Origin of the sequence: Halomarina litorea (assembly GCF_024227715.1) — an archaeon.
GTDB classification, from domain to species: domain Archaea; phylum Halobacteriota; class Halobacteria; order Halobacteriales; family Haloarculaceae; genus Halomarina; species Halomarina litorea.
The window spans coordinates 2,554,817-2,608,005 of the sequence record NZ_CP100448.1 but is presented as its reverse complement, the minus strand read 5'-3'; the positions used below and the strand labels follow the sequence as shown (position 1 = coordinate 2,608,005).

At 69.3% G+C, this 53,189-nt stretch carries 61 protein-coding genes (2 of these 61 running past the window's edge); 33 read left to right on the top strand and 28 right to left on the bottom strand.

Annotated elements, in window-relative coordinates:
• From NKG96_RS14440 to NKG96_RS14420, 5 genes are all read left to right on the top strand, one after another.
• Positions 1-484, top strand: the 3' portion of a protein-coding gene (locus tag NKG96_RS14440) for a plastocyanin/azurin family copper-binding protein (RefSeq protein WP_254535749.1). It extends 122 nt beyond the left edge of the window; only the last 484 of its 606 coding nucleotides appear in the window; the start codon falls outside the window, past its left edge; the stop codon is at positions 482-484.
• A gap of 68 nt (positions 485-552) precedes the next feature.
• A complete protein-coding gene (gene infB / locus NKG96_RS14435; protein ID WP_254535747.1) occupies positions 553-2,364 on the top strand; it encodes a translation initiation factor IF-2 in 1,812 nt (603 codons plus the stop codon).
• Between the two features lie 50 nt (positions 2,365-2,414).
• Positions 2,415-2,612, top strand: a complete 198-nt coding sequence (locus NKG96_RS14430; protein ID WP_254535745.1) for a DUF8015 family protein — start codon at positions 2,415-2,417, stop codon at positions 2,610-2,612.
• A gap of 53 nt (positions 2,613-2,665) precedes the next feature.
• Positions 2,666-3,622: a LipP1 family hormone-sensitive lipase gene (gene lipP1 / locus NKG96_RS14425; protein WP_254535743.1), complete on the top strand. Its 957-nt coding sequence runs from the start codon at positions 2,666-2,668 to the stop codon at positions 3,620-3,622.
• Between the two features lie 59 nt (positions 3,623-3,681).
• Positions 3,682-4,647 (top strand): AEC family transporter, encoded by a 966-nt coding sequence (locus NKG96_RS14420; RefSeq protein WP_254535741.1) that lies wholly within the window; start codon positions 3,682-3,684, stop codon positions 4,645-4,647.
• 24 nt (positions 4,648-4,671) lie between these two features.
• On the opposite strand, the gene NKG96_RS14415 is transcribed toward NKG96_RS14420, so the two are convergent.
• Entirely contained in the window at positions 4,672-5,007 is a 336-nt protein-coding gene (locus NKG96_RS14415; protein ID WP_254535740.1) for a DUF5811 family protein, read from the bottom strand.
• A gap of 58 nt (positions 5,008-5,065) precedes the next feature.
• Complete coding sequence (locus NKG96_RS14410) at positions 5,066-5,551, bottom strand: pyruvoyl-dependent arginine decarboxylase (RefSeq protein WP_254535738.1); 486 nt, start codon at positions 5,549-5,551, stop codon at positions 5,066-5,068.
• A 115-nt stretch (positions 5,552-5,666) separates the two neighbouring features.
• Between NKG96_RS14410 and NKG96_RS14405 the strand changes: the two genes are divergently transcribed.
• Positions 5,667-6,350 (top strand): helix-turn-helix domain-containing protein, encoded by a 684-nt coding sequence (locus NKG96_RS14405; protein WP_254535736.1) that lies wholly within the window; start codon positions 5,667-5,669, stop codon positions 6,348-6,350.
• Between the two features lie 80 nt (positions 6,351-6,430).
• On the opposite strand, the gene pan2 is transcribed toward NKG96_RS14405, so the two are convergent.
• Together pan2 and pepF are read right to left on the bottom strand one after the other, a co-directional pair.
• Positions 6,431-7,651, bottom strand: coding sequence for a proteasome-activating nucleotidase Pan2 (gene pan2, locus NKG96_RS14400; protein WP_254535734.1), 1,221 nt, complete (start codon positions 7,649-7,651; stop codon positions 6,431-6,433).
• Between the two features lie 80 nt (positions 7,652-7,731).
• Positions 7,732-9,522 carry an oligoendopeptidase F gene (gene pepF, locus NKG96_RS14395; protein WP_254535732.1) on the bottom strand — a complete coding sequence of 597 codons (1,791 nt, stop codon included), beginning with the start codon at positions 9,520-9,522 and terminating at the stop codon, positions 7,732-7,734.
• 129 nt (positions 9,523-9,651) lie between these two features.
• On the opposite strand from pepF, the gene NKG96_RS14390 reads away from it, so the two are divergent.
• A complete protein-coding gene (locus NKG96_RS14390; RefSeq protein ID WP_254535730.1) occupies positions 9,652-10,998 on the top strand; it encodes a M28 family metallopeptidase in 1,347 nt (448 codons plus the stop codon).
• Here the strand turns inward: NKG96_RS14390 and truA are convergent, their stop codons facing one another.
• The 6 genes from truA to NKG96_RS14360 form a co-directional block, all read right to left on the bottom strand.
• Positions 10,999-11,805 carry a tRNA pseudouridine(38-40) synthase TruA gene (gene truA / locus NKG96_RS14385; protein WP_254535728.1) on the bottom strand — a complete coding sequence of 269 codons (807 nt, stop codon included), beginning with the start codon at positions 11,803-11,805 and terminating at the stop codon, positions 10,999-11,001.
• Positions 11,806-11,809: 4 nt separating this feature from the next.
• A complete protein-coding gene (gene hisS, locus NKG96_RS14380; RefSeq protein WP_254535725.1) occupies positions 11,810-13,114 on the bottom strand; it encodes a histidine--tRNA ligase in 1,305 nt (434 codons plus the stop codon).
• A 103-nt stretch (positions 13,115-13,217) separates the two neighbouring features.
• Entirely contained in the window at positions 13,218-13,565 is a 348-nt protein-coding gene (locus NKG96_RS14375; RefSeq protein ID WP_254535723.1) for a DNA-binding protein, read from the bottom strand.
• A 50-nt stretch (positions 13,566-13,615) separates the two neighbouring features.
• Positions 13,616-14,065, bottom strand: coding sequence for a 30S ribosomal protein S19e (locus NKG96_RS14370; RefSeq protein ID WP_254535720.1), 450 nt, complete (start codon positions 14,063-14,065; stop codon positions 13,616-13,618).
• A gap of 114 nt (positions 14,066-14,179) precedes the next feature.
• Entirely contained in the window at positions 14,180-14,821 is a 642-nt protein-coding gene (locus NKG96_RS14365) for a LysE family translocator (RefSeq protein WP_254535717.1), read from the bottom strand.
• A gap of 41 nt (positions 14,822-14,862) precedes the next feature.
• On the bottom strand, positions 14,863-15,879 hold the full coding sequence (locus tag NKG96_RS14360; protein ID WP_254535715.1) for a lysylphosphatidylglycerol synthase transmembrane domain-containing protein: 1,017 nt from the start codon (positions 15,877-15,879) through the stop codon (positions 14,863-14,865).
• Between the two features lie 68 nt (positions 15,880-15,947).
• On the opposite strand from NKG96_RS14360, the gene thiL reads away from it, so the two are divergent.
• The gene (gene thiL, locus NKG96_RS14355; RefSeq protein ID WP_254535712.1) at positions 15,948-16,811 is read left to right on the top strand and encodes a thiamine-phosphate kinase; all 864 of its coding nucleotides are present in this window, start codon (positions 15,948-15,950) and stop codon (positions 16,809-16,811) included.
• A 15-nt stretch (positions 16,812-16,826) separates the two neighbouring features.
• On the opposite strand, the gene NKG96_RS14350 is transcribed toward thiL, so the two are convergent.
• The 3 genes from NKG96_RS14350 to NKG96_RS14340 all read right to left on the bottom strand — a co-directional run bounded on the left by NKG96_RS14350 (position 16,827) and on the right by NKG96_RS14340 (position 19,312).
• Positions 16,827-17,924 carry a site-2 protease family protein gene (locus tag NKG96_RS14350; RefSeq protein WP_254535710.1) on the bottom strand — a complete coding sequence of 366 codons (1,098 nt, stop codon included), beginning with the start codon at positions 17,922-17,924 and terminating at the stop codon, positions 16,827-16,829.
• Between the two features lie 72 nt (positions 17,925-17,996).
• Positions 17,997-18,239: a DUF7123 family protein gene (locus tag NKG96_RS14345; protein ID WP_254535708.1), complete on the bottom strand. Its 243-nt coding sequence runs from the start codon at positions 18,237-18,239 to the stop codon at positions 17,997-17,999.
• Between the two features lie 275 nt (positions 18,240-18,514).
• A complete protein-coding gene (locus NKG96_RS14340; RefSeq protein ID WP_254535706.1) occupies positions 18,515-19,312 on the bottom strand; it encodes a molybdopterin synthase in 798 nt (265 codons plus the stop codon).
• 109 nt (positions 19,313-19,421) lie between these two features.
• Between NKG96_RS14340 and pyrH the strand changes: the two genes are divergently transcribed.
• The 9 genes from pyrH to NKG96_RS14295 all read left to right on the top strand — a co-directional run bounded on the left by pyrH (position 19,422) and on the right by NKG96_RS14295 (position 28,519).
• Positions 19,422-20,102, top strand: coding sequence for a UMP kinase (gene pyrH, locus NKG96_RS14335; protein WP_254535704.1), 681 nt, complete (start codon positions 19,422-19,424; stop codon positions 20,100-20,102).
• Positions 20,099-21,817, top strand: a complete 1,719-nt coding sequence (gene lysS, locus NKG96_RS14330; RefSeq protein WP_254535702.1) for a lysine--tRNA ligase — start codon at positions 20,099-20,101, stop codon at positions 21,815-21,817. Before pyrH ends, lysS begins: the two co-directional genes overlap by 4 nt.
• A 33-nt stretch (positions 21,818-21,850) precedes the next feature.
• Positions 21,851-23,635, top strand: coding sequence for a site-2 protease family protein (locus NKG96_RS14325; RefSeq protein WP_254535700.1), 1,785 nt, complete (start codon positions 21,851-21,853; stop codon positions 23,633-23,635).
• A gap of 135 nt (positions 23,636-23,770) precedes the next feature.
• Entirely contained in the window at positions 23,771-24,595 is an 825-nt protein-coding gene (locus tag NKG96_RS14320) for a formate/nitrite transporter family protein (protein WP_254535698.1), read from the top strand.
• Between the two features lie 185 nt (positions 24,596-24,780).
• Positions 24,781-24,984: a hypothetical protein gene (locus NKG96_RS14315; RefSeq protein WP_254535696.1), complete on the top strand. Its 204-nt coding sequence runs from the start codon at positions 24,781-24,783 to the stop codon at positions 24,982-24,984.
• A 112-nt stretch (positions 24,985-25,096) separates the two neighbouring features.
• Positions 25,097-26,821 (top strand): heme-binding protein, encoded by a 1,725-nt coding sequence (locus NKG96_RS14310; protein ID WP_254535694.1) that lies wholly within the window; start codon positions 25,097-25,099, stop codon positions 26,819-26,821.
• Positions 26,822-26,984: 163 nt separating this feature from the next.
• The gene (locus NKG96_RS14305; RefSeq protein ID WP_254535692.1) at positions 26,985-27,818 is read left to right on the top strand and encodes an RAD55 family ATPase; all 834 of its coding nucleotides are present in this window, start codon (positions 26,985-26,987) and stop codon (positions 27,816-27,818) included.
• Positions 27,815-28,159 carry a DUF8135 domain-containing protein gene (locus tag NKG96_RS14300; RefSeq protein ID WP_254535690.1) on the top strand — a complete coding sequence of 115 codons (345 nt, stop codon included), beginning with the start codon at positions 27,815-27,817 and terminating at the stop codon, positions 28,157-28,159. The genes NKG96_RS14305 and NKG96_RS14300 overlap by 4 nt, the downstream gene beginning before the upstream one ends.
• A gap of 39 nt (positions 28,160-28,198) precedes the next feature.
• A complete protein-coding gene (locus NKG96_RS14295) occupies positions 28,199-28,519 on the top strand; it encodes a transcription factor S (protein WP_254535688.1) in 321 nt (106 codons plus the stop codon).
• Between the two features lie 9 nt (positions 28,520-28,528).
• On the opposite strand, the gene NKG96_RS14290 is transcribed toward NKG96_RS14295, so the two are convergent.
• A complete protein-coding gene (locus NKG96_RS14290) occupies positions 28,529-28,915 on the bottom strand; it encodes an NAD(P)-binding domain-containing protein (RefSeq protein ID WP_254535685.1) in 387 nt (128 codons plus the stop codon).
• Between the two features lie 57 nt (positions 28,916-28,972).
• Here NKG96_RS14290 and NKG96_RS14285 point away from each other — a divergent pair, with 57 nt between their 5' ends.
• On the top strand, positions 28,973-29,476 hold the full coding sequence (locus tag NKG96_RS14285; RefSeq protein ID WP_254535683.1) for a hypothetical protein: 504 nt from the start codon (positions 28,973-28,975) through the stop codon (positions 29,474-29,476).
• Between the two features lie 3 nt (positions 29,477-29,479).
• Here NKG96_RS14285 and NKG96_RS14280 read toward each other — a convergent pair whose 3' ends face one another.
• Together NKG96_RS14280 and NKG96_RS14275 are read right to left on the bottom strand one after the other, a co-directional pair.
• On the bottom strand, positions 29,480-30,370 hold the full coding sequence (locus NKG96_RS14280) for a ZIP family metal transporter (protein WP_254535681.1): 891 nt from the start codon (positions 30,368-30,370) through the stop codon (positions 29,480-29,482).
• Positions 30,371-30,427: 57 nt separating this feature from the next.
• On the bottom strand, positions 30,428-31,129 hold the full coding sequence (locus NKG96_RS14275; protein WP_254535679.1) for an SDR family NAD(P)-dependent oxidoreductase: 702 nt from the start codon (positions 31,127-31,129) through the stop codon (positions 30,428-30,430).
• A gap of 124 nt (positions 31,130-31,253) precedes the next feature.
• Here NKG96_RS14275 and crtID point away from each other — a divergent pair, with 124 nt between their 5' ends.
• The 4 genes from crtID (at position 31,254) to NKG96_RS14255 (ending at position 35,051) form a co-directional block, all read left to right on the top strand.
• Positions 31,254-32,753, top strand: a complete 1,500-nt coding sequence (crtID, locus tag NKG96_RS14270; protein ID WP_254535678.1) for a bifunctional phytoene desaturase/3,4-desaturase — start codon at positions 31,254-31,256, stop codon at positions 32,751-32,753.
• Between the two features lie 5 nt (positions 32,754-32,758).
• Entirely contained in the window at positions 32,759-33,634 is an 876-nt protein-coding gene (locus NKG96_RS14265) for a prenyltransferase (protein WP_254535676.1), read from the top strand.
• Positions 33,627-34,478: a bisanhydrobacterioruberin hydratase gene (gene cruF / locus NKG96_RS14260; protein ID WP_254535674.1), complete on the top strand. Its 852-nt coding sequence runs from the start codon at positions 33,627-33,629 to the stop codon at positions 34,476-34,478. Before NKG96_RS14265 ends, cruF begins: the two co-directional genes overlap by 8 nt.
• Before the next feature lie 66 nt (positions 34,479-34,544).
• Complete coding sequence (locus NKG96_RS14255; protein ID WP_254535672.1) at positions 34,545-35,051, top strand: CBS domain-containing protein; 507 nt, start codon at positions 34,545-34,547, stop codon at positions 35,049-35,051.
• Positions 35,052-35,093: 42 nt separating this feature from the next.
• On the opposite strand, the gene NKG96_RS14250 is transcribed toward NKG96_RS14255, so the two are convergent.
• Positions 35,094-36,098 (bottom strand): phytoene/squalene synthase family protein, encoded by a 1,005-nt coding sequence (locus NKG96_RS14250; protein ID WP_254535670.1) that lies wholly within the window; start codon positions 36,096-36,098, stop codon positions 35,094-35,096.
• Positions 36,099-36,264: 166 nt separating this feature from the next.
• A complete protein-coding gene (locus NKG96_RS14245) occupies positions 36,265-37,572 on the bottom strand; it encodes a phosphoribosylglycinamide synthetase C domain-containing protein (protein WP_254535668.1) in 1,308 nt (435 codons plus the stop codon).
• Between the two features lie 136 nt (positions 37,573-37,708).
• Between NKG96_RS14245 and NKG96_RS14240 the strand changes: the two genes are divergently transcribed.
• Positions 37,709-38,113: a universal stress protein gene (locus NKG96_RS14240; protein ID WP_254535666.1), complete on the top strand. Its 405-nt coding sequence runs from the start codon at positions 37,709-37,711 to the stop codon at positions 38,111-38,113.
• A gap of 40 nt (positions 38,114-38,153) precedes the next feature.
• On the top strand, positions 38,154-38,513 hold the full coding sequence (locus NKG96_RS14235; protein WP_254535664.1) for a DUF7553 family protein: 360 nt from the start codon (positions 38,154-38,156) through the stop codon (positions 38,511-38,513).
• Here the strand turns inward: NKG96_RS14235 and NKG96_RS14230 are convergent.
• From NKG96_RS14230 to NKG96_RS14215, 4 genes are all read right to left on the bottom strand, one after another.
• Positions 38,426-39,727, bottom strand: coding sequence for an ornithine cyclodeaminase, nickel-pincer nucleotide-dependent (locus tag NKG96_RS14230; RefSeq protein ID WP_254535663.1), 1,302 nt, complete (start codon positions 39,725-39,727; stop codon positions 38,426-38,428). The two genes, NKG96_RS14235 and NKG96_RS14230, sit on opposite strands and share 88 nt — an antisense overlap.
• 45 nt (positions 39,728-39,772) lie before the next feature.
• Complete coding sequence (locus NKG96_RS14225) at positions 39,773-40,159, bottom strand: hypothetical protein (protein ID WP_254535661.1); 387 nt, start codon at positions 40,157-40,159, stop codon at positions 39,773-39,775.
• Positions 40,160-40,222: 63 nt separating this feature from the next.
• Complete coding sequence (locus NKG96_RS14220; RefSeq protein WP_254535659.1) at positions 40,223-40,498, bottom strand: hypothetical protein; 276 nt, start codon at positions 40,496-40,498, stop codon at positions 40,223-40,225.
• A 64-nt stretch (positions 40,499-40,562) separates the two neighbouring features.
• A complete protein-coding gene (locus NKG96_RS14215; RefSeq protein ID WP_254535656.1) occupies positions 40,563-41,336 on the bottom strand; it encodes an SDR family NAD(P)-dependent oxidoreductase in 774 nt (257 codons plus the stop codon).
• A gap of 117 nt (positions 41,337-41,453) precedes the next feature.
• On the opposite strand from NKG96_RS14215, the gene NKG96_RS14210 reads away from it, so the two are divergent.
• Together NKG96_RS14210 and NKG96_RS14205 are read left to right on the top strand one after the other, a co-directional pair.
• Entirely contained in the window at positions 41,454-41,906 is a 453-nt protein-coding gene (locus NKG96_RS14210; RefSeq protein ID WP_254535654.1) for an RDD family protein, read from the top strand.
• Between the two features lie 47 nt (positions 41,907-41,953).
• Positions 41,954-42,643 (top strand): SOS response-associated peptidase, encoded by a 690-nt coding sequence (locus NKG96_RS14205; protein WP_254535653.1) that lies wholly within the window; start codon positions 41,954-41,956, stop codon positions 42,641-42,643.
• A gap of 13 nt (positions 42,644-42,656) precedes the next feature.
• On the opposite strand, the gene NKG96_RS14200 is transcribed toward NKG96_RS14205, so the two are convergent.
• Positions 42,657-43,175, bottom strand: a complete 519-nt coding sequence (locus NKG96_RS14200; RefSeq protein ID WP_254535651.1) for a gamma carbonic anhydrase family protein — start codon at positions 43,173-43,175, stop codon at positions 42,657-42,659.
• A gap of 85 nt (positions 43,176-43,260) precedes the next feature.
• Between NKG96_RS14200 and NKG96_RS14195 the strand changes: the two genes are divergently transcribed.
• The 3 genes from NKG96_RS14195 (at position 43,261) to NKG96_RS14185 (ending at position 45,624) form a co-directional block, all read left to right on the top strand.
• A complete protein-coding gene (locus NKG96_RS14195) occupies positions 43,261-43,971 on the top strand; it encodes a fumarylacetoacetate hydrolase family protein (RefSeq protein ID WP_254535649.1) in 711 nt (236 codons plus the stop codon).
• A gap of 139 nt (positions 43,972-44,110) precedes the next feature.
• A complete protein-coding gene (locus tag NKG96_RS14190; RefSeq protein WP_254535647.1) occupies positions 44,111-44,773 on the top strand; it encodes an HAD family hydrolase in 663 nt (220 codons plus the stop codon).
• Positions 44,770-45,624, top strand: a complete 855-nt coding sequence (locus NKG96_RS14185) for a phosphorylase family protein (RefSeq protein ID WP_254535646.1) — start codon at positions 44,770-44,772, stop codon at positions 45,622-45,624. Before NKG96_RS14190 ends, NKG96_RS14185 begins: the two co-directional genes overlap by 4 nt.
• A 117-nt stretch (positions 45,625-45,741) precedes the next feature.
• Here NKG96_RS14185 and NKG96_RS14180 read toward each other — a convergent pair whose 3' ends face one another.
• Both NKG96_RS14180 and NKG96_RS14175 read right to left on the bottom strand, forming a co-directional pair.
• Complete coding sequence (locus NKG96_RS14180) at positions 45,742-46,035, bottom strand: hypothetical protein (RefSeq protein WP_254535645.1); 294 nt, start codon at positions 46,033-46,035, stop codon at positions 45,742-45,744.
• A 296-nt stretch (positions 46,036-46,331) separates the two neighbouring features.
• Positions 46,332-46,733, bottom strand: coding sequence for a VOC family protein (locus NKG96_RS14175; protein ID WP_254535643.1), 402 nt, complete (start codon positions 46,731-46,733; stop codon positions 46,332-46,334).
• Positions 46,734-46,862: 129 nt separating this feature from the next.
• On the opposite strand from NKG96_RS14175, the gene NKG96_RS14170 reads away from it, so the two are divergent.
• From NKG96_RS14170 to NKG96_RS14155, 4 genes are all read left to right on the top strand, one after another.
• A complete protein-coding gene (locus NKG96_RS14170) occupies positions 46,863-48,056 on the top strand; it encodes a redox-regulated ATPase YchF (protein WP_254535641.1) in 1,194 nt (397 codons plus the stop codon).
• A 68-nt stretch (positions 48,057-48,124) separates the two neighbouring features.
• Complete coding sequence (locus NKG96_RS14165; protein ID WP_254535639.1) at positions 48,125-48,490, top strand: DUF5789 family protein; 366 nt, start codon at positions 48,125-48,127, stop codon at positions 48,488-48,490.
• A gap of 59 nt (positions 48,491-48,549) precedes the next feature.
• Positions 48,550-48,996: a universal stress protein gene (locus NKG96_RS14160; RefSeq protein WP_254535637.1), complete on the top strand. Its 447-nt coding sequence runs from the start codon at positions 48,550-48,552 to the stop codon at positions 48,994-48,996.
• A 99-nt stretch (positions 48,997-49,095) separates the two neighbouring features.
• Positions 49,096-50,826 carry an alpha-amylase family protein gene (locus tag NKG96_RS14155; protein ID WP_254535635.1) on the top strand — a complete coding sequence of 577 codons (1,731 nt, stop codon included), beginning with the start codon at positions 49,096-49,098 and terminating at the stop codon, positions 50,824-50,826.
• Between the two features lies 1 nt (position 50,827).
• Here NKG96_RS14155 and NKG96_RS14150 read toward each other — a convergent pair whose 3' ends face one another.
• From NKG96_RS14150 to NKG96_RS14140, 3 genes are all read right to left on the bottom strand, one after another.
• Positions 50,828-52,558: a glycoside hydrolase family 13 protein gene (locus NKG96_RS14150; RefSeq protein ID WP_254535633.1), complete on the bottom strand. Its 1,731-nt coding sequence runs from the start codon at positions 52,556-52,558 to the stop codon at positions 50,828-50,830.
• A 61-nt stretch (positions 52,559-52,619) separates the two neighbouring features.
• A complete protein-coding gene (locus tag NKG96_RS14145) occupies positions 52,620-52,781 on the bottom strand; it encodes a hypothetical protein (protein WP_254535631.1) in 162 nt (53 codons plus the stop codon).
• A gap of 93 nt (positions 52,782-52,874) precedes the next feature.
• Positions 52,875-53,189, bottom strand: the 3' portion of a protein-coding gene (locus NKG96_RS14140; protein WP_254535629.1) for a S8 family peptidase. Its footprint extends 1,554 nt past the window's final position; 315 of the gene's 1,869 nt are visible here — the last part of the coding sequence; the start codon falls outside the window, past its right edge — the gene reads right to left on this strand; its stop codon occupies positions 52,875-52,877.

Sequence of the window (53,189 nt, the reverse complement as noted above, 5' to 3'; positions counted from 1 at the left end):
GGGGACCACGTCGACTGCCGCGACGACCGGGGCTCCGACGACGACGGAACCGACCGACGACCCGACGACCGGGTCCGCGACGCGGACCGACGACGGGGCGGGTGCCACGACGACGGAGGCCGATGCGCCGACCGACACGCCCGCGGAGACGCCGACCGAGACGCCGACGCCGACCCCCGACGACTCCCTGCAGGACGCGGTGACGGTCACGGTGGGTGCGAACGGCAGGGCGCGGTTCTCGCCGGAGTCGTTCACCCTCGCGCGCGGCGGCACCGTCACCTGGGAGTGGGAGGGTGGCGGGCACAACGTCGTCCCGGAGCGCCAGCCGAGCGGGGCGAACTGGGAGGGGACGGCGGGCGGGGAGTCGAGGACGCACTCGTCCGGACACACCTACGAGGCGACGTTCGACACGGCCGGCGAGTACGAGTACTACTGCAGTCCCCACCGGTCCATCGGGATGACCGGGTCGTTCACGGTCGAGTGAGCGTCGTCAGCCCCGTTCTGAAAGACTTAACCGCGGGGACGGATAGGTTGAGCTAAGGGGTTTTTTGTATGTCGGACACGGACACACCCACCGACCCGAACGCCGCGGGCGAACTCAGGACGCCCATCGTCGCGGTGCTCGGCCACGTGGACCACGGGAAGACGAGCCTCCTCGACAAGATTCGCGGTTCCACCGTGACGTCGGGCGAGGCGGGAGCTATCACACAACACATCGGGGCGACGGCCGTCCCCCTCGACGTCATCTCGGACATCGCGGGGAGCCTCGTCGACCCGACGGACTTCGACCTGCCGGGCCTGCTGTTCATCGACACGCCGGGCCACCACTCGTTCTCGACGCTCCGCTCCCGCGGGGGTGCGCTGGCCGACATCGCCGTCCTCGTCGTCGACGTCAACGACGGCTTCCAGCCCCAGACGCTGGAGGCCATCGACATCCTCAAGCGGACCCAGACGCCGTTCGTCGTCGCGGCGAACAAGATCGACACCACGCCCGGGTGGAACGCACAGGAGGGCGAACCCATCCAGCGGACCCTCGAAGCCCAGAGCGAGCGCGCCGAGACGAAACTCAACGAGAGCCTCTATCGCATCATCGGCGAGATGAGCGACAACGGCTTCTCCGCGGACATGTACTGGCGCGTCCAGAACTTCCGGAAGAACATCGGCGTCGTCCCGGTCAGCGCGCTGACCGGCGAGGGCGTCCCGGACCTGCTGACGGTCCTGATGGGCCTCTCCCAGCGCTACATGAAAGAGGAGATGGCCATCGACACCAGCGGTCCCGGCGCGGGGACGGTCCTCGAGGTCAAGGACGAACGCGGCTTCGGGACGACGCTGGACGTCGTGCTGTACGACGGGTCGCTCCAGACCGACGACACCATCGTCGTCGGCGCGAAGAACGACACCATCGTCACGGAGGTGCGTGCGCTGCTCCAGCCCCGGCCGCTGGAGGAGATTCGCACCGAGAAGCGCTTCGAGAAGGTCGACCGGGTGACGGCCGCGTCGGGTATCAAGATCGCCGCGCCGGACCTGGACGACGCGCTGGCGGGCGCGCCGGTCCGGGTCGTCCGCGACCGGCCCGTCGAGGACGTCGTCGAGGAGGTGGAGTCCGAACTCGCCGACCTCACCGTCGAGACGGCGGAGAACGGCGTCGTCGTGAAGGCCGACACGCTCGGCAGTCTGGAGGCCATCGCAAACGCGCTGGCGGAGGCCGAGGTGCCCATCGTCCGCGCCGAGGTGGGCGACGTGGCCCCCCGCGACGTCGCCGTCGCCTCGACGACCGACGACCCGAAGCACAAGGTCATCCTCGCGTTCAACGTCGACGTCCTGCCGGACGCCGAACAGGGGGCCAGCGACCGGGACATCGAACTGTTCGAGGACGACGTCATCTACCAGCTCGTCGAGGACTACGAGGAGTACGTCGAGGGCATCGAGCGCGCCCAGCAGGACGCCATCATGGACAACATCCGGCGGCCCGCGCGCTTTCGCATCCTCGAGGACCACGTCTTCCGCCAGAACAATCCCGCCGTCGTCGGCGTGGAGGTCATGTCGGGGACGCTGAAGCGCAACGTTCCCGTCGTGAAGTTCGAGGGCAACGACCCCAAGCGCGTCGGCACGCTCCAGACCCTCCAGAATCAGGGCGAGGACATCGACGAACTCCGTGCCGGCGAACGTGCCAGCGCCGCCATCGACGGCCCCACCGTGGGCCGCCAGATAGACGAGGGCGATGAACTCTGGGCGGAGATTCCCGAGAAACACGCGAAGATTCTGGAACAGGAGCTCAAAGAGGACATCCCCACCGACGAACGCGAGGCGCTGTCGATGTACCTCGACAAGCGCCGCAAGGTCGACCCGTTCTGGGGCAAGTGACCGGAGTGGTAATAACTATTAATTAGGTGACGCTCGTCACTCCGGGGTGCATGACCCGGAGCGACGCGTCGCTCGGCCTGTACGACCTGTTGCTCGTCGTGATGCCGGTGTCGCTCGCCCTCGGGGGATTCGCGAGTCTCGCGCTCTCGGTTTCCACCGCGACGGGGATGCTCGGGGGGTCCATCCCCGCCGGTGGGGCCGTCTGGTACGGCCTGTTCGTCGACCCGCCGGAGACGGACGCCACCTGACCCGCCCGCACTGTGGGAAGCTACTTGTCGGTTGACACCAGATGGCGTACGCAATGTCAGCAGCTGACGAACCACGGGCGGACGTACAGGCCGTGCTCGCGGCGATGGACGAACAGGGCGTCCCACCACTCAGCGCGCTGTCGGTCGGCGGTGCGCGCCGCCTCCTCGACGACCTGTTCACCTTCGACCCCGAACAGCTCCCTCCCGTCGGGCGGGTCCGCGACCTCTCGATTCCCGGCGGGGACGTCGGGACCGAACTCCCGGTGCGCGTCTACGAACCCGACGCCGACGGGCCGGCGCCGGTCGTGGTCTACTTCCACGGCGGGGGGTGGGTCGTCGGGAACCTCGACACCCACGACGCGACCTGTCGCACCCTCGCCGCCGAGTCGGGGTCCGTCGTCGTCAGCGTGGACTACCGCCTCGCGCCCGAACACCCCTTCCCCGCGCCGGTCGAGGACTGCTACGCCGCGCTGGAGTGGGTCGCGGAGAACGCCGCGGTGGTCGGCGGCGACCCCGGGCGACTCGCCGTCGCCGGCGACAGCGCGGGGGGCAACCTCGCGGCGGCTGTCGCCCTCCTCGCTCGGGACCGTGACGGGCCGTCGCTCGCCCACCAGGTCCTCGTCTACCCCGTCACCGACTTCGACCTCACCACCGACTCCTACGAGGAGAACGCCGAGGGCTACTTCCTCACGCGGGAGGACATGGCGTGGTTCTGGGACCACTACCTCGAGCGACCCGTCGACCGGAGCAACCCCTACGCCGCGCCGCTACAGGCGCGGGACCTCTCGAACCTCCCGCCGGCGACCGTCGTCACCGCCGGGTTCGACCCACTGCGCGACGAGGGGGTCGCCTACGCCGACCGGCTCGACGAGGCCGGCACGTCCGTCTCCCACCACCACTACGAGGGAGTCATCCACGGGTTCTTCGGGATGGTGGTCGAACCGGAACTCGAACCGGCTCACGACGCGGTGCGGGCGGTCTGTGCGGACCTGCACGACTCCTTCGGCTGACTGGGGCCCGGGTTGCGCCGTTCGCAACCCTTGTAACGGCCCCCTCCGTCGGGTGGGTCGTGTCGCTGGTCTCCATCTTCGCGTCCGCCATCGCTCCCATCGTCGCCATCGGGGCGGTCGGGTTCCTCCTCGGGCGGAGCAAGGACCTGGACGTGGACCCGCTGAACACGGTGGTCGTCTACGTCCTCGTCCCGGCGCTCGTCTTCCACAGCCTGCTCACGACCAGCATCGACGCCGACACCGTCGCCAAACTCGCCGTCGGCGTGACGGCGTATATCGTCGTCCTCGCCGCCCTCGCCGAGGTGGCCGTCCGGGCCATCGGCCTCGACGAACCGCTCTCCAGTGCGACGGTCCTCTCCAGTACCTACCCCAACTGCGGGAACTTCGGCATCCCCCTCTCCGCGTTCGCCTTCGGCGCGGTCGGGCGGTCGACCGCGGTGCTCTTTCTCGCAATCCAGAGCGTCCTCATCTACTCTCACGGGGTGTACATCGCGGCCCGGAGCGGCGGAAGCGGCGGCCTGAGCGGCGTCAAGCGGGTGTTCACCATCCCGCTGCTGTACGCCGTCCTCGCCGCCCTCGTCCTCCGGTTCGTGGGCGTCTCGCCCGATACGGGCACGACGGTCATGCAGACGCTGAAACTCGTCGGCGACGCGGCCATCCCGCTCATGCTGTTGATGCTCGGCAGTCAACTGGTGGGGACGGACGTGCGCGCCGCGCTCGGACCGCTTGGACTGGCGAACGTGATGAAACTCCTCGTCGCGCCGCTGGTCGGTATCGGCATCGTCCTCGCCCTCGCTGGCCTCGGCTTCGGCGTCCAGAACAGTACGGTCGCACGCGTGTTCGTCCTCGAGTGCGCCACGCCGGCGGCCATCACCCCGCTCATCCTCATCCTGGAGTTCGGCGGGGAAGGAAGCGGCGTCTCGCCGGCGGAGTTCGTCAGTTCGGCGGTGCTCACCTCCACGCTGGCGAGCATGGTCACGCTGACTGCGCTCATCGCCGTCCTCCGATCCGGCGTCGTCATCTGACGGCGCGTCGCCCGTCAGAATCCCCTACCCGGCGGTCGGCGAGACGTCGTCGATGGCGTGTTTGACCTGGATGGCCGCCCCCGCCGCGAGTTCGTGGACGAGTGCGTCGCGCTCCTCCGTCGTCGCGTCGGCGGCGAGGCCCGTCGACACGAGCTTGCCGACCGGCGGCTGGACCGCGACGGTGGCCCGCGGCCCGTTCGACCCGTTGCGAATCTCCGACCCGACGACGAACTCGTCGGGGAGGAGCGAGCGGGTACGCTCGGCCAGCGCACGCAGGTCGCGTCGCAGGAGTTCGACCTCCTCGGCGGAGAGGTCCTCGCTCTCGGCTCGCTTCCCCGCATAGGGTGTGTTGCCGTGCATTCGCCCGAGGAACGGGGGGAGGGGTTAAAAAGGATGCGAGGTGCGACGCGTCCGGCACTCAGACGATGGGCGAACTCTCGCCGTACACCGCGAGGACGACGGCCGTGGCGTACTCCCCGTCGTCCCCGTTGTCCCCGACGGGGTCGCTCTCCGCGGACTGGAAGCCCTCGTCCTCGAACGCCCAGTCTCGGAGATTCCTCCCGGCGTCGAGACCCTCCTCGACCTCCCGGCGCACCGCCTCGGGGTCGTCGCCCGACGTCTCGTAGAACAGACCGCGACCGTTCGCCTCCGTCGCCCACCCGAGTCCGGCGGCGGCATGGCCCTCCGAGACCGTCGCTCGCGCCTGCACCACGGTCAGGCGTTCGCCCGCGGGACCGAGGTCGGGTGCGCGACCCACGCGTTCGACGCGCGCGCCGGCGGGGACGACCGACGACACGGACACGAGGTTGTAGTTGTGGACGTTCGCCTCGGCGAGTGCGGCGTCGTACGACGCCATCTCCGTCGGCGCGCGCGCTGTCCCCCAGACGACCCGGATGAGTCCCATTGTCCGGGGTAGCGCGAGGACGGGGTAAGGGGTTGCGCTTCCCGTCCGGCACCCGCCGGGTCACCCTCACCCCGAGGGCGCACCCGTTATGCCGTGACGTCGCGTCTCTCCGTCCATGGCCACGCTCATCACCGCGACGATTCCCGCCGAGGAGTTCGCCCTGGCACAGACGCTCGACGGGGTCCCCGAGGCCACGTTCGACTGCGAGAAACTCGTCGAGACGGGCGACGACTCCGTCATGCCCCTGCTGTGGGTCCGCGCCCCGAACTTCGACGCTCTCGACGAGGTGCTGGATGCCGACGACACTACACGCGACGTCACCCTGCTCACCGACCTCGGGGAGGAGCGCCTCTACCGGATGGAGTGGGTCAACCAGATTCCCGTCGTCCTCCGGATGATAACGAACAGCGAGGCGACCATCCTCTCTGCGGCCACCGACGGCGACCAGTGGGTCCTCCGCGTGCTCTACCCCTCCCGCGAGGGTCTCTCCGACACCGTCGAGTTCTGTGAGGAACAGGGCCTCTCGTTCGACGTGCGGAGCGTCCGCGAACTGGAGGGCGAACCCGCTGGCCGCCACGGCCTCACCGAGGGGCAGTACGAGGCGCTGACCGCCGCCGCCGAGCGGGGCTACTTCGCGGTCCCGCGCGAGGTGGAACTCGCGGACCTCGCCGAGGACCTCGACATCTCCCACCAGGCGCTCTCCGAGCGAATCCGCCGGGGTATCGAGAGCCTCGTGGTCGACACGCTCTTGGTGGGTGCGGTTCGCCGCGAGGAACAGGAGAAAGCGAAGGCGCGATAGCGGTGCGGTAGCCGCTACGTGTTGTACCGCGAGCGAGTGAGCGCATCCTGCGCGAACGAGCGCAGCGTAAACGGTCGGACTTATTGGAACGCGACCGGAGTCCCGGTCGTGTCGTCGCCGTCGGAGACCTTCTCGAAGGCCGCCTCGAAGTCACCCATCTCCACGGTGGTGCGGTCGTCGCGGATGGAGAACATCCCGGCCTCGGTGACGAGGCTGGCGAGTTCCGCCCCGGTGAACCCCTCGGTCATCTCCGCGAGCGACTCGTAGGAGACGTCCTCGTGGATGTCCATCCCCTCGGTGTGGATGTCGAGGATGCGCTCGCGGCCCTCGGCGTTCGGTTCGGGCACCTCGATGAGGCGGTCGAAGCGGCCGGGCCGGAGGATGGCGTCGTCGAGCATGTCGAAGCGGTTGGTGGCGGCGATGATGCGAACCTCGCCGCGGTCCTCGAAGCCGTCCATCTCGCTGAGCAACTGCATCATCGTCCGCTGGACCTCGGCGTCGCCCGACGTCTTCGAGTCCGTCCGTTTGGAGGCGATGGCGTCGATCTCGTCGATGAAGACGACGGCCGGTTCGCGTGCGCTCGCCAGTTCGAAGAGGTCGCGGACGAGGCGGGCCCCCTCGCCGATGAACTTCTGGACGAGTTCGGAGCCGGCCATCTTGATGAACGTCGCGTCCGTCTGGTTCGCCACCGCTTTGGCCAGCATCGTCTTCCCGGTGCCGGGCGGCCCGTACAGCAACACCCCTGACGGCGGGTCGATACCGACCGCGTCGAACTGCTCGGCGTCGAGCAGGGGTTCCTCGATGGCCTCGCGGACCTCCAGGATCTGCTCGTCGAGACCCCCGATGTCGGCGTACTCGACGTCCGGCGAGCCGTCGACCTGCATGGCCTGCGCGCGGGCGTCCGTCTCGGCGTCGAGGATGGACTGGATGGAGAAGGAGTCGTTGATGGCGACGCGGTCGCCGGCCTCGATCTCGCCTTCCAGTCGCGGGGCGGCGTCCGTGAGGACCTCCTGGTTGTTGCCGTGTTGCTTGATGATGACGTCGTCGTCGGTCACCTCCTCGACCGTCGCGATGTACCGGACGGACGTCTTGAGCGTCTCGTTCTCGCGCTGGAGCGTGTCGACCTCCTCGCGGAGCGACTCCTGCTGACCGCGGGCGTCGTCGAGTCGCTGTTCTAGCTGGTCGTTCACCTCGAGAAGACGGGCGAAGTGCCGCTGCAGCGCGTCGAGCCGCTCGCCGGGCGACATGTCCGGATCGAGCTCTAACTGCGGGCGATCCGGCAACGAGGGGCTGCGTGACATAGAGTACTGTGCCGATACGAGACTGAGCTAAAAGGGCCTTTGGGTCGCACCAGTCGCTCGCCCCGACCGTCGAATCGACCTCAGACCAGGCTCGCGAACTCGTCGACGTACTCGCGGTACGTCTCGACCGCAGACTCGATGGGCGCGGGCGACGCCATGTCCACGCCGGCGATGCGAAGCAGGTCGAGGGGGTACTCGCGCGAGCCAGACCGGAGGAACCGGCGGTAGTCCGCGGCGGCCGACTCGCCGTCCGCCTCGATCTTCTCGACGAGCGCCACCGCTGCGGAGATGCCCGTCGCGTACTGGTAGACGTAGAACGCGCGGTAGAAGTGCGGGATTCGCATCCACTCGCGGGTGATGTGCTCGTCCACCGTCGCCGTCTCGTAGTAGTCGCGCTTCAGGCCGCCGTACAGGTCGTCCAGCACGTCCGGCGTGAGCGCCTCGCCCTCCTCGGCCATCTGGTGGGCGCGGTGTTCGAACTCCGCGAACATCGTCTGGCGAAACAGCGTCGACCGGAACCGTTCGAGGTACTCGTCGAGGACGTGCCGGCGGAACCGCTCGTCGTCGACCGTCTCCAGCAGGTAGTTCGTCAGGAGCGTCTCGTTGACCGTCGAGGCCACCTCGGCGACGAATATCTCGTAGCCGCTGTAGATGTACGGCTGTTCGTCGCTGGTCAGGTCCGAGTGCAGCGAGTGGCCGAGTTCGTGAGCCAGCGTGAACATACTCGAGATATCGTCCTGATAGTTCATCAGGATGAACGGCTGGCTGTCGTAGGTCCCTCCGGAGTACGCACCCGACTGCTTGCCCGCGTTCTCGTAGACGTCGACCCACCGCGAGTCGAGGCCCTCGGCGAGTCGCTGCTGGTAGTCCTCGCCGAGGGGGGCGACGGCCTCGACGACGTACTCCCGGGCCTGCTCGTAGGGCACTTCTGGGCTCTCGCCGTCCGCGAGGGGGGCGTAGAGGTCCCACATCTGGAGTTCGTCGACGCCGAGGGCCTCGCGCTTCAGGTCGGCGTGGGCGTGGAGGGCGTCGAGGTTCTCCCGGACGGTGTCGACGAGCGTGTCGTACACCTCCCTCGGCACGTTCGAACTGTCGAGGGCGGCCTGCCGCGCCGTCTCGTAGTCCCGCGCCTGCGCGAGTTTGATATCCGTCTTGACGCTGTTCTTGTAGGCCGACCCCACCGCGTTGCGGACCGTCGCCCATTCGCCGTAGAACGTCTCGTGGACCTCCCGGCGGAACTCGCGGTTCGGGTGCTTCTGGAGCTTCGTGTAGTTCGAGAGGGTGAGCTGGGTCTCGCCGTCCTCGGGGTGGTCGACGGTGGGGAACTCCATGTCCGCGTTGGTGAGCATGTTGTACACCTCGCCGGAGGCGCCGGTGACCTCGCCCAGCTCCGCGAGCAGTTCCTCCACCTCGGCCGACCGGGTGTGGGGTTTCATCCGCAACACGTCGTCGAAGTAGTGTTCGTACTTCGCGAGGGCGGGTTCGGCCTCGACGTATGCCTCGATGTCCTCCTGTGAGAGTGCCTGCAGTTCGGGTTCGAGGTAGCTGGAGGCGCTGTTGGCCTGCGAGTACAGCGACTGGGCGCGCGCCTGGAGCGCCTGGTAGGTCTGGTCGCGGGTGTCCTCGTCGCTGCGCATGCTCGCGTAGGAGTAGACGTTCGAGACGGTCCGCAGTACTCGCTCGTACTGGTCGAGGGTCTCGCGGAGCGTCGCCGCGCTCTCCGTCGCCCGCCCCTCGTAGGCCGCGAGTTCCTCGATGAGGCCCTCGCACTCCTCGTAGGCCGCCTCCCACTCGTCGTCGTCGGCGTAGATGTCCTCGAGGTTCCACTTGTACTCCTCGTCGATGTCGCCGCGCTCGGGGACCGAACTCATGGCCGTGAGTTACCCGCACGACTGTTAAACCCGTCGTCGTTCGGCCCTCGCACGGGGATTTCGTCGGTCGGCCGGCGACACCCGGCCGGTGGAGGGGAGAGTTTTCACGGCGTCTGCCGAAGCCACCCCATGGACGATACGGACCGGGCGCTCGGCCGCGCCTGGCACGACGACACCGCCTGGGAGTTCCTGACCAGACTGACCGAAATCGAGGACCGACTCGGCGGCCACCCCGGCGAACGGCGGGCCGCGGACCTCGTGGCCGAGGCGTTCGCCGACGCGGGTGCCGTCCCCGAAATCGAACCTTTCGAGATGAACCGCTGGACCCGCGGGCACGCGAGACTGGCCGTCACCGCCGACCGGGACGGCGAGACGGTCCAACGCACCTTCGAGACCATCGCGCTCCCGTACTCGCCTGCGGGAGACGTACGGGGGGAACTCGTGGACGTGGGCTACGGGACGCCCGGGGAAATCGAGGCCGTCGGCGAGGAACTCGCGGGCAACGTCGCCGTCGCCAGCACGGACACCCCGGCCGAGAAGGGCCGGTTCGTCCACCGCATGGAGAAGTTCGGCCACGCCGTCGCCGCGGGCGCGGAGGCGTTCGTCTTCGTCAACCACGTCGAGGGGCAACTCCCGCCGACGGGTGCCCTGCGGTTCGACGGCGAGGCTGCCGTCCCCGGCGTGGGCGTCTCGAAGGAGACGGGCGCGTGGCTGACCGAGTACGCCGCGATGGGCGCGGAGGCGACTATCGAGGTCGAGGCGCACACCGACCCCGGCGAGAGTCGGAACGTCGTCGGGCGACTCGGCCCCGACACCGAGGAGTGCGTCGTCGTCACGGCCCACTACGACGCCCACGACATCGCCGAGGGCGCACTCGACAACGGCTGTGGCATCGCTACCGTCGTCGCCGCCGCCCGAATCCTCGGAGAGATGGACCTCGACCGGCGGGTGGTGCTGGCGGGCGTGGGCTGTGAGGAGATCGGCCTGATGGGGAGCGAAACCCTCGCCGATTCGCTTCCCACCGACCGCGTGCGTGCGGTCTGCAACGTCGACGGCGCCGGCCGCGCCCGGAACCTCCGGGCGTACACCCACGGGAGCGGTCGGATGAAGGACCTCGCGGAGCGAGTCACCGACGAGTGGGGCCAACCGCTCGCGGTCACCGAGGAACCGCACCCCTACAGCGACCACTGGTGGTTTCTGCGCGCCGGCGTCCCCGCACTCCAGTTGCACAGCCAGTCACCCGCTGGTGCCGAGCGGGGTCGGGGGTGGGGCCACACCCGCGCCGACACGCGCGACAAGGTGGAGGTCCGCGACCTGCGCGAACACGCGATGCTCACCGCCCTTCTCGTGCGGGAACTCGCCGCGACCGACGACCCCGGACGCGTCGACCCGGACACCCTCGCCGACCAGTTGCGCGAGGCCGACGCCGAGGCCGGGATGCGCGCTGCGGGCCTCTGGCCCGACGACTGGGACTGACTACTCTCCGCAGCCGTCCCGTATCGTCCCCGCGACCCGCGCGCCCGTCTGTCGCTCCACGCGCCGCGCCTCGAACACCTCGCGGGCGCTGGACGCGGCACGCTCGTCGACGGTGAAGTCGAGATCGTCGTAGGCCACGTCGGTCAGGACGAGCGGTTCGGGCGGGGCCGCGGGAACCCCCTCGCCGCCCGAGAGGACCTCGTCGGAGAGCGCTCGCTCGACGTAGCCCTCGTCGCGTTCGCCCCGGGCGACGACGTCCAGCAGTCCCACGAGTCGGCGCACGAGTTCCCGCGCGAATCCGCCCGACTCGACCGAGACCACGAGGTACTCCCCGTCTGCCGCGAGCGTCGTCTCCAGGGTTCGCTCCGTCCCCTCCTCGTCGGGCGTGAGGTTGTGCAGGTCGTTGTGCCCCGAGAGGGAAGCGAGGACGGTCCGGGCGCGGGCCGTATCCGCCTCGGGCGCGTGGAGGTGGTAGGTGTAGGTCCGCGAGACGGCGTCGTGGGTCGCGTGGAACCCCTCGGGGACCGGCGCGGACGCCCACGCGCGAACGTCGGCGGGGAGTTCGGAGTTGAGCGACCGGGGGGTCAGCCAGTCCGGTCCCTCCAGCGTGACCGTCTGTGCCAGTGCCGAGACGCCGGCGTCGGTCCGCCCCGCGGCGGCGTACCCGGCGGGGCGGTGGTCCTCGGGGTCGTACACCCCGAGGCGGGCGAGCGCCGAGAACAGCGTCCCCTCGACGGTGGGGACGTCCGGTTGGCGCTGGAAGCCGTAGAAGGCGGTTCCGTCGTACGCCACACGGAACGCCCGCATCGGCCTACTCGAAGTCCTCGTAGGTCGGCCGGCCCGACTCGGGCGGGAAGTCCTCGAGGGGGACGGCGGTCTGCTCGCCGCTCTCCATGTCCTTGATGGTCAGTTCGTCGTTCTCCAGGTCGCGCTCCCCGACGATGACGACCGTCTCGGCGTTGATGGAGTCGGCGTACCCCATCTGCGCGCCGAAGCTCCGGTCGGAGACGTCTGTCTCGACGACGTGACCCAGTTCGCGCAGGTCGCGGGCGACGTCGCTCGCCACGGCCCGGGTGTCGCCGACGCTCAGGACGTAGTAGTCCGTCGAGACGGCCTCCTCGGGCCAGACGCCCGCCCGCTGGAGGAGGAGGGGGAGGGTGGAGTTCATCACACCGAGGGCGACGCCGACGGCGGGGGTGGGCTGGCCGCCCGACTGTTCGATGAGGTCGTCGTAGCGCCCGCCGCCGAACACCGACCGCGAGACCTCGCCCGTGGTGTCGAAGCACTCGAAGACGACGCCCGTGTAGTAGTCGAGACCGCGGGCGGTGCGAAGCGAGACGGTGCAGTACTCGCGCGCGCCGAGGTCCTCGACCGCGTCGAGGACGGCTTCGAGGTTCGCGACGGCGTCCTCGACGCGCTCCGTGCCGGCGAACTCGACCAGTTCCGAGAGGTCGTCGGCGTCCAGCAACTGGTCGAAGCGCTGGGCCTCGTCGAACGTGAGGCCGGCGTCCTCCAGCAGGCCGTAGTACTCCGCCTCCTCGACCTTGTCGCGCTTGTCGACGGCGCGGATGGCCGCTCGCGTGTCCACCTCGCGGTCGAACGCCTCGAGGAGGCCGCCGAGGATGTCGCGGTGGGACACCTCGAACTCGAAGTCCTCGGCGTCCAGACCGAGTTCCACGAGGGCGTCGGCGGCGAACGCCAGCACCTCGGCGTCGGCCTCGGGTTCCGCGCTCCCGAAGACGTCCACGTTCGTCTGGTAGAACTCGCGGAAGCGCCCCTGCTGGACCTGCTCGTAGCGCCAGAACGGGCGCGTCGAGAACCACTTGATGGGCTTCGAGAGCTCCTGCTGCTTGGCGACGACCATCCGCGCCACGGTCGGCGTGAGTTCGGGCGTCAGCGTGACGTGACGGCCGCCCTTGTCCTCGAAGGCGTACAGTTCGTCGACGATGTCGTCGCCGCTCTTGTCCGTCCACAGTTCGGCGCGTTCGAGCGCGGGCGTCCCTATCTCGCGGAAGCCGTACCCGCGCGCGACACGCTCGATGGTGTCGATGACCTCCCGGTGGGGGGCCATCTCGGCGGGGTAGAAGTCACGAAACCCCTTGATGCCCTCGTACATACCGGAGAGTCACGGAGGGCGTACTTCAACCGAACGGTACGGGGACACGGGGACCCACGGCGCGGGCGCTCGCGAGGCGGGAAAACCGGAGGACGTGACCGGGTTACCGGTGCTTGATGTTGAAGCTCTTCGAGTCCGGGGTCAGCTCCTGGAGGAGGCTCTTCATCTGCTCCTCGTCGATCTGGCCCTGGACGCGCCCGGACTGGGCGAGCGCGACGATCTGCTGTTCGATCTGGTCGGCGTGGTCCGGCTTCGACATCTTCACCGAGTTGAGGCGCTTTCGCGCGCCGTCGGTGAGGTACTGACGGAGGACGGCCTTCCGCTGGGCCTCGGCCTGTTCTTGCTGGGCCTTCATCGCCTCCTCGTCGACCTCGCCGCCGCCCTGCTGTTGCTCCTTGAGCTGTTCCATCTTCTTGCGTCGGAGTTCGTCCAGTTCGTCCTCGCTTGGCATAGCTGGTGATTGGGGAGTGGGGAGTAAAACCGTGACGCTGTTTGGCGGGGTTACGCGTAGCGTTCGAGGTCCGGACGGTCGAGGTCCTCGAGGACCTCGCTCGCCGTCTCGTCGAGGAGCGCGCGGCCGTCACCGCTGATGCGGCGGCCCTCGCCCTCGGCCGTCTCGATGTAGCCGGCCTCCTCCAGTTGCTGGAGGATGGTGCGGATGACCTTGCCGCTGGCCTTCGTCTTGCGGTCCGGACGGACGCGGTAGCGCGTCGACCCCTGCTTGGAGCCGCCGTATCGGCTCGACAGTCGCTCGACGCCGATGGGCTGGTCCTTCGCGACGGTGCGGAGGATGCTCGCGGCGCGAATCTGCCAGAAGTCGTCCTGTTCGGGCGTTCGCTCGCGGGCGACCCCCGACTTCGTGAACTCGGCCCAGTCCGGTTCCTCGATGTCCAGCTTCTCGGCGACGGCCTCGATGAGGTCGTTTGCCGGGACGTCGTAGAACGTCGTCATTACCCGTACGGTCCGTCGCGGGCCGTTTAAACACATCGATGACTCCCCGGGGCGAGTGGGTGTGGCACGGCGACGGCGGCCCGGCGCAGTCCCCCGGTTTCTCCCCGCCGCGGGTCACCCGAGGCGCCCCTCCGCCAGCAGTCCCACCCCGAGGCCGACGAGGACCACGCCGGAGGCGGCCTGCACGGTGCCCTCGCGGCCGTCGAGACGGCGACCGAGGGCGTCCGAGAACACGGCCACCCCGCCGAGGTACGCGAACGTCAGCAGGGCGTACGTCGCCCCGAGCAGGCCCATCTCGAGGGGGGCGTCCGCCCCGGAGGCGAACTGCGGGAGGAAGGCGAGGAAGAACAGCGCCACCTTCGGGTTGAGCACGTTGACGAGGACGCCGCGCGCGAACCCGCCCGCGCGGTCGTCTCCCGTCCGGTCGCCCGCCCCACCGGCCGCCTCGACCTCCTCGCCGAGCGAGGTGGCGTCGCGCCCGCGAATCGCGACGACCCCGAGGTAGACGAGGTAGGCCGCGCCGACGTACTTCACGACAGCGTAGGCGAGTTGGGAGGTCCGAAAGAGCACCGAGAGGCCGAGTGCGGCCGCCGCAGTGTGGACGAGGACGCCCGTGCTCACGCCGAGGGCGGCGCGGACGCCCACCGAGCGCCCCGCTCCGACGCCCCGCGAGAGGACGTACAGCGAGTCCGGTCCGGGGGTGACGATGAGTGCGACCGCCGCGGGCACGAACAGGGCGAGCGTCCCGAGGTCCATTCGCTCGCCTCTGGGCGAGGACGCCCCCTAAACCTCCCGAATCACAGTGCGTCGAAGCCGTACATCGCCGCCACACCGCCCCCGAACAGCGTCGGGAGCCAGTAGGTCACGGTGCGGTGGATGAGGACGGCGGCGCTCGCCGCGGCGAGGTCGACGCCCGTCGTCGGGACCAGCAGGGCGATGAGGACGCCCTCGATACCCCCCAGTCCGCCCGGGAACGGGGTGATGGAGGCGAGGGAGCCGATGGGGATGACGAGCAGGGCGGCGGCGAAGGGGACCCGGAACCCGAGCGAGTACAGCGAGAGCCACAGCGACGTCGAGAGCGCGAGCCACCCGATGGTGGCGAACCCGAGCGCGAGGACGAGACGGCGGCGGTCCTCGGCGACGCGGCCGACCGCGTTGAAGAAACCCTCGATGCGGACCCGGACGGCCGCTTCGTCGGGCGCCGAGCGGCCCGGAATCGGGCGGGCGAGGCCGCGGGCGATGGGGGTGAGGACACGGGCCAGCCCCCCCTCGACGTGGAGGCGGAATCGCCAGAGGGCGTAGCCAGCGAGCGGGACGACCAGCGCGAGGACGGCGATGGCTACCCCCGCGACCCGCAACTGTCTGCCGAGGGTCGCCGTCGCACCGAAGTACGCGAGGGCGACGCCCGCGAGCGAGAGCGAGGGGAAGAAGTTCAGCGCGTCCACGCTGGCGATGGCCGCTAGCCCCGACTCGTACTGGTTGTCGGTCGCGTCGGCGATGAGGTAGGCGGTGATGGGTTCGCCGCCGGCCTGCCCGAACGGGGTGACGTTGTTGGCGAACGTCGCCGCCGAGTAGATGAGCACGGACTTGGTGACGCTGATGGGAGTGCCGATGACCCCGAGGACCACTCGGAGCGAGAGGCCCCACGAGACGAGCCACGCGGCACCGACGAACGGCAGGAGGGCGAGAATCGCGGGGTCGGCCATCCCCATCGTCCGGACGATGGTGTCGATGCCGATGACCCACAGCAACACGGCGAGCGCGGCCAGTGCGGCGAGAAAGCCGATGGCGGTCGCCCGCACGTTCAGGTCCATACCCCACGGCGCGGCCGTGAGCGGCTTGAAGCCACCGGACCTTATCTGTCGGGCCGCGATGGGGGTGTATGGACGAACGTGCCGCCCTCGCGCTCATCGGGGCCGACCTCCCCGCGGCGGGCGACGACGCCGCCGTCGTCGACGACCTCGTCGTCACGACCGACATGCTCCACGAAACGACGGACTTCCCCGGCGGGACGACGCGCTACACCGCCGGGTGGCGGGCCGTCGGGGCGTCGCTCTCGGACGTGGCCGCGATGGGGGCCGCCGCCCGCGCCGCAGTCGCTGTCTACGCCGCCCCCACCTTCGAGGAGGGCGACCTCCGGGCGTTCCTCGACGGTGCCGGTAACGTGTGCGAAGCCGTCGACGCCGAGTACGTCGGCGGTGACCTCGACGGCCACGAGGAGTTCACCGTCGCCTCGACGGCCATCGGCCGGACCGACCACCCGGTCTTCCGGTCGGGGGCGTCCCCCGGCGAGACGGTCTGTGTGACGGGCACACTCGGGAGGAGCGGGGCCGCCCTCCGCCTGTTCCCCGAATCACCCGAGCGCGCCAACGACCTCTTTCGCTTCGAACCGCGGGTCGCCGCGGGGCGGGCGCTCGCCCCCCTCGCCGGGGCGATGATGGACTCCAGCGACGGCCTCGCCCGGTCGCTCCACCAGCTAGCCGAGGCGAGCGACTGCGGGTTCGCCGTCGAATCCGACGCCCTCCCCGTCGACGGGGCGGTCCGCGAGGTGGCCGACGACGCGGCCGACGAACGCGAACTCGCGGTCCACTTCGGCGAGGACTTCGAACTGGTGTTCACGACCGACGACCCCGAGGCCGCGCGGGACGCCTCACCCACGCCGGTCACCGCAGTCGGGTCGGTCGTCGAGGGAGGGGACGTGGAGATGGACGGCGAGGCGCTCCCCGACCGGGGGTACACCCACTGAGTCGACCGACACCCTTCAGGCAAACTGGAAGGGGACCGGGGTGAAACAGAGCAGCCCGAGGACGAACGTGAGGACGCCGAGCGCGACGCGTTTCGAGTCGAGCGCCTCGTCGTGGACGGGGGTGGCCGGCCCCGCGTACGCGAGGCCGATGGCGAAGACGCCCCAGAAGAACCAGAGGACGACCCCTTGCAGGGCCTCGCCGGCGACGAACAGGAGGTACCCCCCGAGGCCGAACAGCGCGGCGGGGACGAGCGCGCCGACCGTCTCCTGGCGCTCGCCGAGCATCGCCCGGACGATGTGCCCGCCGTCCAACTGGCCGACCGGGAGCAAGTTGAGGAACGTGATGAACATCCCCACCCACCCGCCGACGACGACGGGGTTGACCCGGCCGACCGCGGGGTAGAGGTCGGCCCCCGTCGCGAGGGCGATAAACTGGATGATGGGCGGGTAGTTCAGGCGCTCGATGCCGATGACCGGCCCCGCCGTGACGGGGTCGAGCTGGAGGCCGACGGCGGTGACGCCGACGGCGGCGACCAGCCCCGCGAGCGGCCCAGCGACGGCGATGTCGAACAGGGCCCGTCGGCTCGGGATGCGCTCGCGCATCCGGATGAGCGCGCCCATCGTCCCGAACACCGTCGGGACGGGGATGAAGTACGGGAGGCTGGCGTTCACGTCGTAGTACCGGCTCATGGCGTAGTGGCCGAGTTCGTGGACGCCGAAGACGCCGAGGACGGCGACGGCGAACGGCCACGTCCGGAGGAGCGACCTCGGGTTACCGAGGTCGGCCTCCAGCCCGTACCACTCGAACCCGGCGAAGAGCGTCGTGACGACCGTCAGGAGCGCGAAGACCACGTTGAGCCACGGGACGCCGTCGGTGCCCGTCGACCGTGGCTCGGCGACGAGGACGTGTTCGCCCGTCCGCACGCGTAGGGACACCTCGTAGCCCGCCTCGCGGAACAGCGGCCAGAGGCGACGCTCGAGGACGTCGGGGGCGACGGTCGGTCGACCGAAGTAGAGCAGCGTCTCGCCCTCGCGACGTGCCTCGTAGACCTGGAAGACCGAGCGAAACGCGTCGACCGGTGGGCCGCGGTTCGGCCCATCGATGTCGTCCATCGGTACGGACAACGAGACGTGTCGGCATAAACCCCGTGACGGCGGGGAGGAGGGGACCAGTTAGCGGGCGATTCAGGCCGGGGCGACGCGCCACGTGGTCGCGCTCGTGTACGACCACTTCTCGATCTCGAGGTCCGTCGCGGAGTCGCTGAGCCGGACCATCAGCGCGCCGATCTCCTTGGGCGAGAGGCCGACGTCGTCCGAGATGAACTTGCTCTTGAAGTACATCTCGCCGTCCGCGGCGCTGCGCCGCAGGTATGCGAGGAGGCGGTCTTCCTTGCTCTCGGACTCGACGGAGGGTGCTGTGACGCTCATCTGTGTGACCTCACCCACCGCTTTCCCACTGGAGAGCATATATCGGCAGGAACGTTAGCGTTGCTTCACCCCGTTCCCGGCACGAATACAAGTAAAACGTTCCTTTCACGAGGCGACGAGAGACGCCGAGAAATTTTAGAACCGGCGCTAAGTTTTTGTTTCCTAACTGAGGTACTTCGAATAAAGGATCGGTAAGGGAGTGATTTCTCGGCGTTAATTACCACCTGTCTCCGTTATGGTGGTGTTATCGTCACGGAAATCGGGACCGATTTCGCTCACGCGCGCTCGTGGACCCAGAACTCCTCCTCGACCGTGACCTCCTTCTTGAAGATGGGCACCTCGTCTTTGAGGCGGTTGATGCCGTCCTCCACGGTTCGGAACGCCTCGCCGCGGTGGCCCGCCAGGACGACGACGAAGACGATGTCCTCGCCGTCAGCGATGACGCCCGTCCGGTGGTGCATCCGCACCTCGAAGACGCCCTCTCGCTCCTCCAGTTCCCGGGAGAGCGCCGCCATCCGCTCTTCGGCGACCCCCTCGTACTTCTCGAACTCCAGTAGTTCGGTGCGCGCGTCGTCCTCGCTGTCTTTCGCCCGTACGCGCCCCGTGAACGTGGCGATGGCACCCGAGCGTTCCGCGCGCGGCGAGCGTTTGACCGCCTCGACCAGCGACGCCAGCGTCTCGTGGGGTTCGGTCTCTTCGATGGCCTCCACGAGGGGCGCGAGGTCCGTATCCGCCCCCTCGCCGCGCGCGAGGACGTCCACCCCTTCGTGGACCGTCCTGTCACCGACGACGACGGTGGGGTAGCGACTGGCGTCGAACCCCTCCGCAACGAGGTACTCGCACGTGCGTGCGGCGTCGTCGACGACGTCGTCGAGCGTGCGCTCCGGTCCCGAGGCGGTCCACCCGCCGCCGCCGACGGCGTGGCTGACGGTGGCCGACTCATCCTCGAACCCGGATTCCCGGTCGTCCGGGTTTCGGGTGACCGACGCGACTGGGCCTTCCTCGGCGAGTCGGGAGACGAGACGCCCGGCGAGCGTCGCCGAGTCCTCCCCGACGACGGTGACGACGTGCATACCGTGAACACACCGGCCGAGGGGCTTTAGCCTTGCTTCGCTCCGTCGCCAGCGGGCGGGCGTCCGTGGTTGGCAATTCTTAAGCGGCGGAGTCGGTAACCCTCCGGCAATGAGAGCAGTCGTCTCCGTCGGCGGAAGCGTCCTCGTGCCGGACCTCGACAGCGGGCGGGTCACGGCGTACGCGGACGTCTTCGAATCGCTCCTCGACGAGGGGTACGAACTGGGGCTGGTCGTCGGCGGGGGCCGCGTCGCCCGCCAGTACATCGGTGCCGCCCGCAACATCGGTGCCAACGAGATGGCCCTCGACCAGATCGGTATCGGCGTCACCCGTCTGAACGCCCGCCTGCTCATCGCCGCACTCGGCGAGCGAGCCGCGCCCAGACCTCCCGAGTCCTACGAGACGGCGGCGACGGCGCTCCACCGCGGTGACGTGCCCGTCATGGGCGGGCTCGTCCCCGCCCAGACGACCGACGCGGTGGCCGCCGGCCTCGCCGAGACGGTCGACGCCGACCTCCTCGTCTACGCGACGAGCGTCGCCGGCGTCTACAGCGCCGACCCCGACGAGGACCCCGACGCGACCCGCTACGACGAGATCTCCACGAACGAACTCGTCGACGTCATCGGCGGCATCGAGATGAGCGCCGGGAGCAACGCGCCCGTCGATCTCCTCGCCGCGAAGATCATCCAGCGCTCGGACACCCGCACGCTCGTCCTCGACGGGAGCGACCCCGACCGCATCCGCCGGGCCATCATCGACGGCGACCACGACGGCACGGAGGTCGTCCCGTGAGCGCCGACGACCCCGAGGTGTCCGACTCGACGGCCCCCGGTGCCTTCGACAGCGACCCGCTCTCCGCCGACGAGTCGGGCGACGGGGACGGCGACGGCGAGCGACACCGCGCCTTCTGGGCGGACACCGTCGCCGACGAGATTGAGGCCCGCGACCCCGAGGACCCCATCATCGTCAAGGGCGGCGTCTCGCCGTCAGGCGTGCCCCACATCGGCCACCTCAACGAGATCATGCGCGGGTACTTCGTCGCCGAGGCGCTGCGCGACCGGGGACACGAGGTCCGGCAGGTGTTCACGGCCGACGACCGCGACCCCCTCCGTGGCGTCCCGCGGACGCTCTCGACGCTCGACTGGGAGGTCGTCTCGCTCGGCGACACCGAGAACCCGGGCGCCCTCGGGCGAAACCTCGGCAAGCCGCTGACGAGCGTCCCCGACCCCTTCGGCTGCTGTGACTCCTTCGGCGACCACCAGACGCACCTACTGGAGAAGATGGCGGAGTCGATGGGCGTCCCCATCGACGTGGTGTCGAACACGGACCTCTACGAGGAAGGGGCGTTCGAGGCCGTGACGCGCGAACTCGTCGAGAAGCGTGACCTCGCGCGCGACGTCCTCTCGGAGTATCAGGCGAAGATAGACGACGACGAGGCGTACGTCCCGTTCAACCCCATCTGTGAGAACTGCGGAAAGATCACCGAGGACGTGCGCGGGGTCGACGTCGAGGCGGGCACCGTCGACTACGTCTGTTCGGACATCGAGGCGGGCAATCAGGTCATCGAGGGCTGCGGCCACGAGGGGACGGCGACGTTTCGCGAGGGGAAGCTCCCGTGGCGCTTCGAGTGGCCCGCACAGTGGGCCGTCCTCGACGTGGACTTCGAACCGTTCGGCAAGGACCACGCCGAGGGGTCCTGGCCCAGCGGCGAGCACATCGCCCGCGAGGTGCTGGAGCGCGAACCGCCCGTCCCGATGGTGTACGAGTGGTTCACGTACAACGGCGAGGCGCTCTCCTCCTCGTCGGGCCACGTCATCACCGTCGACGACGTGCTGTCGATGCTCGAAGTGGAGGTGTTCCGGTACTTCTTCACGAAGGCACCCAAGCGCGCCCGCGACTTCGACGTCCACCGACTGGACCAGTTGGTCGACGAGTTCGACCGCTTCGAGCGGGTCTACTTCGGCGAGGAGTCCGGCTCCGAGCAGGAACGGGCGCTCGCCGAACGCGCCTACCCGATGTGCGTCGACGAGGTCCGCGAGGGGCAGGTCCGCGTCCCCTACACCTTCGCCGCCGTCCTCGGGATGACCGACGACGCCGACTTGCGGACGACGATGGCGACCCGGAGCGGCCACCTCCCCGAAGACGCACCGGACTGGGCCGTCGCGGACGCCCTCGCGCGCGTGGAGAAAGCCCGAACGTGGGCGGTCCGGACCGACAACGAGTACAACTACCGCCTCGCGGAGGACCTGCCCGAGGTGGACGTGACCGACGAGGAGACCGCCGCGCTGGACGCCCTCGCAGACTTCGTCGAGTCCGAGTCGCCCGACGCCGACGCCCTCCAGGAGGAGATATACGAGGTGGCCCGCGCCAACGGCGTCGAGGTGGGCGACTTCTTCACCCTCGGCTACCGCCTGTTCCTCGACGAGGAGCAGGGCCCGCGCCTCGGCCCGTTTCTCGCCGCGCTGGACCGCACCTTCGTCCTCCGGCGACTCAGGCGCGAGGGATAACTCTCATACCGGTCACCCCCCTTTTCTCGGGTAATGGTCGACACGCTCTGGCTGGTCCTCTCGGGGGTCGTCCTCTACACGGTGATGATGATGGCCCTCCGCGCGCGGGGACTCCTGCCGGACTCCGTCCGCGTCTCCGGCCCCATCACCACCATACACACCCAGCGCGGGAAGGTGTTCCTCGACTGGCTGGCCCGCCCGAAGCGTCTGTGGCGGGCGTGGGGCAACTTCGGCATCGGCATCGGCATCGTGGTGATGTTCGGCGTCTTCTTCGCCGTCCTCTTCGCCGGGTTCAGCGCGCTCACCAACCCGCAACCGAGCGCCGTCACCGAACCGCAGAACGTCCTCGTCATCCCCGGCGTCAACGAGTTCCTCCCGCTGTCGGTCGCTCCCGAGATCATCGCGGGGCTGCTCATCGGTCTCGTCGTCCACGAGGGGGGCCACGGGCTGTTCTGCCGCGTCGGCGACATCAAGATCAGTTCGATGGGGCTCGCGCTCCTCGCGTTCATCCCCATCGGTGCGTTCGTCGAACCCGACGAGGAGAGCCGCGAACGGGCGAACCGGGGTGACCAGACCCGGATGTTCGCCGCGGGCGTCACCAACAACTTCGCGGTGACGATCATCGCCTTCGCCCTCCTGTTCGGCCCCGTCATCGGGAGCATCGGTATCGCCCCCGGCGCGGGCGTCGGCGACGTGGTCGGCGGGTCCCCGGCAGCCGAGGCGGGCATCGACCGCGGCGACCGCATCGTCGCCGCCGCCGGGCAGAACGTCTCCGACAGCGCCGACCTGGAGCGCGTCCTCCGCGAGACGGAGCAGTCCGCGGTCGAACTGACCGTCGCCGGAGGCGACGGCGAGCGGACCGTCACCGTCGAGCGTTCGCTCATCATGACCCGGTCGACGCCGAGCGTCGTCGGCGACCTGAACGTCAGCGACCCGCCGCGCATCCAGTCGGTCGCCGGCCGGGACGTCTCGACGACCGCCGGGTTCTACGACGCACTCGCCGCGACCCCCGTCGCCACCGTCGAGACCGACAGGGGGGAGTTCCAACTCGTCGGCGGGGCGTACTACGAGCGCCTGACGCCCGGCGGTGGCCTCGAGGCGGCGCTCTCCGACGCGGGCTACTCGACCGAGGGCCCCGTCGTCGTCACCCGGTTCGACGGCGAGCGGACGGTGACCGTCGAGGAGTTCCAGGCCGTCAGGGAGGAGACGCGGCCCGGTCAGACCGTCCCCGTCGAGGTGTACGTCGGCGGCGAACTCCGGCAGGTGTCGGTGACGCTCGGCGAGTCGCCGACCGACGAGGCCGGCCTCGTCGGCATCTCGGGGCCGCACGTCGGCACGGGCGGCATTGACGTCGACGACGTGGGCGTCAACACCTACCCGGCGTCCTACTACCGGAACGTCCTCGGCGGGTCGGGCGGGACCATCGAAACGTTCTTCCAGCGCGTCGGCGCGGTGCTGTTCCTTCCCCTCGCGGGGACCGTCGGGCAGATTCCCTACAACTTCGCGGGGTTCGTCGACCCGGTGACGAACTTCTACACCGTGGAGGGTCCGCTGTCGTTCCTCGGCGGCGGCCTGTTCCTGCTGGCGAACCTCCTGTTCTGGACCGGATGGATCAACATCAATCTCGCGTTCTTCAACTGCATCCCCGCGTTCCCCCTCGACGGCGGGCACATCCTGCGCACGTCGACCGAGGCCGTCGTCTCCCGGCTCCCGGTCCCGGGCGGCCGACGCCTGACGAGCGCCATCACGACGGTCACCAGCGTCGTCATGCTCGTGAGCGTCTTCCTGATGGTGTTCGCCCCGCAACTGCTGCGCTGACGGTCGCCGGGGTGTGGGCCCCGAGACCGGAGACCGGCGTCGACGACGGGCTATCGATACCCGCGACCCGTTCCGGAGCCGGAAGAAGTATTCTCCGGACGCGAGTACGGACGCCACGTCCTGACGGGCGCCTCCATGACCGACCCCGACTACGACACCCAGCGCGACTACACGGCCATCCTCGAAAATCAGGTCGAGGAGGGACTGATCGCCATCCGCCGACCCGCGAGCGGACAGTTCCTCTCGGCGCTCTCCTGTGGCCTCGACCTCGGTATCGGGATGTTCCTGCTCTTCGCCGTCCACACGGCCGTCGCCGGCGTCTACGCGAGCCCGACGATGGAGTTCATCACGGCGGGCGCCTACAGCGTCGGGTTCATCCTCGTCATCCTCGGGCGACTCGAACTGTTCACCGAACACACCACGCTCGCCGTCCTCCCGGTACTCACGGGGCGGGCGTCGACTGCCGACCTCGCCCGCCTCTGGGTGGTCGTCCTCGGCGCGAACATCCTCGGGGGAATCCTGTTCGCGCCCGTCGCCGTCTACGCCGGGCCGGAACTCGGCGTCGTCGACGCCGCGTCGTTCATCAGCATCGCGTCGACGTTCGTCGAGATGTCGCCCGGCGGCCTGTTCGTCGGCGCGGTGTTCGCCGGGTGGCTGATGGGCCTGCTGTCGTGGATTCTCACCTCCGCGCGCGACACCATCAGCCGCCTCGTCGTCATCCTCCTCGTCACGTTCACCATCGGCTTCCTCCACCTGCCCCACTCCATCGCGGGCAACATCGAGGTGCTCTCGGGCGCGCTCGTGAGTTCGTCCATCACGTACGCCGACTGGGCGCTGTTCGAGGTGGTCACCGTCGCCGGCAACGCCGTCGGGGGCGTCGTCTTCGTCGCCCTGTTCAAGTACGGCCACGCGGTCCGCTCGGCGGAGGAACCGGACGTGGACATCTCGCGGGGCGACTGAGCCGACTCCGCGACGGCGTCGTCGAGGGCGTTCGCCACGCGGGTCTCGAGGAGCAAGAGCAGGTTGTACGTCGAACACGCCTGAGAGCCGACGACCACCGCTGCGAGCCACGAATCGACGCCGAGTGCGACGAGTACGGCGACGAGGAGGCGCGCCAGCAGGAGGTTACCGAGCGTCGAGGAGACATGACGGAGACGGCGCCGAGTTGCTTGTCGACGTCGTCCACGCCCGAGTCGTCGGAGAGCGGACTGCCGAACGCGAGGAACGTGAGTGTGGTATACGAGAGGAGCGCTTCGGCGACGAACAGGAAGACGGTCACCGTCTGCGGCGTGCCGAACGACTCGATGAACAGCGCGCCGCTTCCCCAGATAGAGAGCGTGAACCCGTAGGCTTCCGACTCCGAGCGGAGGTTCGTCGCGAGCCCTCGGTTGGGCTTTCCAGCGAGCGCAACCCGCAGCGCGAACTCAAAAGGACCTTCAACGACCCACGCCAACCCGCAATATGCCCGAACCACCGCGGACCGACGAGGGCTGGTACGTCCTCCACGACTTCCGGACCGTCAACTGGGCGGCGTGGCGGGCCGCCCCCGACGAGCGAACCGAGCGGGCGCTCGAAGAAGGGGTGGAGTACCTCACGGCCCACGAGGACCCCGAGGAGGGGTGGTCGGCCGTCTTCTCCATCCTCGGCCACAAGGCCGACTTCATGGTGTTGCACCTCCGCCCGACGACGCGCGAACTCGACGTGGCGGAGCGCCAGTTCGAGCAGACGACGCTCGCCGACTACACGACGCAGGTCTCCTCGTACGTCTCCGTGACGGAGGCGTCCGGCTACTCCGAGTCCGCCCGCGAATACTTCGAAGAGGGCGAGACGGAGAACACGGGCCTCCAGAACTACATCGAGTCGCGCATCTACCCCGACCTCCCCGACGCGGAGCACGTCTGTTTCTACCCGATGGACAAGCGCCGCGGCGAGGAGGTCAACTGGTACGACCTCCCGTTCGACGACCGCGCCGACTTCATGAGCGACCACGGCGACATCGGGCGGGACTACGCCGGGAAGGTCAAGCAGATCATCTCCGGGAGCGTCGGCCTCGACGACTACGAGTGGGGGGTGACGCTGTTTGCCGACGACCCGACCGACGTCAAGGACCTCCTCTACGAGATGCGCTTCGACCCCTCGACGTCCCGCTTCGCCGAGTTCGGCCAGTTCTACTTCGGGCGGCGCTTCCCGCCGGCCGACCTGCCCGCACTGCTCGCGGGCGACCCCGTCCCGACCGAGGACTCCCGGGACGAGGCGACCACGGGGGACGCCGGGGTCGCCGCTGACCTCACCGGTCTCGGCGTCTCCATCGACGCGCCGGAGGGCGCACACGCTGTGCTCGTGCACTCGGACGCCGACGAGAGCGAGGTCCGGGAGGCCGTCGACGGTCTCCGGGGGAACTTCGAGCACTACGACAGCCACGTCGAGACGAGCGTCGAGTCCACCGACGAGGGGGTCGTCGTCGTCTCCGTGTGGACGACCGGGAGCGCCGCCGACACCGCGAGCGGGTTCCTCGCGGACCTCCCCGGCGCGTCCGAGACGACGGTCGGTGCGCTCGACGGCGGGACCGCGACGAGCGACGCCACCGAGGAAGGCGACTTCGACGACGAGGTCCGCGCCGAACTGACCGACCTCGACATCTACGCGGGCAAGCCACACGGCGAGGACGTGTACGCGATGGTCCTCTACTCGGAGGCGGACGTAGACGAGTTGCGCCCGAGGGTCGAGGACCTCCGCGACGGCTTCGACCGCTACGACACGCACGTCGGGACGGCGGTGTATGAGGGGCGGGCGACCGCCCGCGCCGCCGTCGTGAGCATCTGGGAGACCCAGAGCGCCGCCGACACCGCGGGCGGGTTCCTCGGCGACCTGCCGGGCATCGTCGCGCGCGCGGGCGAGGAGAGCGGGTTCGGCACGATGGGGATGTTCTACACCGTCAAACCCGAGCACAGAGAGGAGTTCGTCGAGAAGTTCGACACCGTCGGGACGCTCCTCGAGGACATGGTGGGGCACGGGGAGACCGACCTGATGGTGAACGTCGACGACGAGAACGACATGTTCATCGCCAGCCAGTGGCGCTCGAAGGAGGACGCGATGGGCTTCTTCCGCTCTGAGGTCTTCCGCGACACCGTCCAGTGGGGTCGCGACATCCTCGCCGACCGGCCACGGCACGTCTTCCTCGCCTGATTCCGGACCCACCGGGTGGCTCTCACCTCCCTCACCGCCGTCGGCGCGGCGCTGGTCGTCGCCGTTGACGCTCGCCGTCGCCCCGATGGAGCCCTGAGTGGCAGTATCGACTCCCGAAACGAGGCGAGAGTATAAGCCGCGCCACCCACGAGTCACGTCCGTGATGCACCGCGTCCCCTTCGGCGTCCGGCGACTCGACAGCACGCTCGGCGGTGGCGCGCCGCCGGGCAGCGTCGTGTTGCTCTCGGGGGAGCCCGGTGCGGGCGCGCGGGAGTTCGTCTACACCAGCGCGCTGATGAACGGCCTCGCCCACGCCGACGAGGAGCTGTTCGACCTCTACTACGGGACGCTCGCCGAGGCGTCGGAGCTTCCGGGCGGCGTCCACTACGTCTCGTTCACCGACCACCCCGAACAGGTCCGCGGCGAGATGCGCCTCGGGATGGACGACGACCTCGTGGAGGCGGGACTGGACGCCGTCACCTTCCACGACCTCTCGGCGGAGTACTTCCGGCTGAGCCCGGTCCCCCGCGACTGGTACACCGAGCGGACCACCGCCATCACCGACCTCGGGACGCAGGACCGGACGAGCGTCGCGGAGGCGCTCGGCGACCGACTCAACGAACACGCCCCCGGCAACCTCGTCGTCATCGACTCGCTGACCGACCTCGCCGGCGCGCTCGGCGACGAGTACGGCTGGGCGGACATCTCCATGCTCGTCCGCGGCCTCGCTCGCGCCGCCTACGACTGGGGCGGCCTCGTCCTCGTCCACCTCAACCGGGAGGCGCTGACCGCCCAGCAACACGGGCAACTGGTGGACGCCACCGACGGCATCCTCCTGTTCCAGTGGGAGCGCGGGGGAAGCACGCTCGCCCGGACGATGGTCGTCCAGCAGTTCCGCGGCGTGCTCTCGGCCATCGAGGAGGAGAGCATCGTCCAGTTCGAGACGCAGATTACCGACTCCGGTTTCGACATCAGCGAGGTGAGGAAGATACGATGAGCGACGACACCGACACGGGCGCGACCGAACCGACAGCACACGACCCGCTCGACGGTGACCTCCTCGTCGGGGGCGATGCCCCCCTCGACGTCTCCTCGACCGAGGCGACCGACGCGGGCGCGGCCTTCGAGTCGGTCGACGAGGAGACCCCTCAGGAGACACCGGATCCCGGCGTCGTCCCCAAGGCGGCGTACTGCGAGGGCTGTGAGCACTTCGCGGACCCGCCCGAGGTGGCCTGCACCCACGAGGGGACCCGAATCGCGGAACTCGTCGACCGCGAGCACTTCCGCGTGGTGGACTGTCCCGTCGTCGCCGAACGCGAGGCGCTGGGCGACCACTGAGATCCCAGCAGTCAAGCGTCCGGCGACGCCAGTACGGCCATGCAGTTCTGCGACGAGTGCGGTTCGCTGATGCACGCACGGGACGACGAGATGGTCTGTTCGTCCTGCGGGGCGCGCGTCGCCAAGGACGAGGAGGAGGCCGCGAAGTACGTCTCGACGGAGTCACAGACCTTCGACGACGTCATCGAGACGAGCGAGGACGCCGCCGACGAGGGGAAGCCCACCGCGAAGGAGGAGTGCGAGAAGTGCGGCAACGGCCTCGCGTGGTACACCATCAAACAGACCGGGAGCGCCGACGAACCGCCCACGCGCTTCTTCAAGTGCACGGAGTGTGGCCACCGCTGGCGCGGCTACAGCTAACTCGACGGTTCAGCGAACGGCCCTGAACGCGTGGTCGTAGGTGCCGAGTACCGACCCGAACCGGACCCAGAGGGGGACCAGCGTTTCGAGGTACCGGGCGGACTCGATGTCGCCGACGTCCTCGGCGGCGGTGCCGCGGACCGCGAGGACCGCCACGTCGCCGTGGCCCGCCGCCGCCGCGAACGACCCGACGGCGACGGTTCCGTTCACCCCCGTCGCCCACTCCGCGAGGTCCTCGGGCGACCGGGTCCCCACCAGCACGTCCCACCCGTGTCGGGCGACCCCGGCCGCGAGCGCTCGCCCCACGTCGCCACTCCCGAGGACGCCGATACGTCGCTCCGTCGTGCCGACACGATAGGCGACGCGCGGCGATGAGGTCGCACGTCGGCGAGGCACGCAGGAGGACACGACACTGCCGAAAGCGGTATGCCACCGTACCGCACAGTGGTGCGTATGAGCGAGGCCCTTCACCGACGCGTCGAGGTCCACCCCGGCTGCGAGGCCGTCGTGGAGTTCGACCCCGACCTCACCTTCGAGTGCGTCCCCCAGTGTACGTGGTGCTGTCACCGCGGCGTTCCCCTCTTCGACGGCGAGCGTGCGGACCTCGCCCGGTACGTCGACCCCGAAGCGGTCACCGCGCGGGTCGGCGACCGGGACGTAATCGGGCGCGAGGACAAGGGGCGCGAGGAGTACGTGGACGTGGACGGCCGGGCGTGTCACTTCCTCGGCGACGATGGGCAGTGCGGGCTACAGGTCGACCACGGGTGGAAGCCGGCGCGCTGTTCCGTCTTCCCCCTCTCCGTGCACGTCGAGGGCGATGACCTTCACGTCTCCCTCCACGAGTCGGCGGGCCAGTACTGCGAGGGGCTGAACGTCTCGGACTGGCGGGTCGTCGACCACCTCGACGCCTTCCTCCCGCGCGCGCTCTGGGACCTCCCGGACCCGACGACGGAGTGAGACTCAGAACCCGAGGACGGCCCACGCGGCGAAGACGACGGCCCCGCCGAGGAACGTGCTCGCGACGGCGTGGAGGCGGAGGCGGTCGAGGAGGCCGTGGTCGGCGGCCTCGATGCCCGCCACCTCCGTCACCTCGCTCCCGATCTCACAGCGCGGGAGGAAGTCCATCGCGACGTGGAGGAAGATGCCGGCGGCGAAGCCGAAGACGGCGGCGTTTATCGTCGGGATACTCGGCAGGCCGACGTACGCGCCGGGGATGGCCGTGAGACCGACGCCCGCGGCGGGGAGGAGGAGGACGGTGGCGTCCCGTCCGTTGCGGGCGAGACGGCGGGCGGCGGCGTAGCCCGCAGGTCCCTTGTGCGAGACGATGGCGAGACCGAGGAGCAGTCCCACCTCGGACATCGTCCCGTAGACGAGACCGATGATGAGGCCCGCCGAGAGGGCGTGCGCGGAGAGGTGGGCGGCGGTGCGGTCGAACGGCAGGTCGAGGTGCGCGAGGCGGTGGCCGACGACGTGCGAGGCGAAGCCGATGAGGATACCGGCGGCGACGCCGAACCCGCCGAGTTTCGGGTGGAGGCCGATGGCCTGCGGGAGGAGGAAGGCGGCGGCACTGGCTATCATCGCGCCGCTGGCGAGGCCGTACCCCCAGACGAGGCGGCGCGCGCCGAACTCGTGGTCCGTCCCGGTCGCGTCGGCGGTCCGGGTGGCGGCTCTGACGCCGAGGGGGATGCCGCCGCCCATCGCGGTGAACGCCACCCACGCGATGGTCGTCACCTTCCAGAGCCCCGCCGAGAGCGCGGCCACCGAGAGGGCGAGCAAGGCGACGACGGCGACGCCCCCCACCGCCAGCGAACCGGACCGACCGTTGAACCCGACGGCGTCTGTGATACCCATCTGGTTAACAACTCGTAGATCCTAGTTAATAAGATCGTCGGTCGCGGGAGGCGCCCTTCAGCGCGTTACTCCCTTCCAGTCTTTCAGCGTGACGATGGCGCCGCTCAGGTCCTCCGCGGAGACGTCGCTCGCGGCCCAGCGGAACATAGGCGCGACGTCCTCGAGGGCACGCCCGGGGCCGTTCCCGGTGATGTCCGTCGAGACCTGGCCGGGGTCGACGACGCAGACGGGGACGTCGAGTTCGACGGCGAACTGGCCGACGACGGCCTCCGCCAGCGCCTTCGAGACGGCGTAGGAGCCGAACCCGGCTTTCGGGTCGCGGGCGACGGACCCCGAGGGGACGAGGATTCGCGCCCCGTCGGCGAGGTGCGGGAGCGCCTCCCTGACTGTCGTGAAGACGCCCCGGCCGTTGGTCCGGACGTGGTCGTCGAAGGCGCTGTAGGCGTCCTCGGCGAGTGGGGAGTGGCCGGGGTCGCCGTGGTAGACGCCTGCGTTGGCGACGACGACGTCGATTCCCTTCCCCAGCCCCTCGCGGGCGGCCGTCTCCATCAGGCGCTCCACGTCGAACTCGTCGCGCACGTCCGACCGGAGGGCGGTGGCGCTCCCCCCGTCTTCGCGGATTCCCTCGGCCACCCCGTCGACGGCCGCCGCGTCGCGGGCGCAGACGACGACGTGGGCACCCTCGGATGCGAACAGGCGGGCGACGCTCGCGCCGAGGCCGCGACTCGCGCCGGTGACGACTGCAGTCGTTCCCTCCATATTCGACAGACGCCCAGACGGCTATTCGTCGTTTCGACCGCGCAGTCGGCGACGGCGGCGCGGTCGTGTGGTTCCGTGACGGTCGAAACGTCCCCTTTTAGGCGGTGCCGGGCGACGTAGGGGTATGCAGCGACAGGACTCACCGCTGGCCGGACGGTCGGTGGTGGTCGTCGGTGGCGGGTTCGGCGGTCTCTCGACGGCCTGTTACCTCGCGGACGCCGGGGCGGACGTCGAGGTACTCGAGAAGAACGAACAGGTGGGCGGCCGGGCCTCCCGCCTCGAGGCCGACGGCTTCCGCTTCGACATGGGCCCGTCGTGGTACCTCATGCCCGACGTGTTCGAGCGGTTCTTCTCACACTTCGACCGCTCGGTCGAGGACTACTACACCCTCCAGCGACTGGACCCGCACTACCGGATCTTCTACAAGGACGGCGACCGAGCGGACGTCGTCGCGGACCGCGAGACGATGCTCGACACCTTCGAGTCCTACGAGGACGGCGCGAGCGACGCCCTGCAGGAGTACCTCGCGACGAGCGAGACGCACTACGACGTGGCGATGGAGCACTTCGTCTACGAGGACCGCCCCCGACTGCGCGACTGGGTCGACCTCGACGTGATGAAGGCCGCGCCCATCGGCCTGAAACTGGTCGGGACGATGGACGACTACGTCTCCCAGTACTTCGAGCACCCCAAACTCCAGCAGATCATGCAGTACACGCTGGTCTTCCTCGGGGGTGCTCCCGGGAACACCCCGGCGCTCTACAACATCATGTCGCACGTCGACTTCAACATGGGCGTGTTCTACCCCGACGGGGGTATCGGCGCGGTGGTCGACGGTCTCGTCGAACTCGGCGGGGAGCTCGGGGTGACCTACACCACCGGAAGCGAGGTGGTCGAGATCACGAAACGGAAGGCGGGCTTCCACGTCGAGACCGCGGACGGGGAGGTGCGACGCCCGGACCGCGTCGTCGCCAACGCCGACTATGCCCACGTCGAACAGCACCTCCTGCCCGACCACGAACGCCAGTACGACGACGACTACTGGGCGGGCAAGACCTACTCGCCCTCGGCGTACCTCCTCTACCTCGGCGTCGAGGGCGACATCGACCCCCTCGAACACCACTCACTCGTCCTGCCGACGGAGTGGGACGGCCACTTCGAGCGCATCTTCTCGGACCCGGGGTGGCCCGAGGAACCCGCCTACTACGTCTGTGCCCCGAGCGTCACCGACGACTCGGTCGCACCGGAGGGCCACTCGAACCTGTTCGTCCTCGTCCCCGTCGCGCCCGGACTGGAAGACACCGAGGCGCTCCGCGAGGAGTACCGCGAGTTCGTCCTCGCGGACCTCGCGGAGAACACGGGCGTCGACGTGCGCGACCGCATCGTCTTCGAGGAACAGTTCTGCGTCGCCGACTTCGCCGACCGCTACAACGCCTATCGCGGGAACGCGCTCGGCGGCCTCGCGCACACGCTCCGACAGACGGCCCTCCTGCGGCCCGGCCACCGCTCGTCGGCCGTCGACGGCCTCTACTTCACGGGCGGGTACACCACCCCCGGCATCGGCGTCCCCATGTGCCTCATCAGCGGAGAGCATACGGCGAACACGCTCGTAGAGGACGAGTGAGTCGGATGGCGTTCGCGACCAGCCTCGACGACCTCCTGCCGCCCGCCTCGACGCGGTCGGGGTACCTCCTGCGCCTCTCGCGCCCGCGCTTCTGGTTCTACCTCGCGGGACCGGTCGTGGTGGGCGTGACCTACGCCGCCGAGACGCCGGGCGAACTGTTCGCGCCCCTCGCCCTCGCGCTGTTCGCGTACTTCCTCCTCCCGGCGAACGTCTACCTCTACGGCGTCAACGACGTCTTCGACGCCGACGTGGACGAGCACAACGAGAAGAAAGACGACCGCGAGGTGCGCTACCGGGGCGGGCGACTCGTCGTCGGGGTCGTCCTCGCGAGCGCACTCCTCGCCGTCCCGTTCGCGTTCGTCCTCCCGTGGGAGGCGCTGGTCGCCTTCCTCGCGTTCGGCCTGCTGGCGACGGAGTACAGCGCACCCCCGCTCAGGTTCAAGACCACGCCGTTCCTCGACTCGCTGTCGAACGGCCTGTACGTCCTACCGGGCGTCGTCGGCTACGCCGCACTGGCGGGCGAGTGGCCCCCGTGGGCGGCCGTCGCGGGCGCGTGGCTCTGGACGATGGGGATGCACACGTTCTCCGCGATTCCGGACATCGAACCGGACCGGGCGGCGGGCATCCGGACCACGGCCACGTTCCTCGGGAAGTCGCGCACGTACCTGTACTGTGCGGTCTGCTGGGTGGCGGCGGCGGCCGTCTTCGGCCTCGTCCACCCCTTCTTCGCCACCGTTCTCGGGGCGTACCCGGTCATCGTCCTCGGCATCGTCCGCTCGGAGGTGGACGTGAGCGAGGCCTACTGGTGGTACCCGGCCATCAACACCCTCGTCGGGATGCTCATCACGATGGCGGGCCTGTGGGTGCTCCTGTATGGGTGAGGTCGCCGGGTTCGACCGCGAACGCGCCCAGCGCCGCCTCGACGGCCTCGTCCGCGAGAACCGCTTCACCATCGCCGTCGTCTTCCCCGTCGTCGGTGCGGTACTGCTCGTCGCCAGCGCCGAGTCGCTCCTCCCCGGTCCGCTGAACTTCAACCCCTACCTCATCCTCGTCGGCGTGCTGGTGATGCGCCTGCCCCTCGTCGCGGGGGTGGCCCCCCTCGTCGACCGGAAGGCGGGGGTCGCGCTCCTCGCGCTCACCGCCTACGCCTACGGTATCGAACTGCTCGGCGTGACGACCGGGTGGCCCTACGGTGAGTTCAGCTACGAGGTGGCCCTCGGGCCGATGCTGTTCGGCGAGATTCCCCTCGCGCTCCCCGTCTTCTTCTTCCCCCTCGTGTTGAACAGCTACCTGCTCTGTCTCCTCCTGCTCGGGCGACGGGCGGAGTCGGCGCTCGTCCGACTCCCAGTCGTGGTGGCCGCCGTCGTCGCGATGGACCTCGTCCTCGACCCCGCCGCGGTGTCGCTCGGCTTCTGGGAGTACGTCGGCGAGTGGCCCTACTACGACGTGCCCGCCTCGAACTATCTCGGATGGGTCGTCTCCGCGACGGTGGCCGTCGTCGCCTTCGACAGGGGGTTCGACCGGACAGGCCTCCTCCGACGCGTCGAAGCGTGCGCGTTCATGCTCGACGACCTCGTGAGCTTCGTCCTCCTGTGGGGTGTCGTCAACGCCTACTTCGGCAACCTCGTCCCCGTCGCCGTCGCCGCCGTCTTCGGCGTCGGTCTCCTGTACACCGACCGCTTCGACTTCGACGTGCGGCGGTCCGTCCCGTGGCCCGGGCGGTAGGGATGTCGTCGGTACGTCGAATTACCCCGGCGCAACCGCTACCCCCGCTCGCGACCTACAGACACCATGCTCACAGCCCGTACGGTCATGACGGCGCCCGTCGAGACCGTCTCGCCGGACGACGAGGTGGGGGAGGTACTGGGTCGCCTCGCCCGGTGCGACTTCGACGGCTTCCCCGTCGTCGAGGGCGACCGACTCGTCGGTATCGTCACGCAGGGCGACCTCGTCCGCCTGTTCCGGACGAGAGAGCGCGTCCTCTGGCTTCCCGTCGGCCTGCCGCCGTTCTCCGAGACGCTCACCTACGCCCTGGACGTCTCGTGGGACGACCTCGACCTCGGCATCGACCTCGCGCGCAACGCCCGCAAGCCCGTCCGCGAGGTGATGACGACGGCGCTGGTCACGGTACCGCCGGACGCCGACCTCGACCGACTGCTCGACGTCCTCGCGGGCGACGTCAACCGCGTCCCCGTCGTCGAAGCGGGGCGACTCGTCGGTATCGTCACGCGCGAGGACCTCATCCGCGGGCTGCGTGCCGAGCGGCGGGGTCGGGAGCCGTCGACCGCCGGGGTGTGACGCCGCGAGGAGGGGCAGAAAGCGGGCGGGCTGCGGGGCCGACTACTGTGCGGGACGGGCCTCGCCCGCCTCGTGGTCGGGGCGGCCGTGGCGGTGGTCGCTCCCCATCGGGATGGCGCTGACGCGCGCGAAGACGCGCTCGGGGTCCTTCGAGAGCGACCAGAGCGCGCCCGTCTTGGCGACGAGCGTCAGTTTCCGCAGGGTGCTCAACTGCGGCGTGGCCGAGAGCACGTCGTAGTTCCGCTCGCGGATGAGTCGGTGGTGGTCGGCGTACAGCACTGACGCGAGCAACACCGGGAACTGGCAGTCCTCGGGGAGCGTCTCGATGCCCGCCACCCCCTCGCGGTAGAGTCCCTCCGCGCGGCGCAGTTCGTGACGCATCACGTCGCGGAACGCCTCGTCCACCTCGAAGCGTTCGAGTTGCTCGTCGGTCACCCCGTACTCGGCGAGCGTCGTCTGCGGGAGGTAGATGCGCCCGCGCTCGACGATGTCCTCGCGGACGTCCCGCAGGAAGTTCGTCAACTGGAACGCCTCGCCGAGTTTCTGCGCGTGCGGCCGCGCCGTCGCCGGGTCCTCCGGCCCCATCACGGAGGTCATCATCTCGCCGACGGCCGACGCCGACCCGCGCATGTACGCCTCGAGTTCGTCGTACGTCTCGTAGCGCGTCTTCTCGATGTCGGTGAGCATCGCGTCGATGAACACCTCGACTTCCTCGTCCTCGATGCCCACCTCGCGCCTGAGTTCGTCGAACGCCGCGAGGACCGGTTCGTCGGTCGGTTCGCGGCCGAGCGCCTGGTCGCGGATAGAGAGGAGCCGCTCTCGCTGTTGCTTCGGCGTGAAGTCGGTGTCGTCGCCGGACTGCGTCCGGCCACCGGCGGGACTCTGTCCCGCGCTGTCGACTACCTCGTCGGAGATACGAAAGAACGCGTAGAGGACGTACGTCGCGCGGCGGACCCGCTGGGGCAGCAGGCGGGTGGCGTAGTAGAACGTCTTGCCGGTCCGCCTGTGGATGGACTTGCTCTCGGCAAGCTGGGAGTTGTCTACCATGGGGCGTAGAGTGTCGATAAGTTGGCACCGAACGGGCTTATGCCTTTGTGAGCCGGAACCTCTGGATCCGGCGTCTGCGACGCGTTTGACGCTGATTTCGTCCCGGAGCGATAGCCGCCTGCCACGCTATCGCTCCGACGAGGCGTCGGGCCCACGCAAGGTCGGCTCAGGGCCCGAGGTAGCCCCACGCCTGCAGGCGGTCGCCCTCCCCCTCGACCCAGCGCTCGCCGATGTCGTCGCGGTAGTACATGTTCGGGACGATGACGTCCTCGATACGGTCGTACGCCCGTTCGCGGGCCGCCGTCATCGTCTCGCCCATCCCCGTGACGACGAGGGCGACGCCGGACTCGCCGGCGACGCGCCACTGCCCGTCGACGTTCTTCGTGTCCTCGATGTGGACGCCCTCGCAGTCGCCCTCGAAGACGATAGCCGCGTTCCGCGAGTTCTCGTCGAACGTCTGCGGGTCGCTGAAGGGGAACGGCGGGAGGCAGACTCGGACGCCGACCTGATAGCCGCCGTGGACCCGCAGGTCGGTCTCCTCGCCGTGGGCCAGTCGGTAGAGGAACTCGCCGGTCGGCGACTCGAAGGACTCCTCCTGTAGGGTGATGGTCGGGTAGCCGAAGCGCGGGGTGAACTCCAGCGGGTAGACCCCGCGGGCGTTCACGATGCAGTTCAGGTCGATGCTCCCGACGTAGCCCTGGTCGGCGAGCCACCCCTCCAGTCGCCCGAGGGTCCGTTCGAACAGGCGGTTGCGCCCCGCCCAGAACATCGCCGTCCCCATCTCGCCCGTCGAGGGGCCGATGTTGCCCGGGAAGAGCTTCTTGTGCTCGAAGTTGAAGTTGATGGGGTCGACGAACCCCTCGCCGTCGAAGAACCCGCAGACGGCCACCTCGACGCCCTCGACGCGCCGCTGGAGCTGGAAGCCTTTCATCCGGTGGCCCCACGCCTTCTTGTACGCGCGGAGCACGTCGACTACGTCGCTGCCGTCGTCCTCGCGGCCGACGTAGACGAGGCGCTTGACGTTCTGGACCTCGCCGAGCGGTTTGACGACGTACGGCGCGGGGTGCTCCTGAACGTGGGCGATACCCGCGTCGAAGTCCGTGAACTCCCGGTGGGGAAGCGTCTTGACACCGTGTTCGTCGAGCACCTCCATCGCGTACCCGCGGTCGTCCTCCAGTCGGTCGGTGTCCGGGGTGCCCCCGATGACGGCGTGACCTTCCTCGCGGAGGTCCTGTGCCAGTTCTCCCGTCCCGACGTCCGTGCCGACCCAGATGTCGTCGAAGACGACCACGTCGGCCCACTCCACCTCGGCGCGCCAGTCGTCGGTCTTCGGGACGAACCCGTCCGCTATCTCCCGATCGGACTCGGCCTCGACGTAGTACTTCACGTCGTGGCCCTCCCGGTGGACCTGCCACGCGATGTCGCCGATGAGGGCGGCGTCCAGCGACGCGAAGAGGAACTTCTTGGTATCCATACACGCAGTGGCGCGGAGGGGAAGTTAGCTGTCGGGGGTCGGAGCCCCGAATTCGGCGACTCGGGGTCGACCCCGGACCCGTCTGTGCGTCCCGTACGCAGGGACGTTTATCACGGATGAGGGTGTGGTACCACGCATGGTCACCTTCGTCGTAGGCACTAAGAACGCGGACACCAGCGAGCGAATCCTCGACTACCTGCAGGGGCGTATCACCGACGGCGACTCGGTGTACGTCGTCAACTCACAGGAGGGCGGCGACGAGACGAGCAGCGACGAGATTCGCGGCGGGAGTAAGGCCATCGAGGTGCTGGCGGAAGGCCTGCCGGTCCCCGTTGAGGCCCACCAGTTCGTCCGCGGCAACGACCCCGCCGAGGACATCCTCGCGGCCGCCGAGGAGTACGACGCCGACGAGATCGTCATCGGGATCCGGCGGCGCAACCCCACGGGGAAGATCATCTTCGGGAGCAACGCACAGGACATCCTCCTGAGCAGCGAGCGTCCCGTGGTTGCCGTCCCCCTAACCGACGGGCAGGCCCAGTAGGGGCCGCGTACCTAACTGCAAGCGGGTCGCCACGTTGGGTATGGTGCCGTCTCCCGACCGGTCTGCCGACTCGTCCGACCCCGCTCGCCACCTCCTCAGGGCCAGCGACCGCCTCGCCACGGCCGACGCCTCGGTCGCCGACCCCGGCTTGCGCTCCACGCTCGGGTTCGTCACCAGCGAACTCGAGGACATGACGCACACACCCTCGCGCGAGCGCGCGGCCCGCCTCCACGAGCGACTGGCGACCGTCGAATCGGCGGTCACGGGGACCGCCAACGTCGCCGTCCGGCGCGCCAGACAGGACCTCGTCTGCTACCGCGAGGCCGTCGAGTCCGACTCCACCCCGGCCGTCGACTCGGGGTCGGTCGAGTCAGTCGAGTCCGCCGACTCGAGGACGTAGTCGGCGAGCATCGGGACGAACGTCCCCACGTCGGTCACCATCCCGACCGCCTGCGCGCTCCCCCGGTCGAGGAGTTGCGTGACCGTCGCGGGGTTGATGTCGACGCAGACGACCCGCGTCGTCGAGGGGAGGCAGTTGCCGACCGCCACGGAGTGCAACAGCGTCGAGAGCATGAGCACCATGTCCGCCTCGTGGGCCTGCTCGCGGATGGCGTTCTGCGCCTCGACGGCGTCAGTGATGGTGTCCGGAAGCGGGCCGTCGTCGCGGATGGACCCCGCGAGGACGTAGGGGACGTCGTTGGTGACACACTCGTACATCACGCCCGAGTCGACGAGTCCCGACTCGACGGCGTCGGGGATGGACCCCGCCTTGATGATCTCGCTGATGGTGTAGATGTGGTGTTTGTGGCCTTTCCGGGCGTGGTCGAGCGTCTCCGTGTTCACGCCGAGGGAGGTGCCGAACAGGTCGCGCTCGAGGTCGTGGACCGCGAAGCCGTTGCCCGCCGAGATGGCGTGGACGAACCCCTCGCGGACCAGTCGGGCGAGGTCCTCGCGCGCCCCCGAGTGGATGAGCGCCGGGCCGGCGACGACGAGGACGGTCCCCCCGGCATCGTTGACCGCCCGCATCGCCTCCGCGATCTGCTTGATCGTCGTCTCGGAGGGGCGCTCGGAGGAGACGCCACCCTGCATGAACCCGAAGGTGCCCTCCGTCCCCCGGGGGCGCTCGGGTGGCTGGACGCGGATGCCCGCCTCGCCCGTCACGACGCGGTCGCCCTCCTCGATGGCGTTGAGCACCTTCGTGTAGGCGCGCGGACCGCCCTCGGCGTTCGGGTCGACGACCACCGCGCAGTCCATCTCCATGTGTTCGACCTCGACCCACTCGCCCTCGAAGCGGACCTGCGTGGGGTGGTTCGTCGTGGAGTAGAACCCCTCGGGGACGACCCGGTCTGCGGGGGCGGCGGTGAGCGTCGCGTCGAGGGGGTCGACGGGGTTCGCGCCGCTCTGGTGGAGTTCGTGGACGATGGCCTGGAGTTCGGCCTCGGTGTCCGCCGTCACGGTCATCCGGGCGTAGGACTCCTCGGTGTTCGAGCGGCCCACGTCGAACTCCTCGACTTCGAACAGGCCGTCCATGTCCATGACGATGCCCATACACCGGCCGAGCATCCCGGAGTCGATGATGTGGCCCTCCAGTTCGACCACGCGTGAGTGTGTCATACCGACCGATTGCGGCCCCGGTGCTAATCGGTTCCGACCGACCCATCACTCGCCGGTGCGACAGTCGACTGCCCACTGGTCGTCGCTCGCGGCCACGAGGCGGTCGTACAGCGCTCGCAACCCCGCCGACTCCGTCTCCGGCAGGACGTGCAGTTCGACGGTGCCGTCGCGGACCGCCACCCGGAACGTATCGCCCGTGTCGTCGTCGTGGACGAGGTACAGCGGCATCGGGAGGTCGAACCAGTCGCCGTAGCGGTACGGGCCCTCCTCCAGCACCCGCCCGAGGAGGCGGTCGACCTCCCCGTCCGCGGGGGCGTCCTTCCGGCCCCGAGGGACGAGCGAGAACACCACCGACCCATCGTACTCGACGGTCGTCCGCGAGTACCGGCGCTCCGGGCGGGTCGGGATGTCGAACGATGGCTCCCGCGTCACGGGTTCACGTTGCGCGCCATCCGATTTAAAGTCGCGGGCGCTCCCGGGCGTTCAGGGGGCCGCTCAGGGCCGCTCGAATCGGTAGGTGGTGTGTTCACCGCGGACGTGGAAGACGCCCGCGTTGTGGTCGAACTCGACGGCGACGGCGTCGGCGGTGGCGAAGTCGTGGAGGGGCATCCCCGTCTCGACGCGCCCGTCGCGCCCGAGGGAGACGTGCGCCGACCCGAAGTCGACGCGGATACCGTCATCGGACTCCTCGATGCGCCCCTCCTCCCCCGCGAACGTCCGGAGTTCCGTCGTCATCCGGTCCCACTCGTCGACGGGGACTGTCGTGCTCATACGCCCGCTTCGCCCCCCGGGCCCGTCAGTGTGTGGCCCCGCAGTCGTCGGGTTCGACCTCGCCTCAGTACCAGGTCGCCCCCGAGTCGACGTTGACGTCCTGTGCGGTGACGTGGCGCGCGTTCGGCCCCGCGAGGTAGGCGACCTGTTCGACCACCTCCTCGACGGGCACGATCTCGTCGAGGGGCAGGTCGTCGAGGACGAGGTCGCGTTTCGCCTGTTCGTAACTCACGCCGGTCGCCTCCGCGCGCGCCTCGAAGACGCGTTCGATGCGGTCACCGGTCACGGGACCGGGACAGACGGTGTTGACGGTCACCTCGTCCTCGCCGAGTTCGAACGCCAGCGCCCGCGACAGACCGATGAGCGCCATCTTCGAGGCGGCGTAGGGCGTCCGCAGGGGGTAGGGCTTCTTCCCGCCGATGGACGAGACGTTCACGATGCTCCCCCGGACGCTCTCGCGCAGGTGCGGCGAGGCGTGCTTCGCACAGAGGAACGACCCGAGGACGTTCACGTTCTGGACGGTCTGCCACTCCTCGGCGGACACCTCCTCGTGGGGTGCGGTGGGTCCCGCGATGCCCGCGTTGTTGACGAGGCAGTCCAGTCCGCCGAACGCGTCCACACAGGCCTCGACCGCCGCCTTGACGCGCGCCTCGTCGGTCACGTCCGTCGGGACGACCAGCGTTCGCTCCTCGGGCATCGGCTCGGCCGTCTCGCGCAGGTTCGCCTCGCTTCGCGCCGCCAGTACGACGTTCGCGCCCCGGTCGGCGAACGTCCGGGCTATCTCGCGGCCGATTCCCTGACTCGCACCCGTCACCAGCGCCGTGATGTCGTCGAGCATACACCGCGTTCGGACATTCGTGTGTTAATCGTTGTGTCTCGACGGGGTGATGGTATCGGCTGAAGACTATCTCGATAGACGACGGGTTTTTACCCGTACCCTCGCGTCTCACGTACTATGGTGGAGTTCAGTCGGGTCGCGCCGGACCTGGCGGCGAGCGACGTCGTCGGCCAGCGCACCCTCGCAGTCGGCATCGACGCCGTCGTCGTCGGCCTCTGTAGCGTCGCGCTCGCGACGCTCGCGGGCCCGTTCGACGCGGTGGAACTCGCGGACGTCGGCCTCCCGCCGGCACTCCTGTTCGCGCCCGTCGTCTGGATGTCGTACGCCGTCGCGCTCGTCGGGACGTGGGGACAGACGCTCGGGAAGTACCTCGCGGGTGTCGTCGTCGTGGACTCCCGCGGGGACGCACCGACCTACCGGGCGGCGGCCGTCCGCGAACTGCTCCGTCTCGCCGACGTCCTCGGCGTCGGCCTCCTCTCGCTGCCACGGACCACCCAGCGCCAGCGACTGGGCGACCGGGTGGCGGACACCATCGTCGTCCGCGCCGAACGCGAGGAGCGCCCCCTGTAGTCCGGTGCCGGGCGACGGTTCTTACCCCTGCGGGGTGTAGCTCGGGTATGTGTGGCCGCTACAGTCTCTTCGTCCCGCCCGACGAGCTAGAGGAACGGTTCGACGCCGACCTGACCGTCGAGTACCGCCCGCGCTACAACGCCGCGCCGCGCCAGTCGCTCCCCGTCGTCCGTGACGTCTCCCGCGAGTCCATCACCGAGTCCCGGTGGGGCCTGCTCCCCTCGTGGGCCGACGAACTGGGCGACGGGTTCATCAACGCCCGGGCGGAGACGCTGGCCGAGAAGCCCGCGTTCCGCGAAGCATACCGGGAGCGGCGCTGTCTGGTGCCCGCGGACGGCATCTACGAGTGGAAACAGGGTGACGCGGGGAAACAGCCCTACCGCATCACCCGGCGAGACGAGGAACCGTTCGCGCTGGCCGGTCTCTACCAGAACTGGAAGCCGAAACAGAAGCAGACCGGACTGGGGGAGTTCGGCGGCGAGGGGGGTCCGGACCGGGAGACGGAGGCTATCGAGACGTTCACCATCGTCACCCGGGAGCCGACGCCGTTCATGGCGCAGTACCACCACCGGCAGGCGCTAGTGCTCGCCCCCGAGGACGAGGCGGCGTGGCTGGACGGCGCGGACGTCGAGGCGGTGGGGATGCCCACCGACGAGGAGTTCCGCGCGTATCCGGTCTCGAAGGCGGTGAACAACCCGGCGAACGACTCGCCGGACGTGATCGAGGAACTGTCGTAGTCGGGGGGGTCGACTAGTCGAACAGCGCCTCGTGGCGCGCCGCGAGGTTGGTGTACTCCCCGGAGGAGTACGACTCGAAGACGCCCTCGGTGTTGACCGTCGACTCCGAGAGCGGGACGTACTGGGCGGGGGTCCCGAACACGAACGACTTCGGTGGGATGTCCATGCCGGGGAGGACGTTCGTCCCCATGGCGACGATGCTCCCCCGGCCGACGGTGGCCTCGCTGATGGCGGCGTTGAACCCGATCAGCGCACCGTCCTCGACGGTGGCTTCGTTCAGCACCGCGCCGTGGCCGACCATCACCCGTTCGCCGAGGTGGGAGGCGTGGATGGTCGCGTTGTCCCCGATGTGGCTCTCGCGGCCGACGACGACCGGTCCCACGTCGCCCCGGAGGACGACGCCCGGCCAGACGCTCGCGTTCGCCTCCACCGTCACGTCGCCGACGAGCGTGGACTCGCGGCTGACGTGGGCGTTGCCGTGGACCTGCGGTTCCGTGCCCTCGAAGGGGTAGTGGCGCTTGTCCGACTCCATGTGGGTGGTATTCGTTGGCACGGAGATATGTCTTCTCACCGTCCCGACTCGCAAGGCATACGGCCCGCCGGCGGGAGGTAGGGGCATGAAACTCGCGCGCATCGAGACGGACGACGGCGTGCAGACCGGCGAGTACGTCGACGGCGGCGTCACCACCGACGACGGGGAGCGATACGAGCAGGGGGAGTACGACCTGCTCGCGCCCTGTGAGCCCTCGGCGCTGTTCTGCGTGGGTCGCAACTTCGGCGCGAAGGTCGAACAGATGGGCTACGACGTGCCCGACGAACCGGACTTCTTCATCAAGCCGCCGGTGTCGGTCATCTCCCACGGCGCGCCCATCGAGTACCCCGAGTGGACCGACGAACTCACCTACGCGGGCGAACTCGCCGTCGTCGTCGGCGAGGAGTGCCACGAACTCGACGAGAGCGAGGTCGACGACGCCCTCCTCGGCTACACCATCATGAACGACCTCGACGCCCTCGACCAGGAGGGCCGCACCGCCCGCAAGGCGTTCGACGGGTCCGGCCCCCTCGGCCCCTACGTCGAGACGGACGCCGACGTCTCGGATATGGACATGTGGACGGACATCAACGGCGAACGCCGTCAGGAGGCGACGACGGCCCAGATGTTCTTCACCCCCCGCGAGATCGTCGCCTTCCTCTCCCAGCGGTTCACCTTCCGGCCCGGCGACGTCATCTCCTTCGGCAGTCCCGCCAACCCGGGACTCGTCGAGTCGGGCGACGAAATCGAGATAACCTACGAGGGCGTCGGCACCCTCCGGAACACGGTCGAGTAGGCCGCCGCGAACGCTTCTCTTCTTCCGCCGAGCGACACGGCCGCGTCCACTCGACGCCCCGAACGCGAGTGCGACGAGGCCACAACCGGGGGAACCGTCGTCCGGTAGACTCATCGGCGTCTCGCAGCGAGGTCCACCCATGCGTTACGAGGCAGTCGTCTTCGACAACGACGGGGTCCTCACCGAGATAACCGACTGGGACGTGCTCCGGGCCGCGGCCCACGGCGCGTTCGACGCCTTCGGCGTGGACCCGAGCGACGACGACCTGCGGGCGATTCTCTCGCACGTCACCGTCGACGGTCTGGAGGCGGTCTGTGCCCGGCACGGTCTCGACCCCGAGGAGTTCTGGCACCGCCGCGATACGAACTACACCGAGGCCCAGCAGGCGGAGGTGCTCGACGGACGGAAACCGCTGTACGACGACGTGGACGCCGCCCTCGCGCTCGACGTGCCGAAGGGCATCGTCAGTTCGAACCAGCACGCGACCATCGAGTGCATCCTCGACCACTACGACCTCCGCGAGCACTTCGAGACGTACTACGGCCGCCAGCCGACGGTCGAGGACGTCCGCCGCAAGAAGCCCGAACCGTACTTCATCGAGCGGGCACTCTCCGATCTCGGCGTCGAGGTCGAGGACGCCCTCTACGTGGGCGACAGCGAGGGCGACGTGGTGGCCGCCCACGCCGCCGGCACCGACTCGGCGTTCCTGTGGCGCGAACACCGCGCCGACTACGACCTCTCCGTCGAACCCACACACGAACTGTCGGGGCTGGCCGACCTCCCCGACGTGGTGGAGAGATGAGCGGGGAAGCGACCGACGGGGACGGAGGCGGCCCGCTCACCCTGCGCGCCCTCGTCCTCCCCGCGTTCCACGAGGTCCTCGGGTTCAGCGAACTCCAGCCGTGGCTGGACGGCGTGTCCTTCGCCGGCGAACTCGACCTGCCGGGACTCGTCGCCCCCCTGCGGTACACGGACGAGGGCGTCGGCGTCGTTCCCACGGGCATCGGGAAGGCGGAGGCGGCGACGACGGTCGCCACGCTGCTCGCGACCGACCGGGTGGAGTGCTCGGACGCGCTGTTCCTCTCCGCCGGTATCGCGGGTGGTCCGCCTGCGGCGGGACCGCTCGGGTCCGTCTCCGTCGGCAAGTGCGTCGTCGACTGGGACCGGAAGAACCGCCTGCCCGAACACGGGGGCGAGCGACCGGTCGAACTCTTGGCGTTCCGCGAGCGCGACTACGTCTACCCGCTGGACGGCGACCGCGCCGCGGCGGCGGTCGAGGCGGTCCGGGGGACGGACCTCCGGACGGTGGGCGACGACCCGCCGGTCGTCGGGTCGGGGACCGTCGTCTCGGGCGACGAGTTCTGGCACGGCGCGGCCCTCGCGGACCAGGTCGAGTGGCTCGTCGGGGCGTACGACGCGGGGACCTACCGCATCACAGAGATGGAGTCGGCGGGCGTCGCGGTCGCGCTGGACCGCGTCGGCCTGCTCGACCGGTACGTCTCGGTGCGGGCGCTGGCGAACTACGACCGGCCGCTGGACGACCGGACCCCACGCGAGAGCCTCGCGGAAGAGACCGGCGAGTACGCCATCGAGGCGGCCGCGGAGAACGCCTACCGCGCCGGACGGGCGGTGCTCGACGGGCTACTGGTCTGAGGTCGGCGGGGCGTCGTGCGGACGCCGGGAAGAAGCAGCGCGGTCGGGTGGTCGGGAGTCGAGTCACGACGCGGCCCGCGGCGGGCCGGAGTCGGTGTGTTCTCGCGCGGTGCGGGTCTATCGGTTGAGCTTCGGCGAGAGGCTGACCTCGACGCGCGCGCCGAGGCCGGGGAGCTTGAACGCCGTCGAGCGACCGCGAAGGCGCCGGACGGCGGCGGCCGTCCCGAAGCGGGCGAGCAGGAGCGTCACCGCGCCGACGGTGACGACTGTCGCCGCGGCGGCGGGGTGGCTGACCGCCCAGAGGAGGAAGGGGAAGAGCGCGGCGAACGCGAGCATCCCGACGAGCGAGGACGTGTCGCTGGGTGTTCGTGGGTCGTACCGGCCGTCGTAGTGCGTGAATCGTCGTGACATCGTGCGAACCGAGCGGGGACGAACGCGGGGAGCACCCGTCTCCGGTCTCACTCTGTAGTTCGGGTTCCGGGTATAAAAATATTCTCTCTAAGTGATAGGAAATGAGACGTGGTACCACACCTGTCGTGAAGAATCGTGTCCTCACCCCGTGTAACGACCGTGTAAGGTGTACCGTGGTACTGCGTACGTACCTACAACGTTCGTGATAGTTCAGGACTACGGGGCGGGTTTCGCTGGCCTCCGCGCCGCTCGCGAGCGTCCTACATAGATTCTCGGTGAACAACTGTGGCAGACTCTCAGGTGTCCCGTCCGGCCTTCAGTTCGAGGCGGTAGCCGAAGGGGTCGCGGACGTAGACGGCGGGTGCCTCGCCCGTCGCGCCGAGGGGGGCGTCGAGTCGCTCCTGCACCACGACGCCCCTCGCCTCCAGTTCGGCCTCGATGCCGTCGACGTCGTCCTCCACGACGAGTGCGAGGTGGTCGTAGTTCGTCGCCTGTGGTGGGTCGAACTCCTCGGTGGGCCAGAGGTGGACGACGTGGTCGGGCGCGAGGCGAATCGAGAAGAAGGGTTCCTCGCCGGACTCGAAGGCGTCCATCCGGTCCGTCTCGAAGCCGAGCATGTCGACGTAGAACGTCACCGCCTCCTCGACGCCGTCGGCCGGGATGCGGAGGTTCACGTGGTCGATGTGCGAGACGTCCATGCCCGCGGTAGGAGGGGGCGGCCCATCACTTCGGGGGCCGACGGGTGGCCGAGGCGACTGCCATGCGTTCGCGTGCCAACTACGGACCGAGACGCAACCCCTTAGCGACCCCACTCCCGACGAGGGTCAATGAGCTACAAGATCGGTCTCGTGGGCAAGCCATCCGTGGGCAAGTCCTCCTTCTTCAACGCGGCGACGATGAACGACGTGCCCGAGGGGGCCTACCCGTTCACCACCATCGACCCGAGCATCGGGGAGGCGTACGTGCGCGTGGAGTGTGCCGCCCCCGAGTTCGGCGAGACGTGCACCCCCGAGACGGGGTTCTGCGACGACGGGACGCGCTTCGTCCCCACGAAACTCGTGGACGTCGCCGGCCTCATCCCCGGTGCCCACGAGGGGAAGGGACTGGGCAACCAGTTTCTCACCGACCTCAACGAGGCGGACGTCCTCGTCCACGTCGTCGACTTCTCCGGGAAGACCGACATCGAGGGCGAACCGACCGAGGGCCACGACCCCCGCGAGGACATCGCTTTCCTCGAGGAGGAACTCGACCAGTGGTACCTCGGCGTCCTGAAGAAAGGCATCGAGCGCTATCGCAACGGCTACCACGGGACCGACAAGGACATCGAGGTGTCGTTGGCCGAACAGATGGACGCCTTCGGCATCAACAAGGACCAGATGAAGCAGGTCATCCTCGCGATGGGGATGGAACTGGACCCCGACGCGTGGGACGAGGCGGCGAAACTCGAACTCGCCCGCGAGATTCGAAAGCGCACGAAGCCGATGGTCATCGCGGCCAACAAGATGGACACGCCCGAGGCGCAGGCCAACTACGAGGAGATAACCGCCGACCCCGACTACGACCACCTCACGTTCGTCCCCGTCAGCGCCCACGCCGAGCGAGCACTCAAGAAGGCCGCCGAGAACGACGTCGTCGACTACACGCCCGGCGCGTCGGACTTCGAGGTGGTGGGTGACGTCTCGATGGACCAGAAGCGCGGCCTCGAACAGATCCGCGACTTCGTCACCGCCTTCGAGGGGACGGGCGTGCAGGCGGCCCTCGAGAGCGCCCTCTTCGACGTCCTCGGCGTGAAGGCCATCTTCCCCGGGAGCGCGAAGGGCGTCGTCACGGACGAGGGGAAGGTCCTCCGGGACTGCTTCCTCCTGCCGCCCGACGCGACCACCGAGGACTTCGCGTACTTCCTGCACTCGGACATCGGCGACGGCCTCCTGCACGGCGTCGACTGCCGGTCGAAGCGCCAGATCGGCGCGGACCACCCGCTCGACCACCGCGACGTCGTCGAGATCCTCACGACGAACTGACCCGGCGACCCTGCACAGGCGGGCCCGCACGCCTTTGTGTCCGAGGCGTCTACTCACCGGGTACGACAATGACCGACCGAGACCGCGCCCAGGACCGTGCGGAGCAGCGAAAGCACGACCGTGCCGAGAGCGTCGAGCGCATCATGGAGTCGGTCGAGGAGGACCTCGGCGGACGGAAGTACCCCGTCAGGAGCGAGGAACTCGCCAAGGAGTACGCCGACCAGCCACTCGACATGCCCAACGAGACGGAGTCGCTGGGGAGCGTCTTCGACCGCATGACCAACACGGGTCGCGACGAGTTCGGCAGTGCGGAGGAGGTCCGCGAGGCCCTCTACGGCGAACTGACGGGCAGGGCGGAGGGCAAGAGCGAGGCCAACGAGGGACGCGACCTGGAGGAGGTAGAGGAGAGCGTCGACGAGACCGAGTCGCTCTGAGGCGGCCGACCGCTCGCTCCACCGACAGGAGTTATGCCGGCGCGTCCCGTGGAGGTGGTATGGTTCTCCTGGCTCCGTTCGACGGGTCCGACCTCTCGCGGACCGCCGTCGCCCGCGCGACGCGGTTCGGCGAACTGACCGGCGAGGAGGTCGTCGTCCTCGTCGTCGTCCCGCCCGACGCCGAGTTCGCCGAGGAACGCGGGTGGCTCCGTGGGGACGAAGCGTTCGACGCCGAGACGGTCGGCGAACGCATCGCTGACCGCGCGCGCGAGGTGGCACCCGACGCGACGGTCCGGGTCGAACACACCGAGAACACCAGTTCGATGGCCTCCACGACGATGGACATCAGCCGTCGCATTCGGCAGGTGGCCCACGAACTCGACGTCTCCATCGTCTTCGTCGGCAGCGAGAACGCTGGGCGGGTCACCTCACCGGTCACGAGCGTCGGGTCGCCCGTCTCCGAGGACCCGCACTACGACGTCCACATCGTCAGGCACCCCGATTGACCCCGCCCGAGTCGGGGCGACCGACCCGACTGGCGGACCGTCCGACTTTCGCGTGCGTGCATCGTCACTTTTGTCCTCGCCCTGCGAATCGGCGAACGAATGACCGTCTCCCGAGGCGCACGCTGGTTCGAGAACGCGGTCATCTACGCCATCGACGTCGAGGCGTTTCAGGACAGCGACGGCGACGGTGTGGGCGACTTCGAGGGACTGACCGAGCGACTCGACTACCTCGACCGACTGGGGGTCGACTGCCTCTGGTTGCTCCCGTTCTACGACACGCCGAACCGCGACAACGGCTACGACGTGCGGGACTACTACGCCGTGGACAGTCGGTTGGGAACGCTCGGCGACGTGGTGGAGTTCCTGCAGGCCGCCGAGGAGCGCGGCATCCGCGTCATCGTGGACCTCGTCGTCAACCACACCTCCACCGAACACCCGTGGTTCCAGCGGGCCCGCGAGGCCCCCGACTCGAAGTACCGCGACTACTACGTCTGGACCGACGACCCGAGCGAGGCCCCCGAGTGGGGGTCGGTGTTCCCCGGCGAGGTCGAGGACGACCGGGTGTGGACCTACGACGAGGCCGCCGACGCCTACTACTTCCACCGCTTCTACCCGTTCCAGCCCGACCTCGACCTTCAGAACCCGGACGTGCGAGAGGAGATACACAAGATCGTGGACTTCTGGCTGGAACTCGGCGTCGACGGCTTCCGCATCGACGCGGCGACGCTGATGATCCAGCAGAAGCGCCCCGGCGAACCCGAGATGGACGACCCGCACGCCATCCTCCGCGAACTGCGGGCGAACGCCGCCCGGACGAACGGCGAGGTGGTCCTCCTCGCCGAGGCCGACGACGACCCCGAGGACCTCGTCACGTACTTCGGCGGGCACCGCCTGCCCGGTTCGGTTCTCGAAGGCGACGGCGGGTCGTCGGACCCCGACGCGGCGGCCGAGACAGGCGAGGAGATGGACCTTCTGCTCAACTTCGTCCTCAACGCCCACCTGTTCGGCGCGCTGGCCACCGAGACGGCGACCCCCCTGAAGCGGTGCCTGACGGACCTCGCGGAGGCCACCGAGGCCGGCCAGTGGGCGAACTTCCTGCGCAACTACGACGAACTCAACCTCGGTCGCCTCCCGCCGGAGGACCAGCGCGTCGTCTTCGACCGCTTCGCCCCCGACGAGGACATGCGCATCTACGGGCGGGGCATCCGCCGCCGCCTCGCGCCCATGCTCGACGGCGACCGCGACCGCCTGAAGCAGGCGTTCAGCCTCGTGTTCTCGATGCCGGGGACGCCGCTGGTGCTCTACGGCGACGAACTCGGGATGGGCGAGGCCCTCGACGTGCCGGGGCGGGGCGCGGTTCGCACGCCGATGCAGTGGACCGACGGCCCGAACGCCGGGTTCTCCTCGGCGAGTTCGGAGTCGCTCGTCGCGCCCGTCGTCGACGGGGCGTTCGGTCCCGACCGGGTGAACGCCGCAGACCAGTGGACCGACCCCGACTCGCTGCTCCGGTTCGTCCAGGAACTCGTCGGTGTGCGGAAGTCCTGTCCCGCGGTCGGGTCGGGCCGTCTCACGCTGCTCGACACCGACGACCCGGCGACGTTCGCCCACCGGTTCGACCACGAGGGGCGGACGGTGGTCGTGGTCCACAACCTCGGGGCCGACCCGCGGACGGTCCGCCTCGACCTGCCCGACGCCGACGGCGGATCGCTCCGGGTGCTCCTCGGCGACCCGGCCATCGGCGGCGACGGGTCGCCCACCGTCGACCTCGACGGCTACGGGTTCGCGTGGCTCCGGGTCGGCGAGGACGGCGCGAGCGCGGGTCCGACCTGACTCAGTCGACCCCCGCCCCGTACACGCGGGCCTCGTAGGGCCGGAGCGCGAGCGTCGGGCCGCCCTCGTCGTCCGCGGGGTAGTTCCCGATGAGGCGGTCCGCGCCCTCCCACGTCCAGGGCAGGTCGACCGTCGCCGGTTCCGCAGAGAGATTGCAGGCGACGAGGTAGCGCCCGCCGTCGCGGCGGTAGGCGAACACCGATGGGTGGTCGGGAATCAGGTGGTCGAAGTCCCCCGCCGCGAGGCCCGGGTGGGCCTTCCTGAGCGCGATGGCCCGCCTGTAGTAGTGCCAGACGGACTCCGGGTCGGCGCGTTCGGCCTCGGCGTTGACCGTCTCGTGGTTCGGGTTGACCGGGAGCCACGGGTCGCCCGTCGTGAACCCGGCGTTCGAGCCGTCGGTCCACTGCATGGGGGTCCGGGCGTTGTCGCGGCTCCAGAACCGGACGGCGGGCGCGATGTCCTCGAAGGTCCGCTCCCCGCCGCTCAACGCCTCCTGGACGTACTGGCGCGTCTCGATGTCGCGGAACTCCTCGGGCGTCCCGAAGGGGTAGTTCGTCATCCCGAGTTCGTCGCCCTGATAGACGAACGGCGTCCCGCGCAGGGTCAACAGGAGCGTCGCGAGCGCCGTGGCCGACTCCTCCCGGAACGACTCGTCGCCGAACCGGGAGACGGCGCGTGGCTGGTCGTGGTTGCCGAGATAGGGCGCGTTCCAGTACTCCTCGAGGCCGCTCTGCCACTCGTCGATGACCGACTTCAGTTCCGGCAGTTCCCACTCGGGGACGTCCCAGATGCCGGACTTGCCGACGCCGACGTTGACGTGGTCGAAGTGAAACACCATGTCCAGTCCGGCCTCGAGGTACGCGCGGGCCGCCTCGACGCTGACGCCGGGCATCTCGCCGACGGTCATCGCGTCGTACTCCGAGAGGACCGCGTCGTGGAGTTCCCGGAGGTACGCGGTCACCTCCGGGCCGTCGATGAAGTGCTCGCTCCCGACGACGTTCCCGTCCGGGTCGCCGTCGGGCAGCCCCGGCGTCTTCGAGATAAAGTTCACCACGTCCATGCGGAAGCCGTCGACGCCCCGGTCGAGCCACCACCGGACCACGTCGTGGACTTCTTTACGCACGCGCGAGTTCGCCCAGTTGAGGTCCGGTTGCGAGGAACTGAACACCGAGAGGTAGTACTCGCCGCGCGTCTCGTCGTAGGACCACGCCGACCCGCCGAACACCGCCTCCCAGTTGTTCGGCGGGCCGCCGTCGTGTCCCTCGCGCCAGATGTAGTAGTCGTCGTAGGGTTCCTCGCCGCGGCGCGACGCCTCGAACCACTCGTGCTGGTCGGAGGTGTGGTTGACGACGAGGTCCATCACGAGACGCATCCCGCGGGCGTGGAGTTCGTCGACGAGGTGGTCGATGTCGGCGAGCGTCCCGAACGACTCGTCGATGGCCCGGTAGTCGCGCACGTCGTAGCCGTTGTCGACCTGCGGGGAGTCGTAGACGGGGCTGAGCCACACCACGTCCACCCCGAGGTCCGCGAGGTAGTCGAGTCGCTCGACGATGCCGGGGATGTCCCCGACGCCGTCTCCGGGGAGCGGGCGACCCGCCGGGTGTCTCACCGACCCCTCACCGTCGGTTCGGCGCGCACTCTCCGTGTCCTCCCGAGAGTCGTTGAAGCTCCGCGGATAGATCTGGTAGACCACCGCCGTCTGCCACCAGGATAGTTCGTCGTGCCAGTCCATTACCCCCTCAAGTCGTCACAGCGATATAAGAACTCAGCGGGTACCGCGCGGTCGGGGCGGGCTACGACCCGGGCGGTCCCGCCCGCTCGCGGTCGGAGTCGTCGGGGTCGTCCCGCCGCCGGGCGAGTCGTCGGAGCGTGCTCACGGCGACGGTGCCGGCGGCGATTGCGGCCATCCCGAGCGCGAGCGCCCACGGCCCGCGCATGTCGTCTGTGTCTGTCACGGGTCGAGAGAGGCGCGCCGCTCGGGTGAATCTGTCGCGCCGTCACCGCACGGGCGCGACGGAGTGAGGCGGGACGAAGTGAGGTGGGACGGGTCAGTCCGCCCGGGTCGTGAACTCGCGGGGCTCGCCCTCGGCCACACGGCCGTCCTCGGTGACACACCGGGCGACGTAGACGTACGTCGTGTCCGGTTCGAGGCCCATGACGGTCTCGTCGAACGGACCGGGACGCTCCATGTCGAAGGCGTCGTCCTCGTCTTCGGTTCGGCTCCGGTTGCCCTTCTCCCAGAAGACGAACACCGGTTCGACCGCCTCGGCGTCGCCGAGGTCCGTCAGTTCGCCGTACAGGTCGACGGAGTTGTCGTCGATGTCCCGGGCCTCGCCGGTCACGACGGTCGGGGCGCGCGGGTC

Excerpts from the sequence above, each read along its gene's own strand:
- infB (WP_254535747.1), top strand. The coding sequence starts at position 553 with ATGTCGGACACGGACACACCCACCGACCCGAACGCCGCGGGCGAACTC.
- NKG96_RS14430 (WP_254535745.1), top strand. The coding sequence starts at position 2,415 with ATGACCCGGAGCGACGCGTCGCTCGGCCTGTACGACCTGTTGCTCGTC.
- lipP1 (WP_254535743.1), top strand. The coding sequence starts at position 2,666 with ATGTCAGCAGCTGACGAACCACGGGCGGACGTACAGGCCGTGCTCGCG.
- NKG96_RS14415 (WP_254535740.1), bottom strand. The coding sequence starts at position 5,007 with ATGCACGGCAACACACCCTATGCGGGGAAGCGAGCCGAGAGCGAGGAC.
- NKG96_RS14410 (WP_254535738.1), bottom strand. The coding sequence starts at position 5,551 with ATGGGACTCATCCGGGTCGTCTGGGGGACAGCGCGCGCGCCGACGGAG.
- NKG96_RS14405 (WP_254535736.1), top strand. The coding sequence starts at position 5,667 with ATGGCCACGCTCATCACCGCGACGATTCCCGCCGAGGAGTTCGCCCTG.
- pan2 (WP_254535734.1), bottom strand. The coding sequence starts at position 7,651 with ATGTCACGCAGCCCCTCGTTGCCGGATCGCCCGCAGTTAGAGCTCGAT.
- pepF (WP_254535732.1), bottom strand. The coding sequence starts at position 9,522 with ATGAGTTCGGTCCCCGAGCGCGGCGACATCGACGAGGAGTACAAGTGG.
- NKG96_RS14390 (WP_254535730.1), top strand. The coding sequence starts at position 9,652 with ATGGACGATACGGACCGGGCGCTCGGCCGCGCCTGGCACGACGACACC.
- truA (WP_254535728.1), bottom strand. The coding sequence starts at position 11,805 with ATGCGGGCGTTCCGTGTGGCGTACGACGGAACCGCCTTCTACGGCTTC.
- hisS (WP_254535725.1), bottom strand. The coding sequence starts at position 13,114 with ATGTACGAGGGCATCAAGGGGTTTCGTGACTTCTACCCCGCCGAGATG.
- NKG96_RS14375 (WP_254535723.1), bottom strand. The coding sequence starts at position 13,565 with ATGCCAAGCGAGGACGAACTGGACGAACTCCGACGCAAGAAGATGGAA.
- NKG96_RS14370 (WP_254535720.1), bottom strand. The coding sequence starts at position 14,065 with ATGACGACGTTCTACGACGTCCCGGCAAACGACCTCATCGAGGCCGTC.
- NKG96_RS14365 (WP_254535717.1), bottom strand. The coding sequence starts at position 14,821 with ATGGACCTCGGGACGCTCGCCCTGTTCGTGCCCGCGGCGGTCGCACTC.
- NKG96_RS14360 (WP_254535715.1), bottom strand. The coding sequence starts at position 15,879 with ATGGACCTGAACGTGCGGGCGACCGCCATCGGCTTTCTCGCCGCACTG.
- thiL (WP_254535712.1), top strand. The coding sequence starts at position 15,948 with ATGGACGAACGTGCCGCCCTCGCGCTCATCGGGGCCGACCTCCCCGCG.
- NKG96_RS14350 (WP_254535710.1), bottom strand. The coding sequence starts at position 17,924 with ATGGACGACATCGATGGGCCGAACCGCGGCCCACCGGTCGACGCGTTT.
- NKG96_RS14345 (WP_254535708.1), bottom strand. The coding sequence starts at position 18,239 with ATGAGCGTCACAGCACCCTCCGTCGAGTCCGAGAGCAAGGAAGACCGC.
- NKG96_RS14340 (WP_254535706.1), bottom strand. The coding sequence starts at position 19,312 with ATGCACGTCGTCACCGTCGTCGGGGAGGACTCGGCGACGCTCGCCGGG.
- pyrH (WP_254535704.1), top strand. The coding sequence starts at position 19,422 with ATGAGAGCAGTCGTCTCCGTCGGCGGAAGCGTCCTCGTGCCGGACCTC.
- NKG96_RS14325 (WP_254535700.1), top strand. The coding sequence starts at position 21,851 with ATGGTCGACACGCTCTGGCTGGTCCTCTCGGGGGTCGTCCTCTACACG.
- NKG96_RS14320 (WP_254535698.1), top strand. The coding sequence starts at position 23,771 with ATGACCGACCCCGACTACGACACCCAGCGCGACTACACGGCCATCCTC.
- NKG96_RS14315 (WP_254535696.1), top strand. The coding sequence starts at position 24,781 with ATGACGGAGACGGCGCCGAGTTGCTTGTCGACGTCGTCCACGCCCGAG.
- NKG96_RS14310 (WP_254535694.1), top strand. The coding sequence starts at position 25,097 with ATGCCCGAACCACCGCGGACCGACGAGGGCTGGTACGTCCTCCACGAC.
- NKG96_RS14305 (WP_254535692.1), top strand. The coding sequence starts at position 26,985 with ATGCACCGCGTCCCCTTCGGCGTCCGGCGACTCGACAGCACGCTCGGC.
- NKG96_RS14300 (WP_254535690.1), top strand. The coding sequence starts at position 27,815 with ATGAGCGACGACACCGACACGGGCGCGACCGAACCGACAGCACACGAC.
- NKG96_RS14295 (WP_254535688.1), top strand. The coding sequence starts at position 28,199 with ATGCAGTTCTGCGACGAGTGCGGTTCGCTGATGCACGCACGGGACGAC.
- NKG96_RS14285 (WP_254535683.1), top strand. The coding sequence starts at position 28,973 with ATGAGCGAGGCCCTTCACCGACGCGTCGAGGTCCACCCCGGCTGCGAG.
- NKG96_RS14280 (WP_254535681.1), bottom strand. The coding sequence starts at position 30,370 with ATGGGTATCACAGACGCCGTCGGGTTCAACGGTCGGTCCGGTTCGCTG.
- NKG96_RS14275 (WP_254535679.1), bottom strand. The coding sequence starts at position 31,129 with ATGGAGGGAACGACTGCAGTCGTCACCGGCGCGAGTCGCGGCCTCGGC.
- crtID (WP_254535678.1), top strand. The coding sequence starts at position 31,254 with ATGCAGCGACAGGACTCACCGCTGGCCGGACGGTCGGTGGTGGTCGTC.
- NKG96_RS14265 (WP_254535676.1), top strand. The coding sequence starts at position 32,759 with ATGGCGTTCGCGACCAGCCTCGACGACCTCCTGCCGCCCGCCTCGACG.
- cruF (WP_254535674.1), top strand. The coding sequence starts at position 33,627 with ATGGGTGAGGTCGCCGGGTTCGACCGCGAACGCGCCCAGCGCCGCCTC.
- NKG96_RS14255 (WP_254535672.1), top strand. The coding sequence starts at position 34,545 with ATGCTCACAGCCCGTACGGTCATGACGGCGCCCGTCGAGACCGTCTCG.
- NKG96_RS14250 (WP_254535670.1), bottom strand. The coding sequence starts at position 36,098 with ATGGTAGACAACTCCCAGCTTGCCGAGAGCAAGTCCATCCACAGGCGG.
- NKG96_RS14245 (WP_254535668.1), bottom strand. The coding sequence starts at position 37,572 with ATGGATACCAAGAAGTTCCTCTTCGCGTCGCTGGACGCCGCCCTCATC.
- NKG96_RS14240 (WP_254535666.1), top strand. The coding sequence starts at position 37,709 with ATGGTCACCTTCGTCGTAGGCACTAAGAACGCGGACACCAGCGAGCGA.
- NKG96_RS14235 (WP_254535664.1), top strand. The coding sequence starts at position 38,154 with ATGGTGCCGTCTCCCGACCGGTCTGCCGACTCGTCCGACCCCGCTCGC.
- NKG96_RS14230 (WP_254535663.1), bottom strand. The coding sequence starts at position 39,727 with ATGACACACTCACGCGTGGTCGAACTGGAGGGCCACATCATCGACTCC.
- NKG96_RS14220 (WP_254535659.1), bottom strand. The coding sequence starts at position 40,498 with ATGAGCACGACAGTCCCCGTCGACGAGTGGGACCGGATGACGACGGAA.
- NKG96_RS14215 (WP_254535656.1), bottom strand. The coding sequence starts at position 41,336 with ATGCTCGACGACATCACGGCGCTGGTGACGGGTGCGAGTCAGGGAATC.
- NKG96_RS14210 (WP_254535654.1), top strand. The coding sequence starts at position 41,454 with ATGGTGGAGTTCAGTCGGGTCGCGCCGGACCTGGCGGCGAGCGACGTC.
- NKG96_RS14205 (WP_254535653.1), top strand. The coding sequence starts at position 41,954 with ATGTGTGGCCGCTACAGTCTCTTCGTCCCGCCCGACGAGCTAGAGGAA.
- NKG96_RS14200 (WP_254535651.1), bottom strand. The coding sequence starts at position 43,175 with ATGGAGTCGGACAAGCGCCACTACCCCTTCGAGGGCACGGAACCGCAG.
- NKG96_RS14195 (WP_254535649.1), top strand. The coding sequence starts at position 43,261 with ATGAAACTCGCGCGCATCGAGACGGACGACGGCGTGCAGACCGGCGAG.
- NKG96_RS14190 (WP_254535647.1), top strand. The coding sequence starts at position 44,111 with ATGCGTTACGAGGCAGTCGTCTTCGACAACGACGGGGTCCTCACCGAG.
- NKG96_RS14185 (WP_254535646.1), top strand. The coding sequence starts at position 44,770 with ATGAGCGGGGAAGCGACCGACGGGGACGGAGGCGGCCCGCTCACCCTG.
- NKG96_RS14180 (WP_254535645.1), bottom strand. The coding sequence starts at position 46,035 with ATGTCACGACGATTCACGCACTACGACGGCCGGTACGACCCACGAACA.
- NKG96_RS14175 (WP_254535643.1), bottom strand. The coding sequence starts at position 46,733 with ATGGACGTCTCGCACATCGACCACGTGAACCTCCGCATCCCGGCCGAC.
- NKG96_RS14170 (WP_254535641.1), top strand. The coding sequence starts at position 46,863 with ATGAGCTACAAGATCGGTCTCGTGGGCAAGCCATCCGTGGGCAAGTCC.
- NKG96_RS14165 (WP_254535639.1), top strand. The coding sequence starts at position 48,125 with ATGACCGACCGAGACCGCGCCCAGGACCGTGCGGAGCAGCGAAAGCAC.
- NKG96_RS14160 (WP_254535637.1), top strand. The coding sequence starts at position 48,550 with ATGGTTCTCCTGGCTCCGTTCGACGGGTCCGACCTCTCGCGGACCGCC.
- NKG96_RS14155 (WP_254535635.1), top strand. The coding sequence starts at position 49,096 with ATGACCGTCTCCCGAGGCGCACGCTGGTTCGAGAACGCGGTCATCTAC.
- NKG96_RS14150 (WP_254535633.1), bottom strand. The coding sequence starts at position 52,558 with ATGGACTGGCACGACGAACTATCCTGGTGGCAGACGGCGGTGGTCTAC.